This window comes from Hymenobacter busanensis, assembly GCF_008727865.1.
Taxonomy (GTDB): domain Bacteria; phylum Bacteroidota; class Bacteroidia; order Cytophagales; family Hymenobacteraceae; genus Solirubrum; species Solirubrum busanense.
The window spans coordinates 512,344-568,985 of the sequence record NZ_VTWU01000004.1; the positions used below are offsets into that span (position 1 = coordinate 512,344).

Here is a 56,642-nt window from a genome sequence, read left to right on the forward strand (position 1 = left end):
GAAAATCGGTTTCAGCATTAGATAAGAGGCAGCACATAATGGCAAGAAGCATAGCCGCGACCGAACCGAAGTCTTGCCACACAATAGGATAACGGGTTATGCGGCCGGTACGAAATGATAGCGAAGCACTCATAACAGAAGCGGGGCGGCTTGGTATGCCTAAACATAACCAAACCGCCCCGCTTTTATTGCTCTGATTCTTTCTTACGTCAGCTCAAACTGCAGCTTGAGCAGGTTGGCGTACAGCCCGTTTTCGTTGTCGCTCAGCTCCTCGTGGGTGCCCTGCTCCACGATGCGGCCACCGTCGATGACCAGGATTTTGTCCACCTTCCGAATGGTGCTCAGGCGGTGCGCAATGATGATGCTGGTGCGGTTCTGCATCAGCTCGTCCATGGCCTGCTGCACCAGCTTCTCGCTTTCCGAGTCGAGGGCCGAAGTGGCTTCGTCGAGCAGCAGGATGGCCGGGTTTTTCAGGATGGCGCGGGCAATGGCAATGCGCTGGCGCTGCCCACCCGAGAGCTTGATGCCCCGCTCGCCCACCACCGTATCGAGGCCTTCGGGGAACGACTGGATGAACTGCCAGGCGTTGGCGCGGCGCGCAGCGTCCACAATGTCGGCCTCCGGCGCGTCGGGGCGGCCGTAAAGGATGTTTTCGCGGATGGTGCCGCCGAAGAGCAGCGTTTCCTGCGGCACGATGCCGATGTGCTGGCGCAGCTCCGTCAGGTCGAGCGCGTTGATGTCGTGCCCGTCGATGCTGATGCGGCCGCCGCTGAGCTCGTAGATGTGCATCAGCAGCTGCACGATGGTGCTTTTGCCCGCGCCCGAAGGCCCCACCAGCGCCACTTTCTCGCCGGCTTCGATGCAGAACGAAATATCCTTGAGCACCGCCAGATCGGGCCGCGTGGGGTAGCGAAACTGCACGTTCTGGTACTCGATGTTGCCGCGCAGCTTCAGCGGGGGCGTGCCGGCCGGCCGCGTCTGGTGCACCGGCTCGGAGGTTTCGTCGAGGATTTCCAGAATGCGCTCCGACGCGCCGAGGCTGCTTTGAATCTTGCCGTACATCTCGCCCAGGCCGGCCACCGAGGCGCCGATGAACATGGTGTAGAGAATGAACGACACCAAGTCGCCCATGGGCAGGTGGCGCGGGTCGGAGGCGGGCAGCTCTACGTAGGTAGCGCCGCGCCAGAGCACCAGGAAGATGCCGCCGAAGATGGCCACGATGATAAACGATACGAAGCCGCCGCGGAACACGCTGGCCTTCAGGGCGGCCTGTACGGTGCGGTTCAGGCCGGCGCCGTAGCGGCTTACCTCGTGCTGCTCGCTGGTGAAGGCCTTTACCGAGCTGATGCCCTGCATGGTTTCCTCCACAATGACGTTGGTTTTGGCCAGTTCGTCCTGCGTCTGCTTCGAGAGCTTACGAATGCTGCGGCCGAACAAAAACGCCATTAGCACCAGCGGCGGAAAGGTGGCCAGCATAAACAGCGACAACCGCCACGACTCCCACATGATGAAGGCCACCCCGGCCAGCAGCGTCAGAATCTGGCGCATGAACTCGGCCAGCGTGAGCGTAAACGTGTCCTGAATATTGGCCACGTCGGAGGTCAAGCGGGAGGTGATTTCGCCTACCCGGCGCTGCTCGAAAAACGGAATGGGCAGGGTGACGAGCTTCTGGTAGAGCGTGCGACGAATGTCGCGCACGGTGAACTCGCTGACCCGCGAAAAGAAAAAGATGCGCAGGAAGGAAAACAAGCCTTGCAGCAGCACCACGCCAAAGAGCAGCAGCGCAATGCCGGTAATCGTTTTCGGCAGCCAGGCCGGCAGGGTGCTGGTTTGGTGGTTGGCCACGTTCACCAGGTAGCCCAGCATTTTGGGCATTATCATGGTAGACACGCTGCTGAACACGAGCAGCAGCAGGCCGGCAATAAAGGGGGCCTTGTAGGGCAGCACGAAGCGGAAAATCCGCAGCCCGCGCTGAAAGTTTTCTTTGGTAAGCTTGATTTTGGGTACGTCGGGCCCGACGCTGCCACTGGTATTCAATCCGCTTCTGGCTGCCATTCGATTGGGTTAGAGCTTAGATAGGAGAGGCAAGAACTTAGCTGGTCTGGTTCGGCAAAACCACGTCTGAGCTCTTGGTTCTCACTTCTAGGTTCTAGAGTCTCCGTTATTCAAATTTTACTTTACTCTTCTCCACCTTCAGGTTGCTGGAATTGCCGAAGGGTACCGGCAACTGCACCGGCACCGGCACCGGCTGGCCTTTGCGCAGCGCCGGTTTCCAGGCTGGCATTGCGCCAATGACGCGCAACGCCTCGGCGTCGCACTCCGGCGAAAGGGCCTTCACCACCTGCGCGCCGCTGGGCCGGCCATCGGTGCCGATGGTGAAGCCCACCAGCACCGAGCCGGACAGGGCTTTGCTACGGGCGGCTTCGGGGTATTGCACGTTGGCTTGCAGGTATTCGCCGAGCGCGGCCGGGCCGCCAATGAACTGCGGGGCTACATCCGGGCGGTTGGCGGCGGGCTTGGCCTGGGCCTGCATACGGCCGGGGCGCAGCACGGTGGTTTGTTGCGGTGCGGCCGGTGTGGTTTGGGCCGAAGCAGCGCAAGTTGCCAGCAGCAGGATGAAGAGCAGGTGATATTTCACGGGCGGGGCGGGAACGAAAAGGCACTTGTGGTAAATCGGTCATCCTGAGCGTGCGCGAAGGACCTTCTCACGTTAGGATAGACTGCTACCTGACGTGAGAAGGTCCTTCGCGCACGCTCAGGATGACAAGTCCTCAAACATTCTTCGATGAAGGCGCAAAGGTACGCCCTAGCTAACCAATTCGGCGGCAGCGGGGTTCACTGCGGAGCCCACCTCGGCGGGGCGCGAAATGGCCAGCAAGCCTAAGAAGGTGAGCAGCCCGTTGACGAGCAGAATTTCAAAGCCAAACTCGTAACCGCCCAGCCACGCTTTGGAGTTGGCATTCAGGATGTAGCAGAACACCGGCGGCCACACGCACATGTAAGGCACGAGGCGGTCGGTGAGCTGGCGGCGGGTAAAAATGCCGAACGCAAACAGCCCCAGCAGCGGCCCGTAGGTATAGCCCGCGGCCTTGAACACGGCCGTAATCAGGCTCTGGTTGTTGAGCGCCCGAAACACCAGAATGATGAGCACCAGCACCACCGTGAACATGAGGTGGGTGCGTTGGCGCATCTTGCTCTGCTCGGCCTCTGTGTACTTACTGATGGTCAGAAAATCGACGCAGAATGAGGTGGTGAGGGCCGTCAGGGCCGAGTCGGCGGAGGAATAGGTGACGGCAATGATGCCCAGGATGAACACGATGCCGGCGAAGAGCGAGAAGTGCTCGGTGGCCAGCAGCGGAAACACGTCGTCGCCGATGACCTTGCCGGTGGCGGCATTTACGGGCAACTGAATGCCTTTGGCGGCGGCGTATTGGTAGAGCAACACGCCCAGCGAGAGGAACAAAATGTTGACCGGCACCAGGATGAGGGCAAACCAGAACATGTTTTTCTGGGCGTCCTTGAGCGTGCGGCAGCTCAGGTTTTTCTGCATCAGGTCCTGGTCGAGGCCGGTCATGACGATGGTGATGAACATGCCCGACACGAACTGCGTCCAGAACTTGCGCGAGTCGGTCCATTCCCAGAAGAAAATCTGCGACATCTCCGACTTGCGCACGGTCTGAATCACTTGCTGAAAGCCCAGGTTCAACTCGTCGGAAATCAGGTAGATGCTGATGCCCACGCTCGTAAGCATGGCCAGCGTCTGGAAGGTGTCGGTCCAGAGAATGGTTTTCAGGCCCCCGCGGAAGGTGTAGAGGTAAATCAGCAGAATGCTCACGGCCACCGTCACGGCGAAAGGCACGCCAAGGTCGTCGAACACCGCTACCTGCAGCACCCCGGCTACCACGTAGAGGCGCAGCGCCGCCCCAATGGCGCGCGAAATCAGGAACAAGGCCGCCCCGGTTTTGTAGCTCCAAAACCCGAAGCGCGTCTCCAGGTAGGTGTAAATGCTGACCAGGTTCAGCTTGTAGTAGAGCGGCAGCAGCACCGTGCCGATGACGAGGTAGCCCGCCAAATAGCCAAACACCACCGACATGTAGCTCCAGGCCTGCGCGTGCACCATGCCCGGCACCGAGATGAACGAGACGCCCGAGAGCGACGTGCCAATCATGGCGAAGGCCACCATGTACCACGGCACGTTGCGGTTGGCCACGAAAAAGCTGGCGCTGGTGGCCTTGCGCGAGGTGAGCAGCGCAATGATGATGAGGATGGTGAAGTAGCCGGCAATCAGGCTCAGAACGAGCGTCGGGGACATAGGCGAGGGGGGAAATGAGGCTGTAAAGATACAGCCCCGCCGGGCTTGGCGTGGACAGGCCCCAAAAGCCCCCAAACCGTCGTGCAGCGCGTAAGCGAAAACCCATTTACCTTGTTTCTTGCGAATGGAAAGCCCCACCCAAACCGACTCCAACCACCCCGCATATGCTCGACCTGGTAATTGACGCCCGCGCCGCCGCCATCGGCCCCGGATTCGACGTGAAACGCATCCTGCCGTTTCGGCAGCGGCGCATGGTCGGGCCGTTCATTTTCATGGACCACGCCGGCCCGGTCGATATAGCGCCGGTTAACGCGCACGACCTCGACGTGCTGCCGCACCCGCACATCGGCCTTTCCACGGTCAGCTACTTGTTTGGCGGTCAGGTGACGCACCGCGACAGTCTCGGCGTGGAGCAAATTATTCGGCCGGGCGAGGTGAACTGGATGACGGCCGGGCGCGGCATTGCCCACTCCGAGCGGTTCGAAGACCCGGCCACGCTGGCCGGCGGGCAGCTGGAAATGATTCAGACTTGGGTGGCGCTGCCCGAAGCCGACGAAGAACAGGCACCCACCTTCGCCAACTACCAGCCCCACGAGTTGCCCGTTTTCACCGATACCGGCGTGTGGATGCGCCTGATTGCCGGCAACGCTTTCGGCCTGCGCAACGACGTGCGCACCCATTCGCCGCTGTTTTACCTGCACGTGGTGCTGCAGCCCGGCGCCCGGTTTGGGCTGCCGCGCGGCCACCAGGAGCGCGGCGCCTACGTGGCCAAAGGCAGCGTGGAAGTGGCCGGCCACCGCTACACCGCCGGCCAGCTGCTGGTTTTCACGCCCGGCGTCGACCCCGTCATCGTGGCCCGCGAAGCCAGCACGCTCATGCTGCTGGGCGGCGAGGCGCTGGGCGAGCGGTACATCTGGTGGAATTTTGTGTCGTCGCGCAAGGAGCGGATTGAGCAGGCCAAGGCCGACTGGCAAGCCGGCCGCATTGCCCTGCCGCCCAACGACAACGCCGAGTTCGTACCGCTGCCGCAGGACAAGTCGCGGCCTGCCGGCACCGGCGGCGCTACGGGCGGCGCGGCGCCGCAGGCGCTGTCATAACGTTGCTGGGGGCAGCTCAACCTTAACTCCAGCGGGCTGAACCTACGTAGAGGGGGCACCAGCATCCTTTACGCGCCATGCCGCTGCACCCCGAGCTTGATAAGAAACTGAGCAAGAAATACGAGCCCAAAATCCGCATTGACGACGTATTCAAGGGCTATGACATCACCTTTCTCACCAACGAGCATGGGGAGCCGGTCACCCTGTTCTTCGGCAAGCGCCGGCCCGACGGCACCATTGCCGGCGAGCGGTACACGCGCACCATCAAGCGCCTGCCCGATAGCCTGGAAGTGAAATCGAGCCACTGGGACAACCGCGGCAAGATCATGAACTAGCGGCTACCCGGCCTCAATTCCAGGGGTAAGCGGTTGAGTTAGTCCATGTCGGTCAGGCTCAGGGGCTGGCCCACGGCGGGTGCGTGCAGCTGCGCGCTTAGCCAGCCTTCGGCCGCAATCTGTTCGAGGGTTTGCAGCGGCTCCGAGGCTGGCTCATCAGAGAGGTCGTAGGTGCCGTGGTGCATGGGCACGAGGTGGCCGGCGCGCAGCTGGTTGGTGGCCTTGGCGGCTTCGTGCGGGTTCATGTGGCTCAGGCGCATCATAAAGGCTGGTTTGTAGGCGCCAATGGGCATCAGCACCACATCCAGCGGGCCAAACTGCTCTTCGATTTCGTAGAAGTGGGGGCCCTCAGCCGAGTCGCCGGCGAAATAGAGCGTGCGGCCGGTGACCACCTCCCGAATCAGAAACGAGCCCCAGAGCACCGTGTTCAGGTCGCCGATGCCGCGCCGGTGCCAGTGCCGGGCGGGCAGGTAATAGATTTCCAGCGGGGCCGCGGGCCCGAGGTCGTACTGCTGCCACCAGCCGGCCTCCTGCACCGGCAGCGGCCTGGTTACACCGCGCAGCAACGGTTCCACGCGCAACGGGCCGAGCACCTGCGCCTGCGGGTTCTGGCGGGCCAGCAGCTTCAGCGACTTTTCATCGAGATGGTCGCGGTGGCCGTGGGAGAGGAGCAGGTAGTCGATGCCGGTCAGGTCGCTGGGGGCGCAGGGCAAGGCGTGGCGGCGCTTGAGCAGCGGCAAGTCGAACAGCAGCGGGTCGAAGAGCAGCGTGCGGCCACCCATACGCAGCCAAAACGTGGCGTGGCCCAGCCAGAGGAGCGTGTCATCGGGGCACTGGCGCAGCACCGCGGCGCAGGGCTGCACGGCGGGCGCCCAGGTGTCGCGCTTTTTCTCCTCGGCCTGCGGGTTTTTGGTGAGCACCTTCCACCGAAAAACATCCGAGAACTGCGGCTGGTAGAGCACGTCGCCGTTGGCAAACTGGCGGCCGAACATCAGGTTGCCGAGGTAGTTGCGGCGAATGGTGGGCAGGGCGTCGTTGCGAACGTAGTGGGGCTGGGCGGGCATAGAAACCAAGAAAGGCGCGGGACGGGCGAAGTAAGCGGGATACGGGCAAACAACCGTGCGGGGCCGGGTTTGCTTATCCCGAAACGCGGTCAGCCTACCTGGCGCCGCGCACCAGCCACGCCACGCCCGCCAGGCACAGCGCAAACCACGCCCACGGCAGCCGCAAATCGACCACCGAGAGGGCCCCGAACATGAGCGTGCCCGCGAGACTGGCAAAGCCCTGCACGGCTTGGTTCAGCCCAAATATTTCGCCGCGGTCTTGGTCGCTGGTGCGCTGGGCCAGCAGCCCTTCAATCAGGCCCTGCACCAACGAGAGAGTTAGGCAGTCGAAGGCCACAATAACGTAGAGCCCCACCCGCGAAGCGCCCACCAGCCCGTAGGCGGCCAGCACCGGCACGCCCAGCGCCGCCAGCCAGAAAATGGCCCGCCGCTGGTTGAGGCGGTCGGCCACGTAGGTGTAGAACAGGTAGTTGATGACCACACTGGCCGCCCCAAACGCCATGAAAAAGTAGCTGATGGCGCGGGCGTCCATGCGCAGCGCGCTCAGGCTGGCGAACGGCACAAAGTAGAAATAGTAGCCGATGCTGAGCGTGAACAGCGCCTGCGTAATGACCAGCCGCAGCAGGCCGGGGTGGGCGCGCTCCTTGGCCCGCAACCGCCGCCAGATGGTGGGCAGATTCAGGGCTTCCCGCACTGCGGCCCGCAGCGCGGCGGGCGTAACGCCGGTGCGCTGGGCGTGGGTTTCGCGCAGCAGTAGGCTCAGCCCAATGTTTAGCGCGGCCAGCGCCACGGCAAAACCCGCCACGTAGGTGGCCTGGTGGCCTTCGGGAATGCGGTAAAACGTGAGCAGCAAGCCCGAGCACATGGGCCCCAGCACGAAGCCGAAGGAAATAATGGCGCCTTCGAGGCCCAGGTTCTTGAATACTTGGTCGGGCGGCGAGAGGTCGGTAATGGCCGAGCGCACGGTGGCGTACATGCCGTTGGTGAGGCCGTCGGAAGCGCGGTTGACGAAGTACAGCGCCGTGCGCACCGGCAGCAGCAGCAGCGTAGCCAGCAAGGTGCCCACCGCCGACAGCACCAGAATGGGCCGGCGCCCGTAGCCGTCGGAGAGCTTGCCCAGCAGTGGGGCCGCAAACAGCTGAATGCCCAGAAAAATACCCGTGCCCACCGACAGCCACAGCTGCGGCTGGCGCAGCCCGCGCACGTACTCGGGCATGATGGGCCCGATGGCTGCGCCGGCCACTACATCGATGAAAATGACGGCGTAAATCAGCCGGAGCCGGCGGGCAGGGGAGGGCATAAGTGCGCGCAAGGTCCGCAATAAACCGCTGATGCGGCGGGACCAACTCAGCGGATTTTTCCCCGACTTCGGCCGGTTTTTCCCGCACTTCGCAGGTTACGGCTTCGATTGCGGAACCGGGCGGGCGTGGTTTGGGCCATCATTCACCGCCAAACCCTCCCGCCACATGCTCGCTCTGTTCCCTTTCCGCCGCCCGGCTTTGCTGCTGGCCGCCTCCCTGCTGCTGACCCGCACCGCGCATGCGCAAACGCCCCCGGCCGCGTCTCCCGATTCGGTATTTGCCGGCACCCCGCGCGAAACCCTCGCCCTGCCCGGCACGCCCGATTTTCGCTTGTTCGACGAGGCGTTCTACCAAAACCAGCTGTTTCTGCTGGGCGAGGCGCATGGCGTGCAGCGGCCGCAGGAAATCGACTTCGCGCTGCTGCGCCACCTCAACCAGCGCGCCGGCGTGCGCCACTACCTGGCCGAGGTCGACTGCGCCAAGGCCTACTACCTGAACGAGTACCTGCGCACCGGCGACGAGCCCACCCTGCGCCGGGTGTTTGCCAGCTGGGTGCGGCAGCAGGCGCAGTGGGGCAACGAGGACTTCGTGCGCAAAATCCAGCGCATCCGGGCCCTCAACGCCACCTTGCCCGCCGCCCGCCGCATCCGCTTCGTGGGCATCGACGGGCTGCAGGACTACGCCCTGGCCGCCGATTACCTGGCCGTGCTGCAGGCCCGCGCCAACAAGCTGCCGGCTTCGCTCACCGTGCGCCTCGATTCGGTGCGCGCCGCGCTGCCCCAGGCTGGGGCCGCCACGTTTGCCGGCGTGGCGTGGCGCGCTCAGCAGGCGTTGCGCGCCGACGAGCCTGCCGCCCGCCGGGCCTTGGGCCGCGCCACCTACGACGAGCTGCAGCACCTGCTCACCAACGCCAGTTACGCCCGCACGCTGCCCTCGCGCGAAGCCCAGATTTTTGCCAACTACCAAGCCGTGCTGCCGCTCTACCATCTCGAAAACGAGAAACTCTACGGCTTGTGGGGCACCGGGCACGTGCTGCAAAGCCCCACGGTGGACGGCCACCGGGCCTTTGCCAGCCGCGTGCGCCAAAGCAGCTTGCCGGCCCGCAACAAAGTGGTGTCGCTGCTCTGCACCACCAGCGGCTCGCGCATGATGTACGCCTCGGCCCAATTGCCCGCGCCCTTCCGCACGCCCCAGGCCTACACCGCCACCGACAAGTTCAACCACGACGGCCCGCTGGTGGTGCTGCGTGGCATTGAGGCCCTGAAAGCCACCACCGCGCCCGGCAGCACCACGCTCGTGAAGCTTGATGCCCCCGGCGCTGCCGCCTGCCGCTTGCCCGTGCAGGTGCGCTACGCCCCCGGCATTCCAGCGGCCCAGCAGCTGCAGTTCGATCCGCAGCTGCCCGCTACGGCCTACGTGCAGTACCTGCTGCTGGTGCGCGACTCCGGCCCCACCGAGCCGCCCCGCACCGAAAACGCCAGCCTCAATCAGGCCCAGGCGCAGCCCGCCCGCTAAAGCTCCGCATCGGCTTCGGGCCAACAGGGCAGCTTGATAGAGTACCTCAACCCAAAATCGATGATACCAGCCCGCGCCGCCGTGGCTTCCCTCGCCCTTCGGGGGTGAGGCCCCTCCCACGTACCTTCGCGCTTCGCTATGCTCCCTTCCTTTCTCCTTAAGCTGTTTCCGCGCCGCCCCGGCCGCGCCGATGCCGTTGTAATGGCCGTGTACTGGCTGGTGGCGGCGCCGCTGCTTTTCATCGAGTACCGGGCTGAGTTTAGCTTACCCCGGGCCGTGGCCGGTACGGCGTTTACCGCGCTGCTCGATTCGGCCACGGTGCTGCTGGCGGTGCACGGGCTGCTGCCGCGGCTGCTCACGGCCGGGCAGCGGACCGGAGCACTGGCGCTGGTGCCGGCGTTTGTACTTCTGAGCGGGGTGGGCTACGTGTGGGGGCTGGAGGTGGTGTTTGGGCAGCAGGTGAGCTGGCAGCCGCTGAGCCTGGTGTATGCGGCCGTCAGCCACGCCCGCAGCTACGGGCTGCTGGCGGTGGTGCTCACCGGCAAGCACTACCACGATACCCAACAGCGGCTGCTCGGGGCCCAGAAAGCCCAGGCCGAAAGCGAGCTGCGCTTGCTCAAAGCCCAGATCGACCCGCATTTTCTCTTCAACAACCTCAACATCCTGCACGTGCTTATTGCGCAGGATACCGACGTGGCCAGCCACTACCTCGACCGGTTTGCGGGCCTCTACCGCTACCTCATCCGCCACCGCGACGCCGATTTCGTGCCCCTGGCCGAGGAACTGCGCTTTTTCGACGACTACGTGTACTTGCTGCGCCACCGCTTCGGGGCGGCCTATGCCTTCGACACCACGCTGGCCCCCAGTCTCGACCCCGCTACCCGCCACGTGGTGCCCGGCACGCTCCAGATTCTCGTCGAAAACGCCATCAAGCACAACCGCGGCGACGAGGACTCTCCGCTCGTGGTAACGCTGGAGGTGTGCGCCGACCACTTGAGCGTGCGCAACCCCGTGCAGCCCAAGCGCACCGCACCCGAGTCGGGCGGCACGGGGCTGCTGAATTTGCAGGCCCGCTACCGCATCCTCACTGGCCAGCCCGTGCAGGTGCAGCGCGGCCCTGTGTTTGCCGTGACGGTGCCGCTGCTCACCCACACCGCCCGCCGGGCCGCCCCTGCTCCGGCACCGCTGCTGGCCGAAACGGCCCCGTAAGTCATGCGCCTGCTCATTCTCGAAGACGAAGCGCCCACCGCCCGGCAAATCCGCCTGTTTGCGGCCCGCTACGGCCTGCCCACCCACGACGTGCACGAGGCGCGCAGCGTGGAAAAAGCCCTGGCCTGGTTTGGGCAGCACGAGATGCCCGCCCTGGTGTTTTCTGACATCGAACTGCTCGACGGCAACGTGTTCGGCCTCTACCAGCAGGTGCGCGTAACGTGCCCCATCATCTTCACCACCGCCTACGACCAGTTTCTGCTGCCCGCGTTTCAGGCCAACGGCATCGGCTACTTGCTCAAGCCCTTCAACTACGCGCAGTTTGCCGCCGCCCTGGCCAAATACGACGCCCTGAAAGCCAGCTTCGCGCCCCCGGCCGCCGCCGAACCGGAACCTGCTCCGGCCGAGCCCGTCTTGTCGGCGGCCGTTATCGAGCAGCTGAGCGCGGCGTTGCGGCGCCCGGCCCAGGGCTACCGGCAGCGCCTGACGGTGCGCCAGCCCAACAACAGCTTCTACCTGCTGCCGGTGGAAGAGGTGGCCTACCTGCAGGCCGACGAAGGCGTGGTGTTTGCCGTCGACCAGCAGGGCGGCCGGCACCCGATCACCGGCACGCTCACCGAGTGGGAGCAGCAGCTCGACCCGGCGCAGTTCTGCCGCCTCAACCGCGGCGAGCTGCTGCACCTGCCGGCCATCGACAAAATCGAGCCGTACTTCAACAACCGCTTGGCCGTGCGCCTGCGCCACGGGGCCACGCTCACCAGCAGCGCCGCCCAAACCCCGGCCCTGCGCCGCTGGCTGGAAGGCTAAGGCTGCCATCGGCCAGACAACGCTTCGCCGTCGCACTCGCTACCCCACCCTAAACACGCTCCGGCGCGTCTTCGGGACGGTCGGTCGCATCCCGAAGACGCGCCGGAGCGTCCAAACAACGCGGGGCCGCGTCTCCAAGATGTCTGTTCGCGTCTAAACTAAGCGGCCTCGCGTCGGCGAAACGGCCGCTCGCATTCCGGATACGCGAGGCCGCATCTAAAACACGGTCGGCCGCGTCTTGGAGACGCGGCCGGCCGTGTTTGGGGTGGGAAGGGGTACCCCTTCCCGGAGGTACCCCTTCAGGCCGAAGCAGTGGGGCTCCCTATGGGGTGGCAAAGCTCACTTGCCGGCGCAAAGGCTAGCTGGGTAAGGTTATTTGGCCTTGCGGCCCAGCCAAGCAGCCCGAAACGTCTGCTGCTCGGGCGTGGGCTGCTGGCCGGCCTGCTCGGCAGGTACTACTTCTAGCGTGGGGTCGGCGGCGAGCTTGAGGCTGACGGTGCGCACTTGCCCGCGCGAGCGAACTTCCACGGGCACAACGTCGTCGGCTTTGTGCTTTTTGAGAACGGCGGCGAGGCTCTTTTCGTCCTTCAGCTCCTTGCCGTCCAGTTTCAGCAGCTCGTCGTCGCGGTCGAGGCCGGCTTGGTAGAGCGGGGTGCCCAGCAAGGCATTGTAAACGACGAGCCAGCGGCCGTTCACAAACGCTACCTGGCCGGGCTGGCCCACGGTGGGCAAGTTGGGCTTGGCCTGGCGCACCACCATGCCGGCCGGGGCCAGCAGATCGGCAAAGCGCGGCAGCTCGTGGCCGTAGATGTGCTGGCGGAAGAAGCCGCCCGCGAAGGCCGTGTCGCCGCTCACCTGGCCCAGAATGCGCTGCAAATCGGTGAGCAGGTAGGGCTTTTCGGGCGCAAAGTCCTTCTGCGGTTTGCCGTGCTGCAGCCATACCTGCCGCATAAAGGCGTCGAGGTCGGTTTTGTAGTTTTTGCGCAGCAGCAGGTCGAGGGCCAGGGCATTGGCCCCGCCCACGAAATAGTACGACTGGTAGGTGTTGGCGCGGTTGCTGGGGTCGATGGACTTGGCCGCGTCCACAAACGGGGCCTGCTGGCTCATATACACGGCCGAGTTGCGCTGCGCCCCCGGCGACTGCACCATTGCGTTGACCAAGCCGCTGAGGGCTTCCTGGCAGTACTGCTGGTCGGAACTATAGGCGCCCGAGCGGCGCAGCAGCAGCTCGCCGTAGTACTGCGTGAAGCCCTCGGCGAACCACAAGGAGTTGCTCATGTTGGCCCGCTCAAAGTCGAAGGGTTCCAGGTCGCGCGGGCGAATGCGCTCCACGTTCCAGCTGTGAAAAAACTCGTGTGAGACGGTGCCCAGGTTGTCGAGCGCACCGGGGCCGCTCAAGGGGCGGGGGCTGGTGACGGAGGTGGAGTTGCGGTGCTCCATGCCGTCGGAAGTAGCCTGGGGCAGGTAGTCGGCCACGAAGGTGTAGCGGCCGAAATCGTACTGCGGCAGCTCGCCAAACACCGCCCGGGCTTCCTGCACCACGTTTTTGGTTTGCTCCGTAAAGCGGTCCAGGTCGGCTTCCGAGCCCGCGTGCAGCACGGCCAGCTCAATGGTGCGGCCGTCCTGCTGCCAGCTGCGCACCTGCTGCGGCCCCAGCGAGGTGGGCGAATCCATGAAATACTGCAGGTGCGGCGCCTTCCATACCTCGCCGCTGGGCTGCAGCTGCGAGGCCACGCTCCAGCCCTGGGGCACGTCGAAACGCACTTCCACGGGGCGCTGGTCGAGGCCGCGGGCGAAGGCGAAGGTGGCCGGGATGTTCAGGTGCGCGTGCTGCTGATCGATGCCGGCGTAGGTGCCGTCGGTGCGGTCGGCGTAGAGCGTGTAGCGGAAGACCACGGTGCCGTCGGGGCCGGGCGTCACGTCCCAGCCGTAGGGGTCGGGCTGCGTTACGCGCAGGGGCTTGCCGCCGGCATCGGTGGCTTGCACGTCGTACACGTTCTTGGCAAACTCGTGCAGGGCGTAGCGGCCGGGCGAGGAGCGGGCCATGCGCACGTGCAGCGGCTGCCCGGCCGGCACCTGGCTGAAGGTGGCCGTTACCTGGGCCTCGTGGTGAATGGCGTTGGGAAAGCCGATGCGGTACTGCACGGGGGCCTGGGCCCGCACAACCAGCGGCGCGGCAGCAACGGCAAAGCCCAGCAGCAGCCGGGCGGCGGAAGAACGGAACATAGGGAAGGGAATGGCTGCCGAAAGTACGGCGCGCTCAGCAGACGCAAAAGCACGACCTTCGTTGCGGGCCGAGGGGCTATTCCCACACCGATGCTTCCACCAGCCCATCGGCCCAGTGCTGCTGCCACTGGCGCTGGAGGCCCAGCTGGCCCAGCGCGGCCGCAATGTCGGGCAGCTGCCTGCCCGTTACGCCCGAGGCGCGCCGGAAAAACCGGTACATCAGCCACTGCAGGCCGTGTTGCCAGAACCGGCGGGCCGGCGCGAAATCGGCCACCAGCCAGCGCGTGCCGGCGTGGGCGTGCCGTTGCAGGTGGTCCAGCAAGGCGGCCAGCTCGGCTTCGGTAAACAAGTCGAACAGGAAGAACGCGGCCACGGCGTCAAACTGCGCATCGGGCGGCAGGTCGGCCTCGGTGCCGTGGATGAAAGTGACCTGCGCTGCGGCGCCGGGCGCAATTTGGGCAAACATGTCTTGGGCCCGGCGCAGCATTTCGGCCGACGCCTCGACGTACGTGACCTGCGCGGCGCCCTGAAATGCCAGCACATCGGGCAGCACCCGGCCGGTGCCGCCGCCAATGAACAGCACCCGCGGCGCGCCCGGCGGCAGGCCGTGGCGCAGGGCCGCCTGCTGGGCCCGCACCAGCGTACGGCCAAATACCAGCCGGGCCAGCGGGTCGTAAAACGCGGCCACGAAATCGAAATCGGGAACGGACATCGGTGGACAAGGCCGCTCCAGGTGCAGAGCCGGGCCTCACCCGACAGTACGGGGCGGCGGCCCGACGGTATACATCCCTGGCCGGCCAATTTGCGTTGTTCGGTACACACGCTTTGCCCGATGCCTATGCTCACCGCTCATGTGCGCCGCCTGCTGGCCGGCGTGGTGCTGTTCGTTACCGAGTTTGCCCTGATTTTGCTCGTGGGCACCGTCGGCGTGGTGGTGTTTCTGGCGCTGGGCCGGCAGGTGCTCGGCGACGGGCAGGTGGACTTCGACGAGGCCGCCTTCAGCTGGTCGCACTGGTTTTTGGGCGAAAACAACCGCCGGTGGGTGGACTTCATGACGTTTATGGCCTCGCGCAACTTCATCATTGTGGCGGCCCTCAGCATCATCGGGTACTTCCTGCTCATTCGCAAGCACCGCTGGTACTCGCTGAAAGTGCCGGTGGTGGCCCTGGGCAGCATCACGCTCAATTTGCTGCTCAAGAACTTCTACAACCGCCCCCGGCCGCAGTTGCCCCTCACCTCGGCCTCGGGCCTGAGCTTCCCCAGCGGCCACGCCATGATTTCGGCCTCGTTCTACGGCCTGCTCATCTACCTCACGTGGCAGCACGTGGAAAACCGCTCGTTGCGCTGGCTGCTCACGGTGCTGCTGTCGGCGCTCATCCTGCTCATTGGCCTCACCCGGGTATACCTGCGGGTGCACTACGCCTCCGACGTGCTGGCCGGGTTTGCGGCCGGTTTGCTGTGGCTGCTGGTGGCGCTGCCCTTGCTCAAGCGCATCGAGCTGTTCACCAAACGGCGCGTGCGGCCCGGTGTGCCAAACGAGGCTTCGGCCGGGTCGCCAGGAAAAATTTAAGCTTGATTGTCAGCCTGCAACCGCCGTGTTAACAAAAAAATAGGCGCGCGGCTTGACTCCTACGGGCTTCATGCACTACTTTTGTCCCACGTTTCGCTTCTCCCAAACGGAAAAGCAGCTTTGAAACGCTCCGCTGCGCTTGTGGCGAAATTGGTAGACGCGCTGTCTTCAGGCGGCAGTTCCGAAAGGTGTGAGAGTTCGAGTCTCTCCGAGCGCACAACCTCGAAAGCCGGTTCCGAAAGGGCCGGCTTTCGTGTTTTCGGGGGTTGCAAGTATCGGCCGCAGTCTGGGCCGCGTAGAGCATTCCGCCCGCCACTGCCTGCTGCATGAGCCGATTGTCCCGTTTTCTGCTGCGTCTTGCCGAGCTACTCACCGCCGAGCTGTTGGTGCTGGGCGGCGTGTTGTTCGGTGCGTTCTTGGCCTTTTTGCTGCTCACCAAGCTGGTCTTTGTCGACGGCCCCGAAGCCTTCGACCAACAGGTATTCGGCTGGTTTGATGCCTTACGCGCCGCCGTGCCCGGCCTCACCCCCTGGGTGCTGCGGCTCACGTTTTTCGGTTCGGCGCTGTGGTTCGTGGTGGCGGGGCTCAGCTTGCCGGCGCTGCTGTGGTGGCTTAAGCTGCGCCGCGAATCGGTGGAGCTGCTGGCGGCCGTGGCCGGTGCGGCGCTCTTGAATCAACTCCTCAAAATAGGCTTTGGGCGCGTGCGGCCGCTGTCGGCGTTGCTGGCGCAGCCCGGTCTGAGCTTCCCCAGCGGCCACGCCATGATTGGGCTGGCCCTCTACGGCATGCTGGCTTGGCAGCTGCGCCGCCACGGTCGGCACCCGGTGTGGGCGGCGGTGTTGCTGCTGTGGGCGGTGCTCATCGGCCTCACGCGCATCTACCTGCACGTGCACTACCCTACCGACGTGCTGGCGGGATTCGCGGCGGCCGTAAGCTGGCTGGTGCTGGTGCAGCTCACGGTTCGGCAGCGGCTGCGCCGTGCGTAGCCGCTACTCCTCCATTTTCACCTTCACGCGCAGCGCCAGCAGGCCTTTGGCGCCTTGCAGTTCGTCCAGCTCCAGCTCTTCCACCTCGGGCTCCAGCAAGTGGCGGTCCTGCAGGTAATCGATGTATTCGTGGTATTCGGCGGCTTCCCGGGGCTGCGAGTACACCAGGGCAATGTGGCCGGGCTGCGTCAGCCGCTCACCGGTGCCCAGCACCACGGCTTTGTCGATACGCTTCTTGATGATTTCGTAGCGGATGTTGTAGGCGCCGTCCACGTCGAACTGGCCTTCGTCGGCGCGGAAACGGATGCTGAGCGACTGGCTGTGAATGAGCAGCAGCTGCGTAATATCGAGCGGGAGGGGCAGGGTGGGCTTGAGGCGGTGGGTGAGGCGGGCCACCTCGCAGCTCACCAGCAGCTGCCACAGGCGCAGGTTCTTCAGGAAAATCAGGTCGAAGGGCTTGTCGTGCACCAGCGAGGCGCCCACGTACACGTTGTATTCCACGCCGTCGGTTTTGAAGCGCTGGAAGTAGTGCGGGTACATCTGCTGGGCCTTGCGGTCCTCTTCGTCCAGAAAGTCACTCACGGCGTCGTTGAGGCGGGTGATGCTTTCTTCAAAGGCCTTGCGTCGCTTGTACAGAATGCCCAGCTCGGGGTCGATGTTGTTCCAGTACTCGGCAATGACGGCCCGCAACTCGGGCGTGTGCTGAGCCAGGTACTGAAACAGCGGTTCCACCTCGTTTTTCAGCGACTCGAAGATGCTCACCTCGTCGCCCGACAAAATGCCCTGCTTCAGCCGCCGCAGGTTTTTGGTGACGTAAAACTTCAGCTCGTCGAGAATGGGCAGGGCCTGAAACTCGGTGGCTTTCTTGAGCACGCGGTTGGCCAGGGTGAGGTGCTCAATCAGGTCGCCCTGGATGGCTTCGTTGCGGGCCGTGCTGGAGCCGCGCACATCGGCCGAGCCGAAGAGCGGGTACACGTCGTGGAACACGATGGGCTCGATTTCGGCGCTCTTGTTGCCCTCGTCAATCTTTTCCAGCAGGCTCAGGGCGGCGTCGGTAAAGCGCCACTCCAGAGCCGGGTGAATGGCTGTGAATTTTTCCTTGATAACGGCCTGCACGCGGGTTTGTAGCTCTTCGGCATTGCGCTTCACGGCCACGGCAAACAGCGGCTGGAAGGCCGTTACCTTGTCGAGGTCGAACTGGGTCAGGTCGCCGGCGTTGGGCGAGCCGATTTCCAGCAAGCCCACAGCGTCGTCGCCGTAGGGCAGCAGGGCCAAGATGACCGAGCGGATGCCGATGCTGAGCAGCTGCTCGCGCAAATCACTCGGAATGTCGGCTTCCTGCACGTCTTCGAGCACCAGCGGGCGGCGCTCCTGCAAGAGCTGCTGGTAGATGCGCCGGAAGCCCGAGGTGGCGTGCTGGCGCTGCAGCTGCTTCATCAGAAACGAGTGGTTGATGCGCCGGCCGAAGTCCACGAAGGCCTTTTTCTTGTCGTCGTAGGCCGCAATGCCCAGCTGCAGGGCCGGCCGGCCAAAGAGCACCCGCATCTTTTCCTGGATCTGCTCGAGGCGGTCGGCGGCTTGCAGCACGTCGCGCTCCAGCAGGTCGTACTTCAGCTCGGAAAGGATTTCCTGATTGGTAACGTCGGTGAGTTGGAGCAGGTTGAAGCCTTCGAGAGAAAAGTTTTCGGGCGGCAGCAGCTCCCGCCACAGCTGCTGGTTGCGCGGGTTGCGGGCCAACTGCTCCAGCTGGTCGGGCGTGAGTTCGGGCCGCTGGCCCACCACGTGCACGTCGAGAAACGAGGAGTTGAACACCACCGAATAGTGGCGGTACAGGCCCATGTTGTAGTCGGGCACGGTGAAAATGATGGTGCCGGTGCCCGGCAGGGTCATGCCGTAGAGCTTTTCCAGAATCAGGAAATACACCATCTGCACCATGTAGTGCTCCATGCTAGCCGAGTCGATATTGAGCGGCTGCTTCACGCGGCGGTCGGTGCTGAGCAGCACCTCGGCAAAACGCGGGGTGTGGTAGAAACTGAAGCGCTGAAAAGGCGGCACCGCCCCAATGATGTCGGTAGAAAACGAGGCGGGCGGAAACACCGCCACCATCAGCGAAGCTACGAGCGTGGCGTGCTTCTCCAGGATTTGCGGGTCGGTTTGGAGGCCGCGCAGCTCGGGGTGCTTTTCCACTTCGCGCATGATGCCGCGGGCCAGCAGCGCCAGCCCGGGGTTGGGGTCGTCGATGCGGGCCTGCCACCAAGCAATGAGCGGCTCGAAGCTGAGGGTGGTTTGAAATACGGAAGCCACCGACTCGGGAGCCGGCGGGGGAGTGACGGGGTTGGGCATAAATGGAAAGGAGGCGGCGCTTGACCTGCACAACTATACGCAGCAGCAGGCGGGCCGGACGTACCGGCCGGCCCTACCGGCGGCGCAACTCCACTTCCACCGGCTCGTCCTGGCTCGTGGGGTCGTGGGCATCTACCCGCTGGCGGTTCACCAGCAACGATTTCGTGGTGTTTTGGTAGCAGGTACAGCAGCCGTCGGAGTCGAGCTTGCCTTGCAATTCGATGCCGCTGATGGTGTCGCGCTGCACCGGGCGCAGGCGCTGCCGGCCGGGCAGCAGCAGGGCGTAGCGGTAGGCGCTGAGCTTGCGCCCGGAGCGCACCGCAAACGGCGTGGCGTTGTCGATGATGACGGGCGTAGCGGCGGCCGTGGCGCGGGGCCGCACCAGGCGCACGGTGTCGTTGCCGGCCGTGGTGGCGTCGTCGGGGTGCACGTAGCGCACCACCACCACGGTATCTACCTCGGCGGCGCGAAACCCGGTGCCGGTGCCCGTGGTGTCGGTGCTGTAGCGGAAGAACAGCGCGTCGTCGCGTTCGTCCTGACAGTCGCAGGAAACGGCGCCGCAGCAACCGGCCAGCACCCCCGCACTCAGCAACAACGACAGCACAACAAACAAGCGGGGCACGGCAGGCAGAATTTTCAGGTGACAGAGAAAAAAGCGCGGCATCGGTCAGGCTGTAATGGGTGGGCCCGGCTGCCGCGCTAAAAGTACGCCGCAAGCAATTGGCACAACGCCTTACCAGCCATACGCAGAAAGCCAAACGGCCGGCTCCCGCAAAGGAGCCGGCCGCTGCCAGTAACGCGCCAGGCGTGTTATTCTTTCACGAAGCGCCGGGTTTCGTTCAGCCCTTTGCCCGTGATTTTGTAGTAGTAGGTACCGCGGGGCAGGTCCGAGAGGTTCACGTCGAGCGACTGAGCGCCCTTGTCGAGCTTGCCGTCCTGCAGGGTGCGCAGGGTGATGCCTTTCTCGTTCAGCAGCTCTACTTTCACGGTGCCTTCTTTCTTCACCTCATACTCCAGGCGTTGGGTGGCCGAAGCCGGATTGGGGTAGAGGGCAGCACGGCCACCGCTGGCGCCGGAGGCCTCGGCTTTGGCCGGTGCGTTGGGGTCCATTAGCAGAAAGCGGGTCGGCGCAAAGTACTTATGCATGCTGCCGTGGCCGCCGTGGTGCTTGCCGCCGAAGCCGGCTTTGCCTGCTTTATTCTGGTGCTGCTGCATTTTCTGCTGCTGCTCGGGCGTGGCGTTTTTCAGCACAATGGCTTTCATATCGGCGGCCCACTTCTCGCGCTGGGGCTGCACTTCGGCGGCCAGCTGCTGAATGTTGGTGCTGTATTTCTGAGCCAGTTGGGCCACGTTCAGCATCACGGCGTGCTGCTCCGAGCGGAATTGCTGCTGCTGCTGCTGCTGGGCTTCGGTCAGCTCGGGGCGCTGGCCCGGTTGGCCCTTGGCGGTGCCTTCGGGACGCAGGCTCTGGCGAAACGCGTGGCTTTTCTCGCGCACGGCTTTCAGTTGGGCGCGGTAGCCCGCAAGCTGGGTTTTGTCAGCGGCCGAGAGTTGGGCGTCGAGTTTCTGGCGCTGCTGGCGCACCACGGGCATCACGTTTTGCTGCGTGTAGTCGCGCAGCTCTTTGCTAGCCGGGTGGCCCTTGCTGTGCAGCCCGTTGGAGTGGCCGAACGCCACTTTATCGTGGCTTTGAAGCGCCTGTGCATTGACGGCTGCCGAGGCGGGCAGCAGCGAAAAAGAAAGCGCCAGGGCTTTCAGCCAGGGAGTGGTTTTCATGTTTATGTAAGGGCAGAAGGGTGAGAGGTTTCTGCTCTCATAGATGCAGGTGCGTGGCCGGAGTTTAATCGAAAAAAGAAAAAACCGCTCCGACTCAGCGCGAAGCGGTTTTACGAATTGCGAATCAGGTTACAGAACGCTCCAGTGAGGCCGACTTGAGGCCGTTACGGTAAGTAAAGGCAACAACCTCGGCGCGAGTTACTTCCCGGTGGTTTCGGCTTTCACGGTCACCGGTTCCGGGTTCTGGCTTCCGTTTTCGGGCGTGTCGGCAGCTTCCAAGGTGCCGTGGTTGATGGGACCCGCGGTGAGCAGCGCCGAACGTAGACGGGCAGCATCGAGGTCCAGTTGCGGCTTGATTTGGGCAAGAGCCACGCGCAGGGCTTCGAGGTCGGCGAGGCGCGGGGCCTGCGTCTGCGAATAGCCGTGGTACATGGCCACTTTAATGCGCGACTTGCCCACACCCGAATAGGTAGCCAGGGTTTCGCCCTGGGCACTGAGAATTTGCAGCTCGGCTTTTATATCGGTCTGGTACCACTCCAGCGGCAACCCGAGCAATGATGGGGTCATGAGCGTGGCCAGTTGAAAAGCTTGCAAAGCCCGCCCCACGCGGTTGGTAGCAGCTTCGGTAACCACCAATTTGGCGTAGCCAAAACGGGCCGTGTCTTCGGGGTCGGTCAGGTTCATGCGCACTTCCCGCTCAAACAGTTTCTGCGGATCTTCGGGCCAAGCCCCGGCGGAGTTGGCCAGCGGTCCGTTGTCTACCGTCAATTCCAACGAGGGCAGCCGGGTAGATAAGGCCGATATCGACGGTTGAAACAACACTTTGTCAGCAGATTTGCATCCAACCAAGAAGATCAGACACAGTGAGGTAACCAGCAAGGTGCGGTAGAGTGCAGGCATGGCAAAAACCAGAAATTGTGGAAGTAGAATTACCAGGATAGCACCAAATCAGGAGGGCCGCCGAGTATGCTGCAATTATAACTTTATTATTATTAAATATAAATATTATTTAAAATATTTTTTCAGAGGCAGTGCGAATACCTACACCTGTTCGGTGTAGTAGCCTCACTCATTCGCAAACAAAAAAAGCCGGCCACGACAAGCGTGACCGGCCAGTATAACGATGCCGCGAGAAGCTGAACGGTTTAGCTGTGCATTTCAGCCGGCGCAATGTCGGACTGTACCTCGGTTTCCAGCACGTTCTCGCCGTGGTAGTTGTCCACAAACTCGCCTTCCCAGCGGGCCACCACCACGGTAGCCAAGCAGTTGCCCAGTACGTTTACGGCGGTGCGCGCCATATCCATCAGCGCATCGATACCCAGAATGATGAATACCGGCCACGAAGGCAGGTTGAACGAAGCCACCGTGGCCAGCAAGATGACGAGGGAAGCGCGCGGTACCCCAGCTACGCCCTTGCTGGTGAGCATCAAGGTGAATACCATTACCAACTGCTGCCCGATGGTAAGGTCGATGCCGGCGGCCTGGGCCACAAACACGGCCGCCAACGAGAGGTACAGCGTGGTGCCATCGAGGTTGAACGAGTAGCCCGTGGGCATCACGAAAGCTACCACGCGGCGCGGTACGCCGATGCTTTCCATGGCTTCCATGGCCCGCGGCAAGGCCGCTTCCGACGACGTAGTGGCAAAGGCAATGCTCACCGGCTCGGCAATGGCCTGCACAAACCGCTTGATGGGCACGCGGGCAATGAGGGCCATCGGCAGCAGCACCAGCAGCACAAAGGCAATGAGGGCCGCGTAGAGCGTGAGCAGCAGCTGAAAGGCATTCAGCAGGGGCGCAAAGCCCATTTTGCCTACGGTGTAGGCAATGGCGCCGCCCACGCCCAGCGGCGCGAAAAACATGACCACGTTGGTGAACTTGAACATCACCTCCGACAAGCTTTCCGACCACTCCAGCATGGGGCGGCGGTGTTTGCCGGGCACCATTGCCAAGCCGATGGCGAAGATGATGGCAAATACCACCACTTGCAGCACTTGCCCCTCCGATACCGATTTGGCAATGTTTTCGGGGAAGATGTGCAGGATAATATCCGAGGTGGTTTGCTCTACGGTCTGCAGTTTGTCGGCTGCGGCGTCGGTGGGCACTTGCTTGATGCCGGCGCCGGCGCGGGTGAGGTTGATGGCCGCCAGCCCAATGAACAGCGCAAACGTGGTTACTATTTCGAAGTACACGAGGGCTTTTACGCCCATGCGGCCCACTTTCTTGAGGTCGGCGTGGCCGGCAATGCCCACCACCAGCGTGGCAAATACCAGCGGCGCAATGATGGTTTTGACGAGGCGCAGGAATACGTCGCTCAGTACCTTAAACTTCTGGGCCGTTTCGGGGAAATCGGCACCCACTTCGGCGCCCACCAGCATGCTCACCACAATCCAAAAGGTGAGCGAGCGGCGCTGCGAGGCCCACACCACCATGGCTGCCAAGGCAATCCAGCGGGCCGCCAGAGGCACCGCTGCCGGCACGGCCAACACGCCGTAATGGGATAAAGCAGTAAGCAAAGCGGCCAGCAACAGCAGGCCCAGCGCCGGCACGGCCACGCGGGTCAACTTCATAACGAGAGTATTGGGTCGTTTTCTGCCGGCCACAAGGCGGCGGAACTAAGCAAAGATAGGCGTTTGGCCGGCAGCCAAAGGGGGCCCAAACCGTAAAGGCGGTGGCGATTCGCCGCCGAATCCTTAATTATGGTTTCCGAACCGAGTTCCTCATGCTACACTGGTCCATCGAACCGCGCGAGTTGCCGCTGCGCTTCACCTGGAAAATCTCGCGCAACGCCTCCGATGCCAAGACCAACCTCTTTGTGCGCGTAGCCGATGCCAGCGGCCGGCCTGCGGGCTGGGGTGAGGCCGCGCCCAACGTGCGCTACGGCGAGTCGCCGGCCTTGCTGCTCCAGCAGTTTGCCGCGCTGCAGCCCGATTTGGCGCGGGTGCAAAGCCTGCCGGAACTCACGCAAGTGCTAGATGCAGCCGCACCGGCGCATGCTTTGCGGTTCGCGCTGGAGTCGGCCTACGTGCACCGCGAGGCGCTACGGCGGGGGCAGTCGGTGCCGCAACTGTTGGGCGTGTCCGCGCCAGCTGCTAGCGTGCCCACCGCTTTCACGCTGCCCATTATGGAGCCGGCTGCCGTACCGGCCTTTGTGCAGCAGCACGGCCTGGCGCGGTTTGCTCTCATCAAAATAAAGGTCAATCAGGAGGGCGGGGCCGACCTTTTGCGCGCTTTCACCCGCGAGCTGCCCGGCCACCCGCTGCTGGTCGATGGCAACGAGGCCTGGCGCGACGCCGACGGCCTGCTGCGCTTTGTTGAAGAAGCCCAAACCATTGCCGGCCTGAATGTGCAGCTGCTCGAACAGCCGTTGCCTGCCGCCTGCGCCGATGATTACCGCTACCTGCACGGGCGCACGCCCTGGCCGCTCATTGCCGACGAATCGGTAACCGACACGGCCGATTTCGCGGCCATTGCGCAGCAGTTTCACATGGTGAACATGAAGCTGATGAAGGCCGGCGGCTACCTCAACGGCGTGCGGCTGCTGCGTGAGGCGCAGGCCCACGGCCTGCGCACCATGGTCGGCTGCATGGTCGAAACCTCGTTGGGTATCTGGTCGGCGCTGCAAGTTAGTGCCCTGTGCGAAGTCTGCGACTTAGACGGCCTGCTCATTGTGCGCGACGAGCCCTTTGGTGTAGTGCAGGAAGCCGCTGGAGAGCTGGCGCCACAGGCTGCCGTGCCGGAGCTATTGGGGTTATAAGGATGCGCTTGATAAAAAGTTGTCATCCTGAGCGTAGCGAAGGACCTTCTCACGCCAGAACGACCATCGTAATGACGATTCGTTCAGCGGTGAGAAGGTCCTTCGCTCTGCTCAGGATGACAGAGGATTAGAATGGCTGCGGCTACTTGACGGCGCGCAGCTGCTCGTCCAAAGAGCGAATCTGACCGTCGAGCTGGCTGGTGTCGGGAGCTTTGGAGTTGCCCTGGCTCAGCAACGAAATCTTCTGGTTGAGCAGCTGAATTTTCTGGGCCATGAGGTCCACGCGGCGGTTCATGTCGGCGAGGCGGGCGTCGAGGTTGCCGGTGGGCGCCGCGCCGCGCTCTACGTATTCGCCAAACTTGGCGTCGGCGGGGGCCGAGGTGCCGCGGGCTTCGGCGGCGCTTTGCGGCGTGGCGAAGATGATGCCGCCGTCGGCCTTCACGTAGTCGCCTTCCTTCAACGTAGTGATTTTGCCGTTGGACAGCTCCACAATGCCGCTTTTCACGTTGATTTTGGTGCCGTTGGGCAAGCGCACATTTTGGTTGAGGCCGGTGGTCTGGCCGTCACGTCGGCGCACCACCGCGCCGTTCTGCATCACAAACTGGTCGCCGTTTTGCAAATCGATGCGCGCCTCGGTGGTGCTGGATTTGGGGGCGGGTTTGCTGGTGCTTTGGGCCTGCACGGCCGGGGCGGCCAGCAGCGCGGCCGAAAGCAGCAGGAGGGAAGTCAGCTGGTTCATGACGGGCGAATGGTCTGGTTTATGCACCGTGCATACGGTAATTCGCCCGGCTCGGCTATTTGTTGGCACAAAAGCAAAAAAGCGGGAACCAATGTTGTTACATTAAATGTATGTACATATATTTGCAGCGTCATCCAGCATATGATGAAGATAGAAGACGAAATTCAGCAGCCCACTTTCAAAAGCTCGCACCAGAAAGCCCTCATCAATTTGGTGTTTACGGCCAACTGGCTGGGCTTGCGGCAGGCCTGTGCCTTCCGTCCCTTCGGCATCACGCTCCCGCAGTTTAACGTGTTGCGCATTTTGCGCGGCCAGCACCCCAAGCCGGCCACCGTCAACCTGCTTATCGAGCGGATGCTGGACAAAACCAGCAACGCCTCGCGCATTGTCGACAAGCTCGAAGCCAAGGCGTTGGTAACGCGCACCACCTGCCCCAGCAACCGCCGCGCCGTGGATATCCGCATCACCGAAGCCGGGCTGGAACTGCTCCGCCGCCTCGACGTGGAAGTGGATTCGGAGCGCGGCCCGTTGCAAAACCTGACACCCGACGAAGCGGCGCAGCTTAGCGCCCTGCTCGATAAAATCCGCGACTAACGGCCATCCGGCCCTTTTCTCTTTGCCTTTTTTGTTCCCTTACCATACCATGAAAAAGTTCATCCTTCCGCTGCTCGTAGTTGGCGCCATGTTCGCCGCTCCCGTTGCAAACGCCCAAAAAGTGGGTGAAAAACAAGTGAAAGCCGCCAAAGGCGGTGCCGCGGCCTACGCCGTGCAGCCCCAGTTGAGCACCCTCGGCTGGGTGGGTAAAAAAGTAGGTGGCCAGCACAACGGCACCATTTCCGTGAAAGACGGCGCGGTGCAAGTGAAAGGCAACCAGATTGTGGGCGGCACGTTCGCCTTCGACATGAACTCCATTAAAGTGGCCGACCTGACCGATCCGGAGTGGAACGGCAAGCTGGTAGGGCACCTGAAGAACGACGACTTCTTCGCGGTGGATAAGAACCCGACGGCCACCTTCGTCATTACCAGCATCAAGCCGCTGAAAGGCGACGCCAACGGCAACAACGCCCAGATCAGCGGCAACCTGAGCATCAAAGGCAAGACCAACCCGGTAACCTTCCCCGCCAAAGTAGGCGTGAAAGACGGCGTAGCTTCGGCCTCGGGCGTGGCTACTGTGGACCGCACCAAGTACGACGTGAAGTACGGCTCGACCCTCTTCGGCGCTGCCGCCGACAAGGCCATCGAAGACAACTTCACGCTGAGCTTCAACGTCATTGCCAAGCAGCAAGCCAACTAATTGCGGCACCTGTTTGCTACAAAAAAGCCTCGTCGGTAATTCCGGCGGGGCTTTTTTATGTGGCGTGGGCAAACGCGCTTAACTGGGCAATTCCAGCTCGGTAGGCAGCGGGTAACGCAGCTGCCGGTGTTTCTCGTGGCGGCGCAGCGTGTCCAGAATGTCGTCGAATTCGGGCTTGTACTCCAGCCACAGGTCTTCGTGAAGCTTCGGAATGAGCTTGGCCGTGCGCAGCAACAGCCGCACGGTGGACACATAGAAGGCGTACACAAAGCCCTCAAAATACTGTGGGTATTCGTCGAGTACGAGGCGCAGGGTGTACATGTTCAGATCGACTTCGAGGCGCTTGTCTTTGGTGATGCGCTTGGCGCGGGCTATTTCCTTAGCGGCCTTGCCGAGGGCACGCGACAGGGCGCGGTTCATCACGCGGCCGTTGGCTTTCTGCAGCAGCGCGGCTATGCGTTCGGCGTGCTCGTCGAGCAAAGTACGCAGGTCTACGTCGGGCAGAATCTCGTAGCGCACCAGGTCGTAGAGTTCGGCGTCGCGGCGCACGGCTTTTAGCAACAGGTCTTCCTTCTCTTTGTCGGAAAGCTGCTTGAGGGCGCGTTTGAAGTCGGGAGAAGGGGCGGGCATTGGCAATTATCAATTAGCAGTTGTCAATCATCGGCCGGTATCGTCCCGACGAAGGAAGGACCTTATTAATTACGCGGAAACGAGTCGTGTATACGCGAATCGTTCTGCGGTAATAAGGCCCTTCCTTCGTCGGGACGACAGACCCTGGTTACTGCCCGTTGCTGGCGCCAGCGGGGGCGGCTTCGGGCTTCAGGTACTGGTCGAGGTAGTTGGTGATTTTGGTGTAGAGGTGCACCCGGTCTTTGCCTGCCACGTTGTGCGGGTGGCCGGGGTACACGAAGTAGTCGAGCTGCACGCCGTTGTCGACGGCATTTTTGAGGTAGGTGAGGCTGTGCTGCCACACCACCACGTCGTCGATGGTGCCGTGAATCAAGAGCAGCGGCGTCTTCAGGTTCTGCACGTAGCCTAGCAGGTTGGCCTTCTGGTAGCCCTCGGGGTTTTGCTCGGGCGTGTCCATGTAGCGTTCCGTGTACATCACCTCGTACATGCGCCAGTCGATAACCGGGCCGCCGGCCACGCCTACTTTAAAGGTGCCTTCGGGGGCGCGGGTGAGCAGGGTGGTGGTCATGAACCCGCCGAAGCTCCAGCCGTGTACGCCGATGCGCTGGGCATCCACGTAGGGCAAGGATTTCAAGTACTCGACGCCCTTAAGCTGGTCGGCCATTTCCTGGGTGCCCAACTGGCGGAACGTAGCCTGCTCAAACGGCAGCCCGCGGTTGCCGGAGCCACGCGAATCGACGGTAAACACCACGTAGCCTTTCTCGGCCATCAGCTGCATCCAGAGGTTGCCGCCGCCCAGCCACGAGTCCGTCACGAGCTGCACGTGCGGGCCGCCGTAGACGTACACCACGGCCGGGTATTTCTTGGCCGGGTCGAAGCCCACGGGCGTAATCATGCGGCAGTACAAATCCGTCTGCCCGTCGGCGGCTTTGATGGGAAACAGCTTCATTTGGCCCAAGGCGTAGCCCGCCACGGGGTTGGGCGCGCTGAGCAGTTGTTGCTGGGGTTTGCCGTCTTTGGTGGCCAGCACGCTCACCGTGCGCGGCGTAGTCTGGCTGCTAAACGAGTCGAGCAGATACGTGCCCGAGGGGCTCAGGAAGCCGGCGTGCGTGCCGGCGTTGGGCGAGAGGCGGCGGGGCTTGCCACCATTCAGGCTCACGCTGTAGAACTGCCGCTGAATGGGGCTTTCCTGGTTGCTGAGGAAATACACGGTCTTGCCTTTCGGGTCGAAGCCGGTGACGTCCGTCACCAGCCAGTTACCGCTGGTGAGCTGCTTGAGCAGCTTGCCCGAGGTGTTGTAGAGGTAGAGGTGGTTGTAGCCGCTCCGTTCGCTCTGCCACACAAATTGGTCGGGGTGGCCGGGCACAAACTGCAGCGGGTGCTGCGGCTCCACGTACTCGGCGTCGGTTTCTTCGAACAGGGTTTTCACCAACGCACCCGAGGCGGCGTCGTACTGGCGCAGCCACAGGTGGTTCTGGTCGCGGTTGAGCACGGCCACGTACACCGATTTCTCGTCGGGGCTCCAGGCAATGTTGGTCAGGTACTGCTCCTTCGGCTCGCCGGTTTGCAGAAACACCGTCTGGCCCGAAGCCACGTCGTACACGCCCACCGTCACTTGGTGGCTTTTGTCGCCGGCCATGGGGTATTTGATGGCTTTTTCCTGGGCCGGCACTTCCGTCACGTCCACGATGGGGTAGTCGGTTACCATCGTCTGGTCCATGCGGTAGTAGGCCAGCTTGTTGCCTTTGGGGCTCCAGAACGTGCCTTTCGTGATGCCGAACTCCGAGCGGTGCGCGGCTTGGCCGTTCACAATGGCCGGGTTCGTTTCGGTGGTCACGGCCACGTTTTCCTTACCCGCCGCGCTGATGAACAGGTTCTGCGCCTTGGTATAAGCCACGCGCGTTTTAGTGGGGTCCAGCTCCACGTTTTCGGCGCCGGCGGCGTAGCCAAACAGCTTGGTGGCTTTGCCGTCGAGGGTGGAGTAGCGGAATACTTCGCGGCTGGGCATGGTCACCACGAAGGCATCGGGGCTGGTCCATTGCACCGTGGGAAAGGCGCTGGCCTTCACGGCGGGCGCGCCGGCGGCTTGCAGGGCTTGGCTGAGCGTGGCCAGAGACACAACTTGTTTTACCGAGCCGCCTACCGCGCCGCGCACCAGTTCATCTTGGCCGTTTTCGGTTCGAGCGAAGCTGAATTCGTCCTTCGAGCCGGGAATCCAGGTAAGTTGTTTGAGCGTGGTGGGCTGCAGGCTGCGGTTGAGGTAGGCGTCCTCCATCGAGAGGCGCTTCTGCTGGGCCACCGAGGGCAGACCGGCCAGGGCCAGCAGCAGCACGGGCAGCGCCGCGCGCCGGGAAAAGCTATGCATAAAGCGAGGAAACGGGGTGAAAAAGCAACGGAATGGTCCCCGAAAATTACGCCCAAAATTCCGGACGCGCCGCCCGCACAAAACCCCGCCCGCAGGCAACTATTCGCGTTTGGGAATGGTTATAGACGACCGTGGAAAAGCGGCCCGGGTCGCCCGGTTTTTGTGCCTGACTATCCGTATTTTTACGCCATGAACACCAAGCCCCAGTTTGCGCCCGACGAAGACGTTCTGCTGCTCGAAGAAACCACCGACCTGCGCGATTTGGTCGTGTACAACGACGACGTGAACACCTTCGACCACGTCATCCGTACCCTCATCGACGTGTGCGGCCACGAGCCCGAGCAGGCCGAGCAGTGCACCCTGCTCATCCACTACAAAGGCCAGTGCGCCGTCAAGCTCGGCACCTACGACGAGCTGACCCCGCTCTGCTCCGCCATCCACGACCGCGGCATCTCGGCCGACGTAGTGTAAAGAATGAGGCGAAATGTGAAAATGTGCGGAATGTGGAAATGAATGCTTCGGCTTCAGCCTGCCTCACCTCATTTATCACATTCATTCACATTCTGCACATTTTCCACATTAGCCTTTGATGGAATTTCCCTCCAAACTCATTGAAAACGCAGTCGGCGAGCTGGCCAAGCTGCCGGGCATCGGCCGCAAAACGGCCTTGCGTCTGGCGCTGCACCTGCTAAAGGCCGAAACCGAAACCACCAGCAGCCTGGCCGAAGCCTTGGCCAAGATGCGCTACGACATCCGCTACTGCGCCACCTGCTACAACATTTCCGACACCGAGGAGTGCTCGATTTGCGCCAACCCGCTGCGCGACCGTAGCACCGTGTGCGTGGTGTCCGACATCCGCGACGTTATTGCCATCGAAAACACGGGGCAGTACCAAGGCGTGTACCATGTGCTCGGCGGCGTTATTTCCCCCATCGAAGGCATTGGCCCGGCCGATTTGCACATCGAGCCCCTCGTCGACCGCATGAAAGGGCAGGAGAGCGAAGTGAAGGAAGTCATTCTTGCCATCAGCCCCACGATGGAAGGCGACACCACCGCGTTTTACCTCACGCGTCGCCTGCGCGAGTTTCCCGACGTGCACATCAGCAGCATTGCCCGCGGCATTCCGGTGGGCGGTGAGCTGGAGTACGCCGACGAAATTACCCTCGGCCGCTCCATTGTGGAGCGTCAGCGGCAAAACCGTTAAATGAGCTGTTAGCTAATGGCTATTGGCTGTTGGCTTGGGTTCGAAAGCCAATAGCTAACGACTTCTTCAAAAAGCGCCCCGGCCGAACCGCCGGGGCGCTTTTTGCTTTATTGCGCGGCGTTTCGACCCCAACCTTTCGTTTCCGTAGAAGAAGCCCAACCACACTGTTTCCCTGTATGCAGCCGTCCCCCGTTGCCACGTCTACCCCGTCGGGCACACCGACCACCTCGCGCCTCGAACACGATTTCCTGGGTGAGCGGAGCATTTCCGACCAGTATTACTACGGCATCCAGACGCTGCGGGCGCTCGAAAACTTCACTATCACCGGCATTCCGCTGCGCGCCGAGCCGCTGTTTGTGGAGGCGCTGGCCGACGTGAAAAAAGCCGCCGCCCTGGCCAACCGCGACCTGGGCGTGCTCGACCCCAAACTGGCCGGCTACATTGCCCAGGCCTGCGACCGGGTGGCTACCGGCGAGTTCGACAACCAGTTTCTGACCGACATGATTCAGGGCGGGGCCGGTACGTCGGTGAACATGAACGCCAACGAGGTTATTGCCAACGTGGCCCTGGAGCTGATGGGCCGCCGCAAGGGCGAGTACGACTTTTGCCACCCCAACAACCACGTCAACTGCTCGCAAAGCACCAACGACGCCTATCCCACGGCCTTTCGCATTGCGCTGAACAAGAAGCTGGTGGGTTACCGCGAGTCGCTGGCTATGCTGGCCGATTCCTTTGCCGCCAAAGGCGAGGAGTTTCGGAACGTGCTGAAAATGGGGCGCACGCAGCTGCAGGACGCCGTGCCCATGAGCATGGGCGACGAGTTTCACGCCTTCGCCACCAACCTGCGCGAGGAGCTGCTGCGCATCGACGACAGCCGCAACCTGATTCGCGAAATCAACATGGGCGCCACCGCCATCGGCACGCAGGTAAACGCGCCCGACGGCTACGCCAACCTGGTGACCAAGTACCTGCGCGACATCACCGGCCTCGACCTGCTGCTGGCCGGCGACCTGATTGAAGCCACCTACGACACCGGCGCCTACGTGCAGCTCTCGGGCGTGCTCAAGCGCACGGCCGTGAAGCTCTCCAAGATCTGCAACGACTTGCGCCTGCTTTCCTCGGGCCCGCGCGCCGGCTTGTTCGAAATCAACCTGCCGCCCTTGCAGCCCGGCTCCAGCATCATGCCCGGCAAGGTGAACCCCGTCGTGCCCGAGGTAGTCAACCAGACCGCGTTCTACGTCATCGGTGCCGACCTCACTGTGACCATGGCGGCCGAAGCCGGCCAACTGCAGCTGAACGTGATGGAGCCGGTCATCAGCTTTGCCCTCTTCACCAGCATCAGCTACATGACGCGTGCCTGCCACACGCTGCGCGAAAAGTGCGTGGTGGGCATCACCGCCAACGCCAAGCACGCCGAAGACATGGTGCGCAACAGCATCGGCATCGTCACGCAGCTCAACCCCGTGCTCGGCTACGAAACCACGGCTAGCATTGCCAAAGAGGCGCTGCAAACGGGCAAATCGGTCCACCAGATTGCGGTGGAAGAGCGGAAGCTGCTCACCGAAGCCAAGTGGAACGAGATTTTCACGTTCGAAAACCTGATTCGGCCGCACTTCATTCAGTAGCGTTCAAGCAAACCGCCGAAGTAGTACTACGACTCCAAGTCGTAGTACCACTATCGTTGCTGGCGTTGGGCGGTCCAGGCCACCAGCGTACGAGCACCACTCCGTTGCTGCGGAGGTTGCACAGGCGAAATGGGGTGAGGGTTTCGTTGCGTAACTTTCGCAGCCCCTCGCGCTCCTGATTTTGCCCGTGCCCGCTTCTGCCGTCAAGCTTTCCGTCGTCATCGTCAACTACAACGTCTGCTACTTTCTGGAGCAGACCTTGCTGTCGGTGCGGCGGGCGGTGGAAAAGCTGGGTGCCCCGGCCGAGGTGTGGGTGGTCGACAACAACTCCGTCGACGGCTCGGTGGCGATGGTGCGGGAGCGGTTTCCCGAGGTGCGCCTGATTGCCAACCGCGACAACCCGGGTTTCTCGAAGGCCAACAACCAAGCCATTCGTGAATCGCGAGGCGAGCATGTGCTGCTGCTGAACCCCGATACGGTGGTGGAAGAAGATACCTTCCGCCTGTGCTGCGCGTTTATGGACGCGCACCCCGATTGCGGCGGCCTAGGCGTGAAAATGCTCGACGGCCAGGGCAAGTTTCTGCCCGAGAGCAAGCGCGGGCTGCCCACGCCGTGGGTGGCGTTCTACAAGGTGTTCGGGCTGGCGGCGCTGTTTCCCAAGTCGCGCACCTTCGGCCGCTACCACCTCGGCTTCCTCGACAACGACCAGACCCACGAGATTGAGGTGCTCAGCGGCGCGTTCATGCTCATGCGCCGCGCCGCTTTAAACCAGGTCGGCTTGCTCGACGAAGATTACTTCATGTACGGCGAGGATATCGACCTCTCGTACCGGCTCACCCAGGGCGGCTGGAAAAACTACTACTTCCCCGGCACCCGCATCATTCACTACAAGGGCGAAAGCACCAAGCGCACGAGCGTGAACTACGTGTTCGTGTTCTACCGCGCCATGGTCATTTTCGCCCGCAAGCACTTTGCGCCGCAGCGGGCCGGGTGGTTTGCGCTGCTGATTAACGGCGCCATCTGGTTTCGGGCGGGCGTGGCGGTGGTGCGCCGCTTCTGGGACCAGGCCTGGCCGGTGCTGCTCGATGCGCTCATCATTTTCGCGGGCATGTACTTCCTCAAGCACTATTGGGAAGTCAACCACAAGTTTGTGCGCACGGCCTATCCGCCGCAGTACATGCTGGTGGCGGTGCCGGCCTACATTGCCATTTGGCTGGGCAGCGCCTGGCTCAGCGGCGCCTACGACGACCCGCCCAAAACCGCCCGCCTCGTGCGCGGCGTGGCCGTGGGCACCATCCTCATTTCGGCCGTTTCCAACTTCCTCGACGCCTGGCGCTTCTCCAAGGCGCTCATTGTGCTCGGCGGCGGCTGGGCCATTGTGGCCATGGTGGCGCGGCGCCTGCTCACGCACTTCCTGCGCTACCGCGACCTGAACCTCTCGGAGCGGCGCCAGAAAAACATTGCCATTGTCGGCTCGCCGGCCGAAAGCCGCCGCGTGCGCGCCCTGCTGGAGCAAGCCGCCGTGCAGGCCCGCATCATCGGCTACGTGAGCCCCGGCCCCGTGCCCGCCGGTGAGGCCGACGACCAGCTCGGCGAAGTGCGCCAGCTCGACGAAATCCTGCGCATCTACGCCATCGACGAGCTGATTTTCTGCGGCAAAGACCTCTCTGCCAACCGCATCATTTCGCTGATGGTGGACGAGCAGGAGCGGTTTCCCCACGTAGCCTTCAAAATTCTGCCCGAAGACAGCCAGTACATCATCGGCTCGTCTTCGAAAGATTCGCCCGGCGACTACTACGCCCTCGACATCGAGTTGAACCTCTACAAGCCCCAGCAGCGCCGCAACAAGCGCATTCTGGACGTGCTGCTGAGCCTGGGCCTGCTGGCAGCTGCGCCGCTGCTCATCTGGCCGATCGATAGGAAAGCCGGCTTCTTCGGCAACGCGCTCAACGTGCTATTGGGCCGGCGCACCTGGGTAGGCCTGCGCCACACCACCACGCCCGAGCGCGCCCCTCGTGCTGTGCTGTCGCCCGCCGACCACGTGGCAGCCAACACGCCGCTGACCGAGGCAACGCGCCGCCGCTTGGAAGTGCTCTACGCTAAGGATTACGAGCCGGCCACCGATTTTGCGCTGGTGCTGCGCAACCTGCGCCGGCTGGGGCAGGAGTAATAGATAAAAGAATACTGGTGAAAAAAGAACTGCGTAATATTTTATTGGATGCCCTTGCGGTAGACATGAGTGCGCAAGGCTACGTTCTTAATAAGTCTCGCGCTGAATTTACTAAGCGAAGCTCTGACGGATGGAATAAATTTCAATTGTTATTCTTAGATCGGGCAACACACTGGGAAATAGTACCAGGACTGCTAATTCGCAAAAATCAAGTCGAAGACATATACCACAAGGCTTCATATTACGAGAAGAATTATCAGAAATTCACGCCTACTATTGGTATTTTGGTTGAGAACTATACAGGTACAAGCATTGATAGTCGGCGGGAATTAAGAAAGCCAACTGATGTAGAGCCTTGTATTGGTGAGTTGCTACAACAGTTTAATGCAGTGGCTTTGCCTTTCTATGAGAGGTTTGCTAGTATAAAGGTGCTCGAGTCAGAAATAAACGATCAAAATTCAAGTGGTTCATTGATAACCGGCCCAATTAGAAAAGGTAGTTTGGGGGTTATTCTGGCTTCACTTGTAAATAATCCCGATTACGAGATGTTGAAAGAGAAGTATCGTGAATATTATAATCGTTTCAGTGAAGGATTTTACCTGCGTGAGTATGAGGGTGTATTAAAGGTTTTGGAGAGTAGTTAAAAATGGTGACAAGCTTGAACGAATGTTGAAGGACAAGCTATGAAATATAATTCATGCTTATAGGATGGCGCGTCGGTACTGTGTTGCCTTGGTCCGCCGGCATCTGCGTATTTTTGCAGTCTTTCCCCTCTGTTTCCCCAACCCAGCCCTGTTTCCCCTTATGTCTACCGCTGCCGCGCTTGCCCCGTTGGTTCTTTCCGACCGCATCAATGCCATGCAGGAGTCCCAAACCATTGGCATGGCCAAAAAGGCCCGCGAGCTGGCGGCCCAGGGCATCGACGTTATCAGCCTGAGCTTCGGCGAGCCTGATTTTCAGACTCCGCAGTACATCAAGGACGCCGCCAAGAAGGCCCTCGACGAAGGCTACACTTTCTACACACCCGTGCCCGGCTACCCCGAGCTGCGCCAGGCCATTGCCGACAAGCTCAAGCGCGAAAACCACCTCGACTACAAGCCCGAAAACATTGTGGTGAGCACCGGCGCCAAGCAAGCCCTGGCCAACGCCGTGCTCAGCCTCGTGAACCCCGGCGACGAGGTCATCATTTTTTCGCCCTACTGGGTGAGCTACGAGGAGATGGTACGCCTGGCCGAAGGCGTTACGGTGCGCCTCGTCGGTTCGCTCGAAAACGACTACAAAGTGACGGCCGCGCAGCTGGCCGAGGCCATTACGCCCCGCACCAAACTGGTCATGTACTCGTCGCCGTGCAACCCCACGGGCGCGGTATGGTCGCGGGAGGAACTGGCGGCCATAGCCGAAGTGGTGGCCCAGCACCCGCAGGTATACGTGTTGGCCGACGAGATTTACGAGTACATTAACTTCGTGGGCGAGCATGCCAGCCTGGCCCAGTTTGATGTCGTGAAAGACCAGGTCATCACCGTCAACGGCTTCTCCAAAGGCTACGCCATGACGGGCTGGCGCATCGGTTACCTGGCGGCCCGCAAAGAAATTGCGGCCGCCTGCGAGAAGATGCAAAGCCAGATTACCTCGGCCACGTGCTCCATTACGCAGCGCGCCGGTTTAGCCGCGTTGCAGGGCGGCCGCAGCTCGGCCGACGAAATGGTAACCGCCTACCGCCGCCGCCGCGACCTGGTGCTGGGCATCGTGAAAGACATTCCCGGTCTGAAAACGCCCACGCCCGACGGCGCCTTCTACATCTTCCCCGACGTGTCGGCCTACTTCGGCAAAACCACGCCCAGCGGCGACACCATTCAGAACGCCAACGACCTGGCCATGTACCTGCTCAACGACGGCCACGTGGCAGCCGTCGACGGTGCCGCGTTCGGCGCGCCGCAGTGCCTGCGCTTCAGCACCGCCGCCGCCGACGAGAAGCTCACCGAGGCTTTCCGCCGCATCAAAGTGAGCCTCGCCAAGCTGGTGTAGAAACCTGCTCGTGTTCGAGCACAAGTAGAACGTCATGCTGAGCGCAGCCGAAGCATCTCGCGTGTTTAGCTGGATTGTAAACTCTTCGTTGAACGAGGGAAGACCAGCACGCGAGATGCTTCGCTTACGCTCAGCATGACGCCTGTATAAGCCGTTCTATTCGTTCTTTTGCCGCTATGAACGAGCCCACCGACGAGCACCTGCGCTTTCCCATCGGCCGCGTGCAGCTGCCCGAGCAGCCGCTTTCCGCCGCTGAGCGCGCGGTCTACATTCAGCAGATTGCCGACTTGCCCGCGCAACTCACGGCCGCGGCCCGCGCCGCCGGCGGCGTACAACTGGAACAGCCTTACCGCCCCGGCGGCTGGAACGGCCGGCAGGTAATCCATCACCTGGCCGACATGCACCCGCTGCTCTACGCCCGCTTCCGGCAGGCCCTGACCGAGGACGAACCCACCGTGCCCGTGTTTCAGGAAAGCGCCTGGGCCGAGCTGCCCGACGTAGCCGCCACGCCCGTTACGGTGTCGTTGGCGCTGCTGGAGCAGGTGCACACGCGTTGGGTAGTGTTGATGCACCACCTGAGCGAGGCCCAGTGGCAGCGTCGCTTGTACCATCCGCGGTTGCAGCGCTGGTTCACGCTCGACCAGGCCTTGGTGCAGTACGCCTGGCACGGTCGGCACCACCTCGGGCACATCAAGCTACTCGCAACGGGCAACTGACAATTACCTTTGCAGCCTTTCCTGCTCAGAACCCCGCAATGCCCGCTGCTCCGCCCGCGCCCTCCACGCTGCCCGAACTTTTTGCCGCTTTCAACCGCCTGACCGTGCTCATCGTGGGCGACGTGATGGTGGACGCCTACGTGTGGGGCCGCGCCGCCCGCCTTTCGCCCGAAGCGCCGGTGCCCGTGGTGAACGTGACGCGCACCGAGCAGCGCCTCGGCGGGGCAGCCAACGTGGCCCTCAACATCCAAGCCCTGGGCGCCACGCCGCTGCTGTGCGCCGTCATCGGCACCGATGCCGGCGGCGACCAACTCCTGCACGAGCTGCATCAGCGCCAGCTTTCCGCCGACGGCCTCGTGCGCAGCGACGAGCGGCCGACCACCGTCAAGCAGCGCATTCTGGCCCACGGCCAGCAGCTACTGCGCATCGACTCGGAAGTGGAAACCGACCTGAGCGCCACGGAAGACGCCACGCTGAGCGAGGCCTACGAGCAACTGCTCGACCGCGCCGACGTGGTTATTTTCGAAGACTACGACAAGGGCGTGCTCAATGCCGACCGCATCGGCCGCTTCATTGCGCTGGCGCGGCAAAAGGGCATTCCCACCGTTGTCGACCCCAAAAAGCGCAACTTTCTGGCCTACCGCGGCTGCACGCTCTTCAAGCCCAACCTGAAAGAGCTGCGCGAAGGCCTGAAGCTGGAATTTGCCGACGGCGACAACGCCGGCCTTGAGCACGCCGTGCAGCAGCTGCGCACGCACCTCTCGCCCGACATGGTGCTCGTCACGCTCTCCGAGCGCGGCGTGTTCTGCGACGCCGCTACTGGCCCCATCTACCTGCCCGCTCACGTGCGCGCCATTTCCGACGTATCGGGCGCCGGCGACACCGTTATCAGCATTGCTGCCCTGTGCGTGGCGCTAAATCTGGCCCCGGCCGCAATGGCCGGGCTGGCCAACCTGGGTGGCGGCCTCGTGTGCGAGCAAGTGGGCGTGGTGCCCATCGAGAAACAGCTCCTGCTCGCCGAAGCCGAAGCCGCCGAGGTGCTGTAAGCTGAAAATGCCTGTCATCCTGAGCTAAAAGCGAAGGACTTTCTCCTTGTTGAATGAGTCGTTGTTACGAGCTTCGTTCAGCGGTGAAAAGGTCCTTCGCTCTGCTCAGGATGACAGTTTTGTATGCTAGCCCAAATCCTGGCGCATGCGCAGGCTGTGCTCTTTCACCGTCTCGATGAACACCTTCACGCGGTCGGGGTTGGTGTCGGGGTACACGCCGTGGCCGAGGTTGGCAATGTGGCGCTGCGGGCCGAAGCGCTCCAGCATGGCAACGGTGGCGGCGCGCACCTGCTCGGGCGAACCGTAGAGGGCGCAGGGGTCGAGGTTGCCCTGCAGGGTTTTGTCGCCCACGAGCTGGCGCACGTGGCGCGGGTCTTCGTTCCAGTCGAGGCCGATGGTGCGGCAGGGCATCTGGGCGAAATCCTGGTGGGCGAAGAAGGCGCCTTTGGCAAACACCGTCACGGGGGTATCGGCGGGCATGGCCGCACAGATTTCCTGGATGTAGCGGGCCGAAAACTCGTGGTAGTGCTCGGGGTTCAGAATGCCGGCCCACGAATCAAATACCTGCACCAGGTTGGCGCCGGCCTCGATTTGGGCGCGCAGGTAGGCAATGGTGGTGTCGGTGATTTTGCGCAGCAGGCGGTGGGCCAGCTCGGGGTCCTGAAACAGCATCCGCCGCGCTTTGGAGAAGGTCTTGGAGCCGTGGCCTTCCACCATGTAAGCCAGAATCGTCCAGGGCGCGCCGGCAAACCCGATGAGCGGCACGCGGCCGCCCAGGGCGCGCTTGGTGACGCGGATGGCGTCGAGCACGTAGCCGAGGTGCTCGTGCGGATCGGCCACGCGCAGGCGGTCTACGTCGGCAGCCGACTGCACGGTTTGGGGAAACAGCGGGCCGCGGGCTTCCACCATTTCGTAGGTCAGGCCCATGGCTTCGGGCACCACCAGAATGTCGGAGAAGATGATGGCCGCGTCGACGTCCAGCGCGTCGATGGGCTGGATAGTGACTTCGGCTGCCAGATCGGGCGTTTCCACCAGCTCCTTGAAGCCGCTCAGCTTGGCGCGCAGGGCGCGGTACTCGGGCAGAATGCGGCCGGCCTGGCGCATGAGCCACACGGGCGTCCGTTCGGTTTGTTCGCCGCGCGCGGCGCGGAGCAGGAGGTCGTTTTTGAGCATGGGGAGCGGGCTAGAGGCGGCAAAGGTACAATTGCTGGCTTTGCGGTGCAGCAGGCGCGGTCCGTGCTACTGCGTCAGTCCCGGAAACAGCGCCTTGATGGCCGTGGCCAAGAAATTCACCCCAATGGCAAGCGTGATGAAGCCCATGATGCGCGCCAGCGCCGCCATGCCCGGCCGGCCCAGAAACCGCGTCAACCGCAGCGACGACATCAGAATCAGGTAGGCGGCCAGCGCCACCAGCACGAAGCCCAAAAACGTCATGCCCATGCTCAGGTACGAGGGCCGCTCGGTGAACAGGCCGATGCACACGGCCATGGAGCCGGGGCCCGAGAGCATGGGCATGGCCAGCGGCGTGAAGCTGATGTCGTCTTTGTGCATGCTTTCCTCCAGCGTGGCGTCCGATACTTTGGCGCGGTTGCCGCCCGGCGTGAGCAAATCGAAGGCCGAGCGCATGAGCAGAATGCCGCCCGCAATGCGCAGGTGGTGGATGTTGATGCCGAAGAAGTTGAGAATGTACTGCCCCGCGAAAAACGACACCGCCAGCACGCCCACCATGTAGATGCACGCCCGCAGCGCGGTGGCGGCCCGGCCGCTGGCCGTGTCGTGCTCCGTGAGCGTGAGAAACACCGGCATGGCCCCGAAGGGGTTGACAACGGAGAAGAGTGTGGTGAACGTGGCGAGCAGAATTTCCATGCGCGGGCAAGTGGGGAGCGGCCAAAGGTAGGATTTGGGCGCATACGGAGTGCGCCGAAATTGGCTATGTTTGGCCGCGGCCTCGTATGTAGTCAGGCCGAGGCAGCCGCCCTATTGCGCGGCCGCTCCACCTTCCCTATGACGACCACTCCTCCCGACTCCGCCACCCCGGACCCCGCCGCCACGCCCATTGTGGGCATCATTATGGGCGGCCAATCGGACCTGCGTGTGATGAACGCCGCGGCCGAGATGCTGCGCCAGTTTCAGGTGCCCTACGAACTCACCCTGGTGTCGCCGCACCGCACGCCGCACCGCTTGGTGGAGTACGCCGAATCGGCCCGCAAGCGCGGCCTGCGCGTGCTCATTGCCGGTGGAGGCGGGGCCGCCCACCTGCCGGGCATGGCCGCGGCCTTCACCACCATTCCCGTCATCGGGGTGCCCATCAACGTGCCCACCAGCATCGGCGGGCTCGATTCCATCTTGTCGATGCTGCAAATGCCTACCGGTGTGCCCGTAGCCACGGTAGCCGTGGATGGCGCCGCCAACGCGGCCGTGCTGGCCGTGCAGATGCTGGCCCTCGGCAACGCCCGGCTTGCCGATGCCCTGGAGAAATACCGCGGGGCCCTGCGCGACAAGGTGATGCGCACCGTCGACGAGCTGCGCAAGGGCGGCCTCGACGACATATAGCCGCCCGGGAATTATGGGGAGGGTACAATTGGGAGGTTGGCATTCAGCCGTTTCAGCCGCTGATTGCAACCAACTCGGCAAGGAGTAGTACAAGCCATTGATTTCCCCTCTCTCCGCCCTTTCCGTGCTGCTGCAACTCTCTTCTTTACTTACGAACCTGCTCGTGGGGCTGACGTGGCTACTGGGCGTGGCGGTGGTAGTGGCCACGCTGCTGCCGCTGCTGCGCCAAACCGCGTGGTGGATCCGCGTGTTCGACTTCCCCCGCCTGCAAATTGTGGGCGTGGCCGTCGTGTCGCTGTCGGGGGCGCTGGGCCTGCGCTTCTGGGACCAGAACTGGGCCTGGCGGCTGCTGCTGCTCACGCAGGCGGCCGTGATTGTCTACCAGATAGCGCGCATTCTGCCCTACACGCGCCTCGTGCGCAAGCAGGTGGGCGACTCAACCCTGAAAGACGGGCGGCGCCACCTGAGCCTAGCCATGATGAACGTGCTGCAGTTCAACCGCCAAGGCGCCCGGGCGCTGCAGGTGCTCCAGCAAGCCGACCCCGACATCATCATGGCCGTGGAAACCGACGACTGGTGGTACCAGCAGCTCAAGCCGCTGGAAACCACGCATCCTTACGTGTGCCACGAGCCGCTCGACAACACCTACGGCCTGCTGTTTTTTTCGCGCCTGCCGCTGGAAAACTTCGTCATCAAGTATTTGCTCGACGACGACGTGCCCAGCCTGCACACCCGCGTTCAGCTACCCGACGGCCGCACCTGGGTGCGGCTCTACGGCCTGCACCCCAAACCACCGGCACCGGCCGAATCCAAAACCAGCACCAAGCGCGACGCTGAGCTGCTATTGGTGGGCAAGGAAATCGACCGCAACGAAGAGCCGACCATTGTGTTTGGCGACATGAACGACGTGGCCTGGTCGCACACCTCCGAGCTGTTTCGGCGCATCAGCGGCCTGATGGACCCGCGCGTGGGCCGCGGCCTGCTGCCCACCTTCCACGCCGATTACTCCCTGTTGCGCTGGCCTCTGGACCACGTCTTCGTTTCGGCCCACTTCAAGGTCGACGACATGGAGCGGCTGCCCTACGTCGGCTCCGACCACTTTCCCATCTACATCAAGCTCAGCTACGAGCCCCACGACAAGGAAGTGCAGGAAGAAAACAGCGAGGAGGCCGACTTCGAAGACCACAAAGAAGCCCTGGAGAAAATAAAAGAGGGCTTTGAGGAGGAAAACGAAGAAGAGCAGGAGGAGGCCACCGACCCCGAGCCCAAGAAGGTGTTGACTACGTAAAGCCGTGTTTCCGGCGCTACTCGCCTTCGTATAAAAACGCCATCTGCCGCTCGTTCACGCGGGCCGGCACGCGGCGCATCACCGCGTCGCGCAGCTGTATAAGCAGGCGGTTTTCGAGTTGGGCCGCTTTGCCCAGTTGCCACGACTGGTTGACGATGCGCGTGGTGCGCGGCCGGCGGCGCTGGTCAAACGCCTGAAATGCCGCCACGGGGTCGGCGTTTTCCGCCAGGCAGCGGGCCAGCATGGCGGCATCTTCTACGGCTTGCCCTGCTCCCTGGCCCATGTTGGGCGTGGTAGCATGGGCGGCGTCGCCGAGCAGCAGCACCCGGCCAAAGGCAAACCGGCGCAACGGCTTCAGGTCGATGATGTCGCCCCACAGCAGCTGGTCCTCGTGGGTGAGGGATAGGAGCGCGGGAATGGGGGCGTGGAAGTCGGCAAACCGGCGTTGCACGTCGGCCAGGCGCCAGCCCCGAAACACGGGGTTGTTGGGCACGGCGCTGTTCACGCAAGCAAACCAATACACCTGTCCGTTGGCCAGCGGCACGCAGCCGAAGCGCCCGGCCGAACCCCAGCTTTCGGTGGAGCGGCCAGCCGGCAACCCCAGTGCCCGGGCATCGACGACGCCGCGCCAGCATGTGTACCCCGCAAAGCGCGGCTGCGCCTCGGGCAGCAGCTGCCGCCGCACACCCGACCGAATGCCATCGGCCCCGATCAGCGCGTCGGCGGTGCCGGTGCTGCCGTCGGTGAAATGGGCCGTGACGCGGCCGTTGTGCTCCTCGAACCGCTCGAATCGTTTGCCTAGCTGCAAGGTGCAGGGCGGCAGCTGCTGGAGCAGTACGCGCTGCAGATCGGCGCGGTGAATGGCGAGGTTATCGTAGCCGAGACGCCGGGTAAACGGTGCCGTGTCGACATCGTTGAGCACGCGGCCGTGCTGGTCTAGCAGGCTGATGTGGGTAACGGGGTGCCCCGCGGCCCGCACGGGCGCGTGCACTCCCAGGTGGTCGAGGCTGCGCATGGCGTTGGCGCCCAGCACTACGCCCGCCCCAATTTCGCGCAGCTCGGCAGCGGCCTCATACACGTGGGCGCTATGCCCTTGCTGCAACAGCGCCCGGGCCGTAGCTAACCCGCCGATACCGCCGCCAATGATGATAAATTCCATGCGTGTGCAAACGAGCCGCCGGTTTCCGCCGCACGGGCAGTTCCACGGGCCGGTTTGCGGCGGCAACTTAGACCCGGAAAGTGAAACCTGCTACCACATCTTGGGGTGAGCGGGCTGCGAGCGAACGAAAAGGCAGCCAAAACGACTTTCTCAAAATAGGATGGAAAAGCGACTGGGTTTCCAGATTTGGGAAACCAATTGCTGAACTTATCGGCCTCTGCAGGCGGTTTGCAGCTGGTAATGAGTTGTTGCCTCCGTCAATAGAATATGATTTTTCTTTCCGCATTGCTTGTCGCACCGCTGCTCTGCGCGGACCCCGTTACCGACCGCGTGTTCAAGCCCGAACTGCTGCCAGCCAAGGCGGCCCGGCCCATGGCGTTTGTGCCGGCCGGCTGGATGCTGGAGCGCCAGGCCGCCGGCGACCTGAACGCCGACAAACGCCCCGACCAAGTGCTGCTGCTTGTAGAACGCCCTTCGGCGGCGCCCGATGCCAAGCGGGAGCGGGCCGTGGTGGTGCTGCTGGCCGAGCCCACGGGGCAGTTTCGGCGGGTAGGGGCCGCCGGGGCCGTGTTGCCCTGCGTGGGCTGCGACGAAACCGCCGCCGGCACCGACGGCGTGCCCGAACTCGCCATCAGCAAAGGGCAGGTGAGCCTGCGCCACATTGCCGGCAATGCCCAAACCACCGACCGCACGCTGCGCTTCCGCTACGAGTCCACTGCCGACCGCGTGCGCCTCGTGGGCGAAGACCACATCCGCAGCAGCCGCCAGGTGCTGGATACCACCGTGCGCCACACCGATTTCCTGACTGGCCAGCAGCAAACCGAACGCATTTACGCCGACCCCAAAGCCCAGGGCAGCACCCGCCAGCTCACCTCGCGCAGCACGGCCACCGTGCCCACCGCGCCGCGCTATCTGGAAGACCTAAACCTAAATACCCTGCTCTAAACGCTCCTTTCCGCTCACAGACAAGCTGGAAAAGCCGGGACTCTGTTCCGGCTTTTTTGCGTCCGGTGGTTTTTGGGCACGGGTGTACCTTGCGCCGCTATGCTTCGTTGCTTCTGGTTTCTGCTGTTGCTTTTTTCCGCCAGCGGGCTGACCGCGCAGCCCGCCACGCCCCCCCTGCTCGACCCCAAACGGGTGCCGCTGACCGCGAAAAAGCCCGCCGATTTTGTGCCGGCGGGCTGGCAGCTGGAGCAACAGCTCAGCGGCAACCTGAACGCTGATGCGCGCCCCGACCGCGTGCTGATGCTCGTGGAAAAAGCCACCATCAACGATAACTCAGTCGACCGCAACCGTGCGCTGCTGGTGCTCTTGGCGCAACCGGACGGCTCGTTGAAACGCGTCGGTGTCGGCCCGAAGGCACTGTATTGCACGGGCTGTTTTGGCGCCCTAGCCGGCCCTGAAGGCGGTACGCCCGAACTTAGCTTCGACCGCGGCAGCCTGCTGGTGGAGCACATGGCGGGCTCGCGTTTTATGACGGTGCAAACGCAGCGCTTCCGCTACGAAACGGCCAGTGGCCGCGGCGGCTCATCGGCGAAGAGTACAGCAACACCGACCGGGCCAGAGGGCTTAGCACGCACGCCAGCACCAACTTTCTCACCGGTCAGCAGCAAATCAGCAAAGGCAGAATGGACAGCGAGAAAAGCCAACGGATAACGCGCCGCACGGTGAAAACGCCGAAGCTGTATCTGGAAGATGTAAACGCGCAGGGCGAGACGCCGTGGTTGCCGGCCGACTTCTTTGATTGATTCTTCCTGCGAATAACCCCTGATGCAAAAAAGGCCCGAAGCTCACGCTCCGGGCCTTTTTACTGTTCGACTAGCCGCGAATTACTTCTGGCCGTCTACTTCTTCGTAGTCCACGTCGGTCACGTTGTCGTGGCCGGCACCTTGCGGCTGGCCCTGGCCGTTGCCGCCGGGCTGGCCGCCCTGGAAGCCTTCGCCGCCGGGGTAGCCTTGCGGCTGGCCTTCGGCGCCGCCCTGGGCGTACATTTCCTGCGAAGCGGCCTGCCAAGCGGCGTTGATGGCCGCCATAGCGGTATCAATCTGGCCGAGGTCTTTGCTCTCGTGGGCTTTGCGCAGATCAGCAAGAGCGGTTTCGATGGCCGACTTGTTGCCGGCGCTCAGCTTGTCGCCGTACTCCTTCAGCTGCTTCTCGGTCTGGAAAATCATCGAGTCGGCGTCGTTCACCTTCTTGATGCGCTCCACTTCGGCCTTGTCGGCTTCGGCGTTGGCCTGGGCTTCCTGGCGCATCCGCTCGATGTCCTGCTCGGAGAGGCCCGAGGAAGCCTCGATGCGAATTTTCTGCTCTTTACCGGTGCCTTTGTCTTTGGCCGTCACGTGCAGAATGCCGTTGGCGTCGATGTCAAAGGTCACTTCGATTTGCGGCACACCGCGCGGCGCGGGCGGAATCGAGTCGAGGTGGAACTTGCCGATGGTGCGGTTCTGCGAAGCCATCGGACGCTCGCCCTGCAGCACGTGAATCTCTACCGAAGGCTGGTTGTCGGAAGCCGTCGAGAAGGTTTCCGATTTCTTGGTCGGAATGGTGGTGTTCGACTCAATGAGCTTGGTCATCACGCCGCCCATCGTCTCGATGCCGAGGCTGAGCGGGGTTACGTCGAGCAGCAGCACGTCCTTCACCTCGCCGGTGAGCACGCCGCCCTGGATAGCAGCGCCCACGGCCACTACTTCGTCGGGGTTCACGCCCTTCGAAGGCTTCTTGCCGAAGAACTTCTCTACTTCTTCTTGGATGCGCGGAATACGCGTCGAGCCACCTACCAAGATAACGTCGTTGATGTCGGCAGCCGACAAACCGGCGTCTTGCAGGGCCTTTTTGCAGGGCTCCATCGAGCGACGGATCAGCGAATCGGCGAGCTGCTCGAACTTGGCGCGGCTCAGCTTCACCACCAAGTGCTTGGGGCCGGTGTTGGTGGCCGTGATGTAGGGCAGGTTAATCTCGGTTTCGTTTGACGACGAAAGCTCGATTTTGGCCTTTTCGGCGGCTTCTTTCAGGCGCTGCAGGGCCATGGGGTCCTGGCGCAGGTCCATGTTTTCCTGCTGCTGGAACGTCTCGGCCAAGAAGTTGATGATGACCTGGTCGAAGTCGTCGCCGCCAAGGTGGGTGTCGCCGTTGGTGCTCAGCACCTCAAACACGCCGTTGTCGAGCTCCAGAATGGAAATATCGAACGTACCACCGCCGAGGTCATACACGGCTACTTTGTGGTTCGAGTGGTCTTTGTCGAGGCCATATGCCAGTGCGGCGGCCGTGGGCTCGTTGATGATGCGCTTCACATCGAGGCCCGCAATGGCGCCGGCTTCTTTAGTAGCTTGGCGCTGGGCGTCGTTGAAGTACGCCGGTACGGTAATAACGGCTTCGGTTACGGGCTGGCCGAGGTAGTCTTCGGCCGTCTGCTTCATTTTCTGGAGCACCATGGCCGAAATTTCCTGCGGCGTGTACTGCCGGTCGCCGATTTTCACGCCGACGGTGTTGTTCGAGCCGCTGCCCAGGGCGTAGGCCACGTGCTTGGCCTCCTCGGTTACTTCCGAGAAGTTGCGGCCCATAAAGCGCTTGATCGACTGAATCGTATTGGTGGGGTTGGTAATGGCCTGACGTTTCGCCGGGTCACCCACCTTCCGCTCGCCCTTGCCATTGTCGAGAAACGCGACGATAGACGGCGTGGTGCGGCGGCCTTCGCTGTTGGGAATCACAACGGGTTCGTTGCCTTCCATCACGGCCACGCACGAGTTGGTCGTGCCGAGGTCAATACCAATGATTTTGCCCATGAGTATGTTCGTAGGTAGAGTGAGGTGTCTTGTTTAGGTGGCAGCTTGCGGCTGTTGCGGGGTGGTTTACAAGACGCGTACCAGCCCGCCAAACGCCGTTTTTTGCTGCCAGAATGTCACCGCCCGGCAGAAGCCGCAGCGGTGTTTCTGCCGGAAGCGGTTGTACGGAAGATGGAGCCGGACAGATATTCAGGCGACGCAGGCCGGAGTGGTACTACGACTCCAAGTCGTAGTACCACTATCGTTGCACGACAGCCCTTAGAACAACCAGTCCTTTACATCCGCTGGCATAGTCTGCTTAATAAGCAAGGCTATTTGCTCCGCATCGGTTGGCAAATCGAGCAACGCCGTTGCCAGCTCTTTGTGGCATAATGTACCACCACGCAACCCCGCGTAATCCGGATACGACGACCACACCCATTGGCTTATATCACGTATCAGGCCCGCTCGAAGCGGATTCTGGTGAATATAGCAGAAGCACATAAAGGCGTACTGCTCCGTTGATAATTCCTTCGCTTTCGTGTGCTGCTGGAACAACGAACCCGTACGGCCCTGCTCTTTTTGAATAGCGCGGGTGTATGAGCTTAGCAGAAGCCGGAGGTCGGTGCTACAACGTGCCAGGTCGGCGGCTTCGCGCACTTGCACCAGCAGATGAAAGTGGTTTGGCATGAGACACCACGCCAAAATGCGCAGGTGTGGGGTGAGGTGGCGGCGGAGCTTGGTGAGAAAGTAGCGGTAATTCTCCGGCGTGTGAAATACCGTTTCGCGGTTGTTGCCCCGGTTGTAGAGGTGGTATAGCTTCTCGGGTTGAAGGTTTAGGGCTGACATAATAACGCGGGGTAAATGCCAGGTAATATAGTCCCGTTCAACCTCCGCAACGATAGTGGTACTACGACTTTGGAGTCGTAGTACCACTCCTAGCCAAAAACCCCGCCACCGTTTGTTGCCAGAGTCGCGGGTGCTTCTTCCAATACGGTTCGTGGCCGCTGCCGGGGAAATCCTGCCGCTGCTTCGGGCCGCGCAGGTTGGCGAAAATGGCGTCGGTTTCTTGGCGGGTTACGCGCGGGTCGGCAGTGCCCCACAGCAGCAGCGTGGGCGTGCTCACGTGGCGGGCGTAATCTTTGCCGTTGAGCCCGAAAGCCCAAAAGTTGTTTTGCACGCCGCCCCAGAACACCAGCAGGTTCGCCATCGGAAACGGCGGCACGTGCATGGAGCGGAACCGGTTTTGGGCCGTTTGCAGCATGCTGCCGTAGGGGCATTCGATAATGTTGGCGGTGGGCCGCACGTGCAGCTCACTTTCGGCCCGCAGAATGGCCACGGCGCCCATGCTCACGCCGTAAAGGATTATGGGCGTGTTCGACTGCCGGGGCAGCAGCCACCTGAACACGGCGGCCACGTCGTCGGCTTCCTGGTAGCCAACGGTGGTGCGGAAGCCGGCGGAGCCGCCGTTGCCGGCAAAATCGGTCAGCAGCACGTTGTAGCCCAGGCGGCGGAAGTAGCTGGCTTCGGTCAGCAGGTGGGATTTGTCGGAGGTGTAGCCGTGGAACAGGGCCACGGTGCCGCGGGCTTGGGGCGCGGTGTCGTACCAGCTTTCGAGGCGGCCGTTTGGGCTCTGGATACTGACGGTTTGGTACGGAAACGCAGGCCTCGCGCGGTTAGCCGGCTTCGGATTCTTAATGCCCGTAGCCAGCACGTACAGCTTTTCGCCCACCGACAACTGTTCCGGGTTGGGCGTGTAGTAGCCCGGCTCGGCCGAGAAGTGCGTGAAGCGCCATGCGTGGTTGAAGGCCACCACATTGGCCAACAGAAACAGCAAAAGCCCGACCAGCAGCATCCGCCGCAGCCGAGGCCGCCAAAACACCAGCTGTCCTATACTCATTTGCCCCGGCGCGGTGGCTTACCGCCCGAAGGCGGCGCCGGGCGCCCCGACGAAGGCCGGCCGGTGCCGGGGCCGCCCGTACGGCCGCCGCTGCGCGGCGCAGCCGGGCCGCCGGTTTTGCCAGCGCCGCGCGGCGAAGCGCTGCTGCCAGGCCGGCCACCCCGCGCCGCACCAGGCGAGCCATCGGCCGAGCGGCCACCGGAACGGCCGATGCTGCTGGATTGGCGTTTCGGGCCTCGGCCGGTAGCGGCCTTTTCGGCGGCGCGGCGGGCGCGGGCGGCTTTTTCGGCGGCTATCTTTTCTTCAAAGTTGGGGTCGTATTTGACGGTGGGCTTGCGGCGGGCGTTGGCCGGGCCTTCGTTTTCGGGCGAGTCGGCCACGGCGGCTTTCAGCTCCTGCACTTCGGCGGCGGTCAGGTCGCGCCACTGGCCGGGGGCGAGCTTGCCAAGGGTGAGGTCGGCAAGTTGGGCGCGCACGAGGCGCAGGGTGGGGAAGCCCACGGCAGCGGTCATTTTGCGCACCTGCCGGTTCATGCCTTCGGCAATGGTCAGCTCAATCCAGCTGGTGGGAATGGCGGCGCGGAACCGCACGGGCTTGCTTCGCTCCCAGAGCTGCTCGGGCTGCTCGGGCAGTTGGCGCACCTCGGCCGGGGCCGTAAACCCGTCGCTGATTTGCACGCCGCGGCGCAGCTGCTCCAGGGCTGCTTCGGTGGGAATGCCTTCCACCTGTACCCAGTAGGTTTTGGGCACCTTGTAGCGCGGCTCGGCAATGCGGAACTGCAGCTGCTTGTCGTCGGTGAGCAGCATCAGGCCCTCGGAATCGAAATCGAGGCGGCCGACGGGGTACACGTTGGGCACCTGCACGAACTCCTTGAGCGTGGCGCGGCCCTTCTCGTCGGTAAACTGGGGCAGGACTTCGAAGGGCTTGTTGACGAGGATGTAGCGCATGGGCAGCGGGGTAGGGGCGCGTTGGCCGCGCCCGTTCGTGGAACGGTGAAGGCAGCTCGGGTTAGTCGAGCCAGGTGGCAACTTCCTTCCGGATGGAATTGGAGTCGCCGGCCAGCACAAAGTTCCACCCTAATTCGATGGATTGCACCGCCCTCCGCATTTCTTCTACCTGCGCGGCCTCAAAACCCGACTCGGCCGCCATCCAGGCCGCGTATTTTTTGCCGGTCGTTAGCAAGCTGTTCACGGCGTACACCAGCGGCCGGTCCAGCATCTGGGCTTTGTCGGCGTCGTCGGTACCGGCCGGCTGCGCGCCGTTTAGGTGTTGGTTCACGGCCTCCAAGCACGCCAGAATATCATCGGCCAGCGGCTGAATAGGCACGAACTTCTTTTTGTCGCTGATGAGGTAGAGCGTGTATTGGAAGTCGGCAGCCGTGGGCTTGCTTTTGGCAAGGCCAGCGTGGCGCAGGAGTTGTTCGAGGGCGGTGGGGTAGTCCATTGCGATAAGTCAAGAAAATTAGTTTTTGAGAAAGGCCATGCAGGACGAAGCCAGAAACAATAGTATGTACCCCAGTATTTTCAGGGTTCCCCAATCTCTCTGCCTACGTGGATAGCCGCGGAATTCAACTATGTATTTGTACCAAATCGGGCGTCGGAACAAGTAATAATTGCACGCCGTGAGCATAAGTAGCGGCCCAAAGAAAAACAGCACAAGTGCCAAGACTTTCGTTTGTTTGCCGAGCATCAGACCAGCAATAAATCCGCCAAAATGACGAATCAATACCGAGCAGATAGGCCACACAATAAGCAACGCTAACATCAATGCCGCATTCAGGTGAAGCCCATGACGTTCACCAAATGGCCCGCGTGACAGTGCTTGCTGGGTTCTGTAGAATTTATACAGAAGGTAATAGTAGGCTTTAAGCATTGCCTCTGTTAGATACTGCCCGAGTACCGCCGAATGGCCCATTCCGCCGTCGCCAGCGCCATAATCAGCGCAAACAGCCACCACTCGTCAATCAGGTTCTTCTCTTCTTCCTGGGTGTGCAGCACCGGCTTGAACTTGGCCTGCAACAGGCGTTGCTCCAACTGCTGCAGCTGTTGCGGGTAGTAGAGCTGCCCGCCGCTGCGCTGGGCGAGCTGGTAGAGCGTGTTGTGGTCGGCGTGGGAAGCGGTGGCTTCCAGCTGCTGGTCCTGTACCAGCACCTCGCCGCGGTCTTCCTGCGGCTGCCCAGCCACGGTGGCGCGGGCGGTGTAGCGGTAGAGGCCGCCCGGTAGCGGGCCCAGGTGCAGCACGCCGCCATCCTGGCGGTTGGTGAAGTTGAACGAGCGGGGCCGGTTCTGCTCGTCGGTGAGCGTGAGGCTGATTTGCTGGCCGTACACGCGCTCAAACACCGCGTTGTAGGTTTCGGCACCGAAAGTCACGTCGTCCTGGGTGCTGAAGGCGTCCTGCGTGGGGTACACGTCGAGGCGCTTGCGGCGGCTGTCCTGGGTGAGCAGCTGGAGCAGGCGCGTGATGAGCCGGTCGTAGGTGTCGGCGCGGTCGGCGTGGGTGGCGGCTTCCTGCAGGCGCCACTGCCAGCTGCCGTCCGTCAGCAGCGTGGCCTGCCGCTGCCCAGTCGGCCCGGCTACCGCCAGCAGCGGCCGGGTGGTGCGGGTGCGGCCCGCTTGCTGGTACAGAATCACTTCGGCGCCGCTGCCGAGGCGGGCGTCGCCGGCGGGCACGGCGGTGGGCGGGTAGTCGCGCAGGCGGGCCACGGCGTCAGGCTCCAGCGTGAAGCGCGAGAAGCTGGGGTTGACGGCGGGCGTCACGTCTTCGGTCTGGCTGCCGCGCGGACTCACGTGCAGGCCGGTGCCGAGGTTGTTGTAGGCCCCGAAATCAGACTGCGCGCCCAGTACGTAGAGGGTCGGCAGCTTGCGGCTGCGCACGTATTGAAGCACGTCGCGGCCGGCGTCGGTGCGGCTGGGCAGCTGGTGCAGAATGGCTACGTCGTAGTCCTGCTCGGCGCGCAACGGGGCCAGGCCGGGCAGCACCAAGGTCACGTCGAAGTTGTCGTTGCCCAGCAGCGCGGCGCGCATGGCTTTGAGGTCGGGGTGCGGGGCGGCGCCGGCCAGCAGCACCCGCAGGCGGCCCTTCACGATGTCGATGTAGGCGTTGCGGGTGTTGTTGAGCACGGTAAACTCGCCGGGCTGCTGCTCCACCAGCACCTCGTAGCGGTGCTTGCCGGGCGCGGCGGCCGTGAGCGTGAACGTGGTGCGCTGCAGGCGGCGGTTGGGCAGCAGCTTCACCTGCTGGCGGGCCAGCACGCGGCCGTTTTCGCGTAGCAGCACCGTGGCCGCACCGCTTGTGAAGCCGTCGTAGCCGATTTCAGCCTCCACCGGAAAGCGGTTGCCGCTAAAGGCCACGCGGTTGTAGCGCAGGTCCGTCACGCGCAGGTCGCGGCGGGGGATGGTGTCGCCGAGGGCCAAGGCGTAAACGGGGTGCGTGAATTCAGCAAACACGGGCGGGCGGCCTTCGTTAGCGAGGCCGTCGGAGGCCAGCACCACGGCGGCGAGGTTGCGGCCCTCGTAGCCGGTTTGCAGGTCGGTGAGCAGGCGGTCGAGGTTGGTGGCGGGCTGGCGGAAGCGCGTGGCGGCGAGGCGGGCGGGCGCGGCCGTGTCTAGGGTGCGCACGGCCACGTCGTAGCCGGCTTCGCGCAGGCGGGCGGTCATGGCGTCGAGGCCGGCGAGGGTGCGGCGCAGCGCGGCCGAGTCGGGTGAGAACAGCGGCACCGACTGCGAATCGTCGACGGCCAGCACCACGACCGGGGCTTCGGTGGTGGTGGTTTCGGAGCGCAGCACCGGGCCCAGCAGCAGCCAGCACAGCAAACTCACCAAAGCAAAGCGGAGAAAGGCGAGGCCGTAGTTAACGGGCTTGCTCCACGGGGCTTTTTTCGAGTAGAGCAGGGCCGCATAGCCCGCGCCCACGAGCAGGCACAGCAGAATCAGCCAGGGAGAAGAGGCAGAGAAGATCAAAGACAGCAATCAGCAGGTGGGATACCAAGAACTCCGTGGCAAGCGAAACAGTTGCTTGCGGGGCGGGGCTTGCGTGGAGTTGTCGCGAAGGTAGAAAGTTGCGGGCGTGAAGCAGGGAGTCAGGAAGCGAGTTACCTTGGCCGCCAAGATTTTATCCGTTGTAAACCATCCACAAAAGGATTCTCGCCCTATTTGCCATAGTATGTGCAGGCTTTTTGCTGGTCGCAAAAAGCTGTGATTCCAACCCTAAATCTAGCGTCAGCACAACAGTAGGAGGTGATTTGGACCGTTTGTCTCCACGTGACACCTTGTTTCTTGCAGCTACTTTTTCGGAGTGTGGTGAGTGGGGCGGACACCGGGAATTAATCAGTATCTATCACGCCGAAGAGTCTGCAGCTGAGCACGGCGCTTTAAAACCGGATTTCGGCCCCCTCTTTGTCACGTGGCAACTTGATACGGCTGGCTGCGGAAGCCCAGACAGACGCTTCTTCTTGGCTGGTCGTCACTTGCTTGACCGTGACGAAGAGGAGGCCGTTCTGCGCTATGTCAGTGCCCTCCAGGCAACCAGTTTAATGCATATGCCCGCTTCTCATGCTGGCAATTACTTCAGGGTGAGAAGCGCGCATGGGAACCTAAGCTTGAAGCTCCATGATTCGCAGCTGCAATGGAGTGAGTATGAAACGTTGCGAGATAAGCTGTTTGCGAAGCGTCGGTAAAACTGCTCCTATTTTCAGCACCCGCTACTACACGTCTTTCCCGCACCGGCATGCCAAATTCCTGGCTAGCGGGTCATCACCGTCACCAGTTCCGGACTGTTGAACATCTGGGCGGGCGAAATCAGCGGCTCGTCCAGCGGCAGCCGGTTGCCGTACCGCTCACGCATTTTCCGCTGCACGGCCGGGTGGGAGAGGTCCAGTTCGCGCAGCTTTTGCAGCCGCCCGAGCCGGCGGCCGGTGGTTCCGTAGTACACCTTCCACAGCAGCTCCGAGCAATACATTCGCTTGTCGGACCAACCGAAATACGGGTCGTAGGGCCGGCCGCGGTACCGGTGGCCGGCGCGCAGCAGGCGGCGCAGGGTGCGGGGCGTGAGTACGGTTTCGGCGTCGCGCAGGCGCTTCACCACAAAGTACTTGCCCTGGCCGCGCGCAATCCACACTTCCAGCGGCGTGATGCCCACCGGCTGCACGGCCTCCAGCACCTGCCACTCGCCGCCCTGCCGGAACAGCAGGCCGCAGTGGCTGTAGGGCGAGTGGGTAGCCAACTGAATGGCCCGGCTCTGGGCCGACTGCGAGGTGTGAAAAATCAGGTCTCCTTCGCGAAGCTTCAGCGAGACGAGCAGCGTGGTAAGCTCGGCCCGCTGGGCCCGCTTGAAGTAGCCCGGCCGCTTCTTCCGGCGCGGGCAGGCCCACACGGCCAGCACGATGAACAGGACGGCCAGGACGATGGAAAGCGGGCGACGCATGCGGATGAAACGTGGAGTAAAAAGAACGTCATGCTGAGCTTGTCGAAGCATCTCTACCGCGCCGCTTGGTCGTTCGGTAGAGATGCTTCGACAAGCTCAGCATGACGTTCTACTAGATAGCAATCAGCTACAGCAAGGTCCTACGTCAGCATGCCGCCATCTACCTGCAGCACCTGGCCGGTGATATAGGCCGAGTCGTTGGAGGCGAGGAAGGCAGTGGCTTTGGCAATGTCGTCGGGGGTGCCGCCACGCTTGAGCGGAATGGCCTTGCGCCACTCGTCCACCACTTTCTGGTCCAGCTCGCCGGTCATTTCCGTCTCGATGAAGCCCGGCGCAATGGCGTTGCAGCGGATGTTGCGCGAGCCCAGCTCCAGGGCCACCGACTTGGTGAAGCCGATGATGCCCGCCTTGGAGGCCGCGTAGTTGGCCTGGCCGGCGTTGCCCTTGATGCCCACCACCGACGTCATGTTGATGATGCTGCCCTGCTTGGCGCGCATCATGGGCTTGGTGGCGGCTTTGGTGAGGTTGAATACCGACTTCAGGTTCACGTTCAGCACCGAGTCCCACTGCTCCTCGCTCATGCGCATGAGCAGGCCGTCTTTGGTAATGCCGGCGTTGTTGACGAGGATGTCGAGCCGGCCGAACTCGGCCACCACGTCGTCGACGAGCTTTTCGGCCTGCTGGTAGTCGGAGGCGTCGGAGCGGTAGCCCTTGACTTTGCTGCCGTGCTGGGCCAGCTCCTGTTCGAGCTGCTGGCCTTTCTCCACGCTGGAGAGGTAGGTGAAGGCCACCTGAGCGCCCAGTTGGGCAAAATGCTGGGCAATGGCCCGGCCAATTCCTTTCGAAGCGCCCGTAATCAGGGCCACTTTTCCGTCGAGCTGTTTGGTCATAAGGGCGAAGATAGCCGACGGGGCGGAACCGCAACTCCGGTCATTCTGCCAAAGCAAAAGAAGCCACGGCGGCGCGGGCAGAAGTGGTACTACGACTCGAAGTCGTAGTACCACTATCGTTGGGCCGGTTGAGCGGCGCCGAATTATGTAAGCCCATTCGCCGGATGCTGTACCAGCGCGCGGGAAGCGGGGCGCCACTTTTGCAGCCACCGAACTTTCGCCGGCCGCCACGCAACCTTTGCCCCAAAACGCGCCTCAAACTATTCGGCGCAAGCCGGCGTTAGTGCCTCACGTGCTGCCGACCTTTGCGCCGGTTATTCCACCCTCCATGATGCAATTCTCCTCGTTTCGCGTGGTGTTGGCGGGTTTACTGCTGGCGCCGCTCACGCTGCTGGCCCAAACCACGCACCTGCTGCGCGGCACCGTGCGCGGTACCGACGGCACCGGCCTGCCCGGTGCCAACGTAGCCGTACCGCGCCAGGGCATCGGGGCCGCCGCCGCGCCCGACGGCTCGTTTCAGCTGGAGCTGCCCGCCGGCCGCCACACCGTGCAGGTCTCGTTCATCGGCTACCAGACCGTGACGCAGGACGTGACCGTGCGCCAGGGCAACAACCCGCGCCTCGACGTGGTGCTGCCCGCCGCCGGCAACGAGCTGGGCGAGGTCGTCATCGAAGGCTCGGGCACGCTGGAGCAGAAGCTCAACACCACCCAAATGGGCGTGGAGCGCCTCTCGGTGCGCGAGGCCAAGCTGCTGCCGGCGTTGTTTGGCGAGGTTGATATTCTGAAAACGCTGCAGCTCAAGCCGGGCGTGCAAAACGGTGGCGAGGGCACCAGCGGCCTGTTCGTGCGCGGCGGCTCGGCCGACCAAAACCTGATTCTGCTCGACGACGCGGTGGTGTACAACCCCAACCACTTGTTCGGTCTCTTCAGCACCTTCAACTCCGATGTGGTGCAGAGCGTCGACCTCTACAAATCGGGCTTCCCGGCGCAGTACGGGGGGCGGTTGTCGTCGGTGGTGGATGTGAAAACGCGCGAGGGCGACCGGCAGAAGCTGGGCGTGAGCGGCGGGCTGGGGCTGATTTCTTCGCGCCTGTCCGTCGAAGGGCCGATTGTGAAAGACAAAGGCTCGTTCATCGTGGCCGGGCGGCGCACCTACTTTGACGTGTTTACGCGGCAGATCAACCGCCTCAACAAAAACGCCGAGGACTACAACCCCATTCCCGACTACTATTTCTACGACCTCAACCTGAAGGCCAACTACAAGCTGGGCCGCCGCGACCAGGTGTTTCTGAGCGGCTATTTCGGCAACGACGTGTTCGGCTTTAACTCCGACCGCGGCTTCAACTTCGATTTTCACTGGGGCAACCGCACCGGCACCGTGCGCTGGAGCCACGAGTTTTCGCCCAAGCTCTTCACCAACACCTCCGTCACCGGCTCGCGCTACGTCTACGACATCACCAACAAGCTCGACCAGTTCAGCTTCGGCCTCGGCAGCAACATCCGCGACTGGTCGCTGCGCTCCGACTGGGAATGGCACCCGCGGGAAAAGCACGTGGTGCGC

General features: G+C 62.7%; 51 protein-coding genes and 1 tRNA gene (2 of these 52 only partly in view). 24 read left to right on the forward strand and 28 right to left on the reverse strand.

What is annotated here, in order from left to right; genetic code table 11:
- The 4 genes from F0P96_RS13215 to F0P96_RS13230 form a co-directional block, all read right to left on the reverse strand.
- Positions 1–133: the 5' end (the start) of a hypothetical protein gene (locus F0P96_RS13215; RefSeq protein WP_151079368.1), read on the reverse strand. The gene continues 518 nt to the left of window position 1, outside the view; 133 of the gene's 651 nt are visible here — the first part of the coding sequence; it begins with the start codon at positions 131–133; its stop codon lies off the left edge, out of view.
- A 71-nt stretch (positions 134–204) separates the two neighbouring features.
- Positions 205–2,055 (reverse strand): ABC transporter ATP-binding protein, encoded by a 1,851-nt coding sequence (locus F0P96_RS13220; RefSeq protein WP_151079369.1) that lies wholly within the window; start codon positions 2,053–2,055, stop codon positions 205–207.
- Positions 2,056–2,161: 106 nt separating this feature from the next.
- Complete coding sequence (locus tag F0P96_RS13225; protein WP_151079370.1) at positions 2,162–2,638, reverse strand: energy transducer TonB; 477 nt, start codon at positions 2,636–2,638, stop codon at positions 2,162–2,164.
- A 168-nt stretch (positions 2,639–2,806) separates the two neighbouring features.
- The gene (locus tag F0P96_RS13230; RefSeq protein ID WP_151079371.1) at positions 2,807–4,312 is read right to left on the reverse strand and encodes a sodium:solute symporter; all 1,506 of its coding nucleotides are present in this window, start codon (positions 4,310–4,312) and stop codon (positions 2,807–2,809) included.
- 164 nt (positions 4,313–4,476) lie between these two features.
- Here F0P96_RS13230 and F0P96_RS13235 point away from each other — a divergent pair, with 164 nt between their 5' ends.
- Both F0P96_RS13235 and F0P96_RS13240 read left to right on the forward strand, forming a co-directional pair.
- On the forward strand, positions 4,477–5,409 hold the full coding sequence (locus tag F0P96_RS13235) for a pirin family protein (protein ID WP_151079372.1): 933 nt from the start codon (positions 4,477–4,479) through the stop codon (positions 5,407–5,409).
- Between the two features lie 77 nt (positions 5,410–5,486).
- Entirely contained in the window at positions 5,487–5,744 is a 258-nt protein-coding gene (locus tag F0P96_RS13240; RefSeq protein ID WP_151079373.1) for a hypothetical protein, read from the forward strand.
- Between the two features lie 38 nt (positions 5,745–5,782).
- Here F0P96_RS13240 and F0P96_RS13245 read toward each other — a convergent pair whose 3' ends face one another.
- Both F0P96_RS13245 and F0P96_RS13250 read right to left on the reverse strand, forming a co-directional pair.
- Entirely contained in the window at positions 5,783–6,808 is a 1,026-nt protein-coding gene (locus tag F0P96_RS13245) for an MBL fold metallo-hydrolase (RefSeq protein ID WP_151079374.1), read from the reverse strand.
- A 94-nt stretch (positions 6,809–6,902) separates the two neighbouring features.
- On the reverse strand, positions 6,903–8,108 hold the full coding sequence (locus F0P96_RS13250; protein ID WP_151079375.1) for an MFS transporter: 1,206 nt from the start codon (positions 8,106–8,108) through the stop codon (positions 6,903–6,905).
- 166 nt (positions 8,109–8,274) lie between these two features.
- Here F0P96_RS13250 and F0P96_RS13255 point away from each other — a divergent pair, with 166 nt between their 5' ends.
- The 3 genes from F0P96_RS13255 to F0P96_RS13265 all read left to right on the forward strand — a co-directional run bounded on the left by F0P96_RS13255 (position 8,275) and on the right by F0P96_RS13265 (position 11,640).
- Positions 8,275–9,624, forward strand: a complete 1,350-nt coding sequence (locus tag F0P96_RS13255) for an erythromycin esterase family protein (RefSeq protein ID WP_160620081.1) — start codon at positions 8,275–8,277, stop codon at positions 9,622–9,624.
- Positions 9,625–9,762: 138 nt separating this feature from the next.
- Positions 9,763–10,833 (forward strand): sensor histidine kinase, encoded by a 1,071-nt coding sequence (locus tag F0P96_RS13260; protein WP_151079377.1) that lies wholly within the window; start codon positions 9,763–9,765, stop codon positions 10,831–10,833.
- Positions 10,834–10,836: 3 nt separating this feature from the next.
- Positions 10,837–11,640: a LytR/AlgR family response regulator transcription factor gene (locus F0P96_RS13265; protein WP_151079378.1), complete on the forward strand. Its 804-nt coding sequence runs from the start codon at positions 10,837–10,839 to the stop codon at positions 11,638–11,640.
- A gap of 372 nt (positions 11,641–12,012) precedes the next feature.
- Here the strand turns inward: F0P96_RS13265 and F0P96_RS13270 are convergent, their stop codons facing one another.
- Complete coding sequence (locus F0P96_RS13270) at positions 12,013–13,866, reverse strand: M61 family metallopeptidase (protein WP_151079379.1); 1,854 nt, start codon at positions 13,864–13,866, stop codon at positions 12,013–12,015.
- A 76-nt stretch (positions 13,867–13,942) separates the two neighbouring features.
- The gene (locus tag F0P96_RS13275) at positions 13,943–14,578 is read right to left on the reverse strand and encodes a class I SAM-dependent methyltransferase (RefSeq protein ID WP_151079380.1); all 636 of its coding nucleotides are present in this window, start codon (positions 14,576–14,578) and stop codon (positions 13,943–13,945) included.
- A 126-nt stretch (positions 14,579–14,704) separates the two neighbouring features.
- Between F0P96_RS13275 and F0P96_RS13280 the strand changes: the two genes are divergently transcribed.
- The 3 genes from F0P96_RS13280 (at position 14,705) to F0P96_RS13290 (ending at position 16,422) form a co-directional block, all read left to right on the forward strand.
- Entirely contained in the window at positions 14,705–15,436 is a 732-nt protein-coding gene (locus F0P96_RS13280; RefSeq protein ID WP_151079381.1) for a phosphatase PAP2 family protein, read from the forward strand.
- Positions 15,437–15,571: 135 nt separating this feature from the next.
- A tRNA-Leu gene (locus F0P96_RS13285) sits at positions 15,572–15,653 on the forward strand.
- A gap of 109 nt (positions 15,654–15,762) precedes the next feature.
- Positions 15,763–16,422: a phosphatase PAP2 family protein gene (locus F0P96_RS13290; protein ID WP_151079382.1), complete on the forward strand. Its 660-nt coding sequence runs from the start codon at positions 15,763–15,765 to the stop codon at positions 16,420–16,422.
- Positions 16,423–16,425: 3 nt separating this feature from the next.
- Here F0P96_RS13290 and F0P96_RS13295 read toward each other — a convergent pair whose 3' ends face one another.
- From F0P96_RS13295 to F0P96_RS13315, 5 genes are all read right to left on the reverse strand, one after another.
- A complete protein-coding gene (locus F0P96_RS13295) occupies positions 16,426–18,765 on the reverse strand; it encodes a GAF domain-containing protein (protein WP_151079383.1) in 2,340 nt (779 codons plus the stop codon).
- A 73-nt stretch (positions 18,766–18,838) separates the two neighbouring features.
- Complete coding sequence (locus F0P96_RS13300) at positions 18,839–19,429, reverse strand: hypothetical protein (protein WP_151079384.1); 591 nt, start codon at positions 19,427–19,429, stop codon at positions 18,839–18,841.
- Positions 19,430–19,575: 146 nt separating this feature from the next.
- Positions 19,576–20,541 carry a T9SS type A sorting domain-containing protein gene (locus F0P96_RS13305; protein ID WP_151079385.1) on the reverse strand — a complete coding sequence of 322 codons (966 nt, stop codon included), beginning with the start codon at positions 20,539–20,541 and terminating at the stop codon, positions 19,576–19,578.
- 198 nt (positions 20,542–20,739) lie between these two features.
- Entirely contained in the window at positions 20,740–21,441 is a 702-nt protein-coding gene (locus F0P96_RS13310; RefSeq protein WP_151079386.1) for a hypothetical protein, read from the reverse strand.
- A gap of 245 nt (positions 21,442–21,686) precedes the next feature.
- Positions 21,687–23,108: a dicarboxylate/amino acid:cation symporter gene (locus tag F0P96_RS13315; protein WP_151079387.1), complete on the reverse strand. Its 1,422-nt coding sequence runs from the start codon at positions 23,106–23,108 to the stop codon at positions 21,687–21,689.
- A 152-nt stretch (positions 23,109–23,260) separates the two neighbouring features.
- Between F0P96_RS13315 and F0P96_RS13320 the strand changes: the two genes are divergently transcribed.
- A complete protein-coding gene (locus F0P96_RS13320; RefSeq protein WP_151079388.1) occupies positions 23,261–24,295 on the forward strand; it encodes a dipeptide epimerase in 1,035 nt (344 codons plus the stop codon).
- Positions 24,296–24,437: 142 nt separating this feature from the next.
- Here F0P96_RS13320 and F0P96_RS13325 read toward each other — a convergent pair whose 3' ends face one another.
- Positions 24,438–25,034, reverse strand: coding sequence for a DUF6799 domain-containing protein (locus F0P96_RS13325; RefSeq protein ID WP_151079389.1), 597 nt, complete (start codon positions 25,032–25,034; stop codon positions 24,438–24,440).
- 141 nt (positions 25,035–25,175) lie between these two features.
- Between F0P96_RS13325 and F0P96_RS13330 the strand changes: the two genes are divergently transcribed.
- A complete protein-coding gene (locus F0P96_RS13330; RefSeq protein WP_338074395.1) occupies positions 25,176–25,628 on the forward strand; it encodes a MarR family winged helix-turn-helix transcriptional regulator in 453 nt (150 codons plus the stop codon).
- A gap of 49 nt (positions 25,629–25,677) precedes the next feature.
- Positions 25,678–26,328, forward strand: a complete 651-nt coding sequence (locus tag F0P96_RS13335; RefSeq protein ID WP_151079390.1) for a YceI family protein — start codon at positions 25,678–25,680, stop codon at positions 26,326–26,328.
- Positions 26,329–26,406: 78 nt separating this feature from the next.
- Here the strand turns inward: F0P96_RS13335 and F0P96_RS13340 are convergent, their stop codons facing one another.
- Positions 26,407–26,958, reverse strand: coding sequence for a hypothetical protein (locus F0P96_RS13340; RefSeq protein WP_151079391.1), 552 nt, complete (start codon positions 26,956–26,958; stop codon positions 26,407–26,409).
- A 148-nt stretch (positions 26,959–27,106) separates the two neighbouring features.
- Positions 27,107–29,323, reverse strand: coding sequence for a S9 family peptidase (locus F0P96_RS13345; RefSeq protein WP_151079392.1), 2,217 nt, complete (start codon positions 29,321–29,323; stop codon positions 27,107–27,109).
- A gap of 189 nt (positions 29,324–29,512) precedes the next feature.
- On the opposite strand from F0P96_RS13345, the gene F0P96_RS13350 reads away from it, so the two are divergent.
- The 8 genes from F0P96_RS13350 to F0P96_RS13385 all read left to right on the forward strand — a co-directional run bounded on the left by F0P96_RS13350 (position 29,513) and on the right by F0P96_RS13385 (position 38,109).
- Positions 29,513–29,794, forward strand: a complete 282-nt coding sequence (locus F0P96_RS13350) for an ATP-dependent Clp protease adaptor ClpS (RefSeq protein ID WP_151079393.1) — start codon at positions 29,513–29,515, stop codon at positions 29,792–29,794.
- A 118-nt stretch (positions 29,795–29,912) separates the two neighbouring features.
- Positions 29,913–30,527 carry a recombination mediator RecR gene (recR, locus tag F0P96_RS13355; RefSeq protein ID WP_151079394.1) on the forward strand — a complete coding sequence of 205 codons (615 nt, stop codon included), beginning with the start codon at positions 29,913–29,915 and terminating at the stop codon, positions 30,525–30,527.
- 176 nt (positions 30,528–30,703) lie between these two features.
- On the forward strand, positions 30,704–32,152 hold the full coding sequence (aspA, locus tag F0P96_RS13360) for an aspartate ammonia-lyase (protein WP_151079395.1): 1,449 nt from the start codon (positions 30,704–30,706) through the stop codon (positions 32,150–32,152).
- A 187-nt stretch (positions 32,153–32,339) separates the two neighbouring features.
- Positions 32,340–34,322: a glycosyltransferase family 2 protein gene (locus tag F0P96_RS13365; RefSeq protein ID WP_151079396.1), complete on the forward strand. Its 1,983-nt coding sequence runs from the start codon at positions 32,340–32,342 to the stop codon at positions 34,320–34,322.
- 17 nt (positions 34,323–34,339) lie between these two features.
- Complete coding sequence (locus F0P96_RS13370) at positions 34,340–34,966, forward strand: hypothetical protein (RefSeq protein ID WP_151079397.1); 627 nt, start codon at positions 34,340–34,342, stop codon at positions 34,964–34,966.
- Between the two features lie 160 nt (positions 34,967–35,126).
- Positions 35,127–36,347 carry a pyridoxal phosphate-dependent aminotransferase gene (locus F0P96_RS13375; RefSeq protein WP_151079398.1) on the forward strand — a complete coding sequence of 407 codons (1,221 nt, stop codon included), beginning with the start codon at positions 35,127–35,129 and terminating at the stop codon, positions 36,345–36,347.
- A gap of 176 nt (positions 36,348–36,523) precedes the next feature.
- The gene (locus tag F0P96_RS13380; RefSeq protein ID WP_151079399.1) at positions 36,524–37,063 is read left to right on the forward strand and encodes a YfiT family bacillithiol transferase; all 540 of its coding nucleotides are present in this window, start codon (positions 36,524–36,526) and stop codon (positions 37,061–37,063) included.
- Positions 37,064–37,101: 38 nt separating this feature from the next.
- Positions 37,102–38,109 carry a bifunctional heptose 7-phosphate kinase/heptose 1-phosphate adenyltransferase gene (locus F0P96_RS13385; RefSeq protein ID WP_151079400.1) on the forward strand — a complete coding sequence of 336 codons (1,008 nt, stop codon included), beginning with the start codon at positions 37,102–37,104 and terminating at the stop codon, positions 38,107–38,109.
- A 126-nt stretch (positions 38,110–38,235) separates the two neighbouring features.
- Here the strand turns inward: F0P96_RS13385 and hemE are convergent, their stop codons facing one another.
- Both hemE and F0P96_RS13395 read right to left on the reverse strand, forming a co-directional pair.
- Complete coding sequence (hemE, locus tag F0P96_RS13390) at positions 38,236–39,282, reverse strand: uroporphyrinogen decarboxylase (protein ID WP_151079401.1); 1,047 nt, start codon at positions 39,280–39,282, stop codon at positions 38,236–38,238.
- 66 nt (positions 39,283–39,348) lie between these two features.
- Positions 39,349–39,975, reverse strand: coding sequence for a MarC family protein (locus F0P96_RS13395; RefSeq protein ID WP_151079402.1), 627 nt, complete (start codon positions 39,973–39,975; stop codon positions 39,349–39,351).
- 138 nt (positions 39,976–40,113) lie between these two features.
- Between F0P96_RS13395 and purE the strand changes: the two genes are divergently transcribed.
- Together purE and F0P96_RS13405 are read left to right on the forward strand one after the other, a co-directional pair.
- A complete protein-coding gene (gene purE, locus F0P96_RS13400) occupies positions 40,114–40,662 on the forward strand; it encodes a 5-(carboxyamino)imidazole ribonucleotide mutase (protein ID WP_151079403.1) in 549 nt (182 codons plus the stop codon).
- A 124-nt stretch (positions 40,663–40,786) separates the two neighbouring features.
- Positions 40,787–41,950: an endonuclease/exonuclease/phosphatase family protein gene (locus F0P96_RS13405; RefSeq protein ID WP_201743902.1), complete on the forward strand. Its 1,164-nt coding sequence runs from the start codon at positions 40,787–40,789 to the stop codon at positions 41,948–41,950.
- 16 nt (positions 41,951–41,966) lie between these two features.
- On the opposite strand, the gene F0P96_RS13410 is transcribed toward F0P96_RS13405, so the two are convergent.
- Positions 41,967–43,109 (reverse strand): FAD-dependent monooxygenase, encoded by a 1,143-nt coding sequence (locus F0P96_RS13410; RefSeq protein WP_151079404.1) that lies wholly within the window; start codon positions 43,107–43,109, stop codon positions 41,967–41,969.
- 267 nt (positions 43,110–43,376) lie between these two features.
- Between F0P96_RS13410 and F0P96_RS13415 the strand changes: the two genes are divergently transcribed.
- Together F0P96_RS13415 and F0P96_RS13420 are read left to right on the forward strand one after the other, a co-directional pair.
- Entirely contained in the window at positions 43,377–44,054 is a 678-nt protein-coding gene (locus tag F0P96_RS13415; protein WP_151079405.1) for a hypothetical protein, read from the forward strand.
- A 126-nt stretch (positions 44,055–44,180) separates the two neighbouring features.
- Positions 44,181–44,765 (forward strand): hypothetical protein, encoded by a 585-nt coding sequence (locus F0P96_RS13420; protein WP_151079406.1) that lies wholly within the window; start codon positions 44,181–44,183, stop codon positions 44,763–44,765.
- 173 nt (positions 44,766–44,938) lie between these two features.
- Here the strand turns inward: F0P96_RS13420 and dnaK are convergent, their stop codons facing one another.
- From dnaK to fabG, 9 genes are all read right to left on the reverse strand, one after another.
- Entirely contained in the window at positions 44,939–46,891 is a 1,953-nt protein-coding gene (dnaK, locus tag F0P96_RS13425; RefSeq protein ID WP_151079407.1) for a molecular chaperone DnaK, read from the reverse strand.
- A gap of 258 nt (positions 46,892–47,149) precedes the next feature.
- Positions 47,150–47,719, reverse strand: coding sequence for a transposase (locus F0P96_RS13430; protein ID WP_151079408.1), 570 nt, complete (start codon positions 47,717–47,719; stop codon positions 47,150–47,152).
- 61 nt (positions 47,720–47,780) lie between these two features.
- On the reverse strand, positions 47,781–48,707 hold the full coding sequence (locus F0P96_RS13435) for an alpha/beta hydrolase (protein WP_160620079.1): 927 nt from the start codon (positions 48,705–48,707) through the stop codon (positions 47,781–47,783).
- 59 nt (positions 48,708–48,766) lie between these two features.
- Positions 48,767–49,717, reverse strand: a complete 951-nt coding sequence (locus tag F0P96_RS13440) for a pseudouridine synthase (RefSeq protein WP_151079410.1) — start codon at positions 49,715–49,717, stop codon at positions 48,767–48,769.
- A gap of 61 nt (positions 49,718–49,778) precedes the next feature.
- On the reverse strand, positions 49,779–50,213 hold the full coding sequence (locus F0P96_RS13445) for a hypothetical protein (protein ID WP_151079411.1): 435 nt from the start codon (positions 50,211–50,213) through the stop codon (positions 49,779–49,781).
- Between the two features lie 18 nt (positions 50,214–50,231).
- On the reverse strand, positions 50,232–50,642 hold the full coding sequence (locus tag F0P96_RS13450) for a hypothetical protein (RefSeq protein WP_151079412.1): 411 nt from the start codon (positions 50,640–50,642) through the stop codon (positions 50,232–50,234).
- A gap of 8 nt (positions 50,643–50,650) precedes the next feature.
- On the reverse strand, positions 50,651–52,729 hold the full coding sequence (locus tag F0P96_RS13455) for a VWA domain-containing protein (RefSeq protein WP_235917466.1): 2,079 nt from the start codon (positions 52,727–52,729) through the stop codon (positions 50,651–50,653).
- A 781-nt stretch (positions 52,730–53,510) separates the two neighbouring features.
- Positions 53,511–54,191, reverse strand: a complete 681-nt coding sequence (locus F0P96_RS13460) for a YiiX family permuted papain-like enzyme (RefSeq protein ID WP_151079413.1) — start codon at positions 54,189–54,191, stop codon at positions 53,511–53,513.
- A gap of 140 nt (positions 54,192–54,331) precedes the next feature.
- Positions 54,332–55,081: a 3-oxoacyl-[acyl-carrier-protein] reductase gene (gene fabG / locus F0P96_RS13465; protein ID WP_151079414.1), complete on the reverse strand. Its 750-nt coding sequence runs from the start codon at positions 55,079–55,081 to the stop codon at positions 54,332–54,334.
- Between the two features lie 328 nt (positions 55,082–55,409).
- On the opposite strand from fabG, the gene F0P96_RS13470 reads away from it, so the two are divergent.
- Positions 55,410–56,642: the 5' portion of a TonB-dependent receptor gene (locus F0P96_RS13470; protein WP_235917467.1), read on the forward strand. It continues 1,113 nt past the right edge of the window; only the first 1,233 of its 2,346 coding nucleotides appear in the window; its start codon is at positions 55,410–55,412; its stop codon lies off the right edge, out of view.

Coding starts and splice junctions, on each gene's coding strand:
- F0P96_RS13220 (WP_151079369.1), bottom strand. CDS start 2,055: ATGGCAGCCAGAAGCGGATTGAATACCAGTGGCAGCGTCGGGCCCGAC.
- F0P96_RS13230 (WP_151079371.1), bottom strand. CDS start 4,312: ATGTCCCCGACGCTCGTTCTGAGCCTGATTGCCGGCTACTTCACCATC.
- F0P96_RS13235 (WP_151079372.1), top strand. CDS start 4,477: ATGCTCGACCTGGTAATTGACGCCCGCGCCGCCGCCATCGGCCCCGGA.
- F0P96_RS13240 (WP_151079373.1), top strand. CDS start 5,487: ATGCCGCTGCACCCCGAGCTTGATAAGAAACTGAGCAAGAAATACGAG.
- F0P96_RS13245 (WP_151079374.1), bottom strand. CDS start 6,808: ATGCCCGCCCAGCCCCACTACGTTCGCAACGACGCCCTGCCCACCATT.
- F0P96_RS13250 (WP_151079375.1), bottom strand. CDS start 8,108: ATGCCCTCCCCTGCCCGCCGGCTCCGGCTGATTTACGCCGTCATTTTC.
- F0P96_RS13255 (WP_160620081.1), top strand. CDS start 8,275: ATGCTCGCTCTGTTCCCTTTCCGCCGCCCGGCTTTGCTGCTGGCCGCC.
- F0P96_RS13260 (WP_151079377.1), top strand. CDS start 9,763: ATGCTCCCTTCCTTTCTCCTTAAGCTGTTTCCGCGCCGCCCCGGCCGC.
- F0P96_RS13265 (WP_151079378.1), top strand. CDS start 10,837: ATGCGCCTGCTCATTCTCGAAGACGAAGCGCCCACCGCCCGGCAAATC.
- F0P96_RS13270 (WP_151079379.1), bottom strand. CDS start 13,866: ATGTTCCGTTCTTCCGCCGCCCGGCTGCTGCTGGGCTTTGCCGTTGCT.
- F0P96_RS13275 (WP_151079380.1), bottom strand. CDS start 14,578: ATGTCCGTTCCCGATTTCGATTTCGTGGCCGCGTTTTACGACCCGCTG.
- F0P96_RS13280 (WP_151079381.1), top strand. CDS start 14,705: ATGCTCACCGCTCATGTGCGCCGCCTGCTGGCCGGCGTGGTGCTGTTC.
- F0P96_RS13290 (WP_151079382.1), top strand. CDS start 15,763: ATGAGCCGATTGTCCCGTTTTCTGCTGCGTCTTGCCGAGCTACTCACC.
- F0P96_RS13295 (WP_151079383.1), bottom strand. CDS start 18,765: ATGCCCAACCCCGTCACTCCCCCGCCGGCTCCCGAGTCGGTGGCTTCC.
- F0P96_RS13300 (WP_151079384.1), bottom strand. CDS start 19,429: ATGCCGCGCTTTTTTCTCTGTCACCTGAAAATTCTGCCTGCCGTGCCC.
- F0P96_RS13305 (WP_151079385.1), bottom strand. CDS start 20,541: ATGAAAACCACTCCCTGGCTGAAAGCCCTGGCGCTTTCTTTTTCGCTG.
- F0P96_RS13310 (WP_151079386.1), bottom strand. CDS start 21,441: ATGCCTGCACTCTACCGCACCTTGCTGGTTACCTCACTGTGTCTGATC.
- F0P96_RS13315 (WP_151079387.1), bottom strand. CDS start 23,108: ATGAAGTTGACCCGCGTGGCCGTGCCGGCGCTGGGCCTGCTGTTGCTG.
- F0P96_RS13320 (WP_151079388.1), top strand. CDS start 23,261: ATGCTACACTGGTCCATCGAACCGCGCGAGTTGCCGCTGCGCTTCACC.
- F0P96_RS13325 (WP_151079389.1), bottom strand. CDS start 25,034: ATGAACCAGCTGACTTCCCTCCTGCTGCTTTCGGCCGCGCTGCTGGCC.
- F0P96_RS13330 (WP_338074395.1), top strand. CDS start 25,176: ATGATGAAGATAGAAGACGAAATTCAGCAGCCCACTTTCAAAAGCTCG.
- F0P96_RS13335 (WP_151079390.1), top strand. CDS start 25,678: ATGAAAAAGTTCATCCTTCCGCTGCTCGTAGTTGGCGCCATGTTCGCC.
- F0P96_RS13340 (WP_151079391.1), bottom strand. CDS start 26,958: ATGCCCGCCCCTTCTCCCGACTTCAAACGCGCCCTCAAGCAGCTTTCC.
- F0P96_RS13345 (WP_151079392.1), bottom strand. CDS start 29,323: ATGCATAGCTTTTCCCGGCGCGCGGCGCTGCCCGTGCTGCTGCTGGCC.
- F0P96_RS13350 (WP_151079393.1), top strand. CDS start 29,513: ATGAACACCAAGCCCCAGTTTGCGCCCGACGAAGACGTTCTGCTGCTC.
- recR (WP_151079394.1), top strand. CDS start 29,913: ATGGAATTTCCCTCCAAACTCATTGAAAACGCAGTCGGCGAGCTGGCC.
- aspA (WP_151079395.1), top strand. CDS start 30,704: ATGCAGCCGTCCCCCGTTGCCACGTCTACCCCGTCGGGCACACCGACC.
- F0P96_RS13375 (WP_151079398.1), top strand. CDS start 35,127: ATGTCTACCGCTGCCGCGCTTGCCCCGTTGGTTCTTTCCGACCGCATC.
- F0P96_RS13380 (WP_151079399.1), top strand. CDS start 36,524: ATGAACGAGCCCACCGACGAGCACCTGCGCTTTCCCATCGGCCGCGTG.
- F0P96_RS13385 (WP_151079400.1), top strand. CDS start 37,102: ATGCCCGCTGCTCCGCCCGCGCCCTCCACGCTGCCCGAACTTTTTGCC.
- hemE (WP_151079401.1), bottom strand. CDS start 39,282: ATGCTCAAAAACGACCTCCTGCTCCGCGCCGCGCGCGGCGAACAAACC.
- F0P96_RS13395 (WP_151079402.1), bottom strand. CDS start 39,975: ATGGAAATTCTGCTCGCCACGTTCACCACACTCTTCTCCGTTGTCAAC.
- purE (WP_151079403.1), top strand. CDS start 40,114: ATGACGACCACTCCTCCCGACTCCGCCACCCCGGACCCCGCCGCCACG.
- F0P96_RS13410 (WP_151079404.1), bottom strand. CDS start 43,109: ATGGAATTTATCATCATTGGCGGCGGTATCGGCGGGTTAGCTACGGCC.
- F0P96_RS13415 (WP_151079405.1), top strand. CDS start 43,377: ATGATTTTTCTTTCCGCATTGCTTGTCGCACCGCTGCTCTGCGCGGAC.
- dnaK (WP_151079407.1), bottom strand. CDS start 46,891: ATGGGCAAAATCATTGGTATTGACCTCGGCACGACCAACTCGTGCGTG.
- F0P96_RS13430 (WP_151079408.1), bottom strand. CDS start 47,719: ATGTCAGCCCTAAACCTTCAACCCGAGAAGCTATACCACCTCTACAAC.
- F0P96_RS13440 (WP_151079410.1), bottom strand. CDS start 49,717: ATGCGCTACATCCTCGTCAACAAGCCCTTCGAAGTCCTGCCCCAGTTT.
- F0P96_RS13445 (WP_151079411.1), bottom strand. CDS start 50,213: ATGGACTACCCCACCGCCCTCGAACAACTCCTGCGCCACGCTGGCCTT.
- F0P96_RS13450 (WP_151079412.1), bottom strand. CDS start 50,642: ATGCTTAAAGCCTACTATTACCTTCTGTATAAATTCTACAGAACCCAG.
- F0P96_RS13460 (WP_151079413.1), bottom strand. CDS start 54,191: ATGCGTCGCCCGCTTTCCATCGTCCTGGCCGTCCTGTTCATCGTGCTG.
- fabG (WP_151079414.1), bottom strand. CDS start 55,081: ATGACCAAACAGCTCGACGGAAAAGTGGCCCTGATTACGGGCGCTTCG.